General features: G+C 28.1%; 55 protein-coding genes, 6 tRNA genes and 1 pseudogene (2 of these 62 cut by a window edge). 46 read left to right on the top strand and 16 right to left on the bottom strand.

The annotated features are described in order from the left end of the window. The 20 genes and pseudogenes from fusA to JV175_RS00325 form a co-directional block, all read left to right on the top strand. Positions 1 to 375 (top strand): annotated as a pseudogene (gene fusA / locus JV175_RS00230) (elongation factor G) (it extends 1,796 nt beyond the left edge of the window). A 320-nt stretch (positions 376 to 695) separates the two neighbouring features. After that, positions 696 to 1,772: a helix-turn-helix domain-containing protein gene (locus tag JV175_RS00235; protein WP_205498190.1), complete on the top strand. Its 1,077-nt coding sequence runs from the start codon at positions 696 to 698 to the stop codon at positions 1,770 to 1,772. Next, positions 1,738 to 2,601, top strand: a complete 864-nt coding sequence (locus tag JV175_RS00240; protein WP_205498191.1) for an MAGa7180 family putative nuclease — start codon at positions 1,738 to 1,740, stop codon at positions 2,599 to 2,601. The genes JV175_RS00235 and JV175_RS00240 overlap by 35 nt, the downstream gene beginning before the upstream one ends. Continuing rightward, positions 2,582 to 4,447 carry a UU173 family protein gene (locus tag JV175_RS04255; RefSeq protein WP_205498192.1) on the top strand — a complete coding sequence of 622 codons (1,866 nt, stop codon included), beginning with the start codon at positions 2,582 to 2,584 and terminating at the stop codon, positions 4,445 to 4,447. Before JV175_RS00240 ends, JV175_RS04255 begins: the two co-directional genes overlap by 20 nt. 148 nt (positions 4,448 to 4,595) lie before the next feature. After that, entirely contained in the window at positions 4,596 to 5,645 is a 1,050-nt protein-coding gene (locus tag JV175_RS00250; protein ID WP_205498194.1) for a hypothetical protein, read from the top strand. A gap of 349 nt (positions 5,646 to 5,994) precedes the next feature. Then, a tRNA-Asn gene (locus JV175_RS00255) sits at positions 5,995 to 6,069 on the top strand. Positions 6,070 to 6,072: 3 nt separating this feature from the next. After that, positions 6,073 to 6,148: transfer RNA gene (locus JV175_RS00260), tRNA-Glu, on the top strand. 4 nt (positions 6,149 to 6,152) lie between these two features. Beyond that, a tRNA-Val gene (locus tag JV175_RS00265) sits at positions 6,153 to 6,228 on the top strand. A 52-nt stretch (positions 6,229 to 6,280) separates the two neighbouring features. Further along, a complete protein-coding gene (locus JV175_RS00270; RefSeq protein WP_205498195.1) occupies positions 6,281 to 6,724 on the top strand; it encodes a GNAT family N-acetyltransferase in 444 nt (147 codons plus the stop codon). Between the two features lie 207 nt (positions 6,725 to 6,931). Further along, positions 6,932 to 7,007 (top strand) — tRNA-Thr (locus JV175_RS00275). Positions 7,008 to 7,010: 3 nt separating this feature from the next. Further along, a tRNA-Leu gene (locus tag JV175_RS00280) sits at positions 7,011 to 7,095 on the top strand. 155 nt (positions 7,096 to 7,250) lie between these two features. Next, on the top strand, positions 7,251 to 7,721 hold the full coding sequence (locus tag JV175_RS00285) for an MORN repeat-containing protein (RefSeq protein WP_205498197.1): 471 nt from the start codon (positions 7,251 to 7,253) through the stop codon (positions 7,719 to 7,721). 78 nt (positions 7,722 to 7,799) lie between these two features. Beyond that, positions 7,800 to 8,654 carry a tRNA pseudouridine(55) synthase TruB gene (gene truB / locus JV175_RS00290; protein ID WP_205498199.1) on the top strand — a complete coding sequence of 285 codons (855 nt, stop codon included), beginning with the start codon at positions 7,800 to 7,802 and terminating at the stop codon, positions 8,652 to 8,654. Continuing rightward, positions 8,654 to 9,475: a YcsE-related riboflavin metabolism phosphatase gene (locus JV175_RS00295; protein WP_205498200.1), complete on the top strand. Its 822-nt coding sequence runs from the start codon at positions 8,654 to 8,656 to the stop codon at positions 9,473 to 9,475. Before truB ends, JV175_RS00295 begins: the two co-directional genes overlap by 1 nt. A 2-nt stretch (positions 9,476 to 9,477) precedes the next feature. Continuing rightward, positions 9,478 to 10,293: an FAD synthase gene (locus tag JV175_RS00300; RefSeq protein ID WP_205498201.1), complete on the top strand. Its 816-nt coding sequence runs from the start codon at positions 9,478 to 9,480 to the stop codon at positions 10,291 to 10,293. 9 nt (positions 10,294 to 10,302) lie between these two features. Then, a complete protein-coding gene (locus JV175_RS00305) occupies positions 10,303 to 10,722 on the top strand; it encodes a Dps family protein (protein WP_205498202.1) in 420 nt (139 codons plus the stop codon). 89 nt (positions 10,723 to 10,811) lie between these two features. Beyond that, positions 10,812 to 11,078 carry a 30S ribosomal protein S15 gene (gene rpsO / locus JV175_RS00310; protein ID WP_205498203.1) on the top strand — a complete coding sequence of 89 codons (267 nt, stop codon included), beginning with the start codon at positions 10,812 to 10,814 and terminating at the stop codon, positions 11,076 to 11,078. 170 nt (positions 11,079 to 11,248) lie between these two features. Beyond that, positions 11,249 to 13,258 (top strand): hypothetical protein, encoded by a 2,010-nt coding sequence (locus JV175_RS00315; protein ID WP_205498204.1) that lies wholly within the window; start codon positions 11,249 to 11,251, stop codon positions 13,256 to 13,258. Between the two features lie 271 nt (positions 13,259 to 13,529). After that, complete coding sequence (locus tag JV175_RS00320) at positions 13,530 to 13,904, top strand: leucine-rich repeat domain-containing protein (protein WP_205498205.1); 375 nt, start codon at positions 13,530 to 13,532, stop codon at positions 13,902 to 13,904. A gap of 114 nt (positions 13,905 to 14,018) precedes the next feature. Next, positions 14,019 to 14,312, top strand: a complete 294-nt coding sequence (locus JV175_RS00325; protein WP_205498206.1) for a leucine-rich repeat domain-containing protein — start codon at positions 14,019 to 14,021, stop codon at positions 14,310 to 14,312. Positions 14,313 to 14,428: 116 nt separating this feature from the next. Here JV175_RS00325 and JV175_RS04260 read toward each other — a convergent pair whose 3' ends face one another. The 9 genes from JV175_RS04260 to JV175_RS00370 all read right to left on the bottom strand — a co-directional run bounded on the left by JV175_RS04260 (position 14,429) and on the right by JV175_RS00370 (position 27,590). After that, the gene (locus JV175_RS04260; RefSeq protein ID WP_205498208.1) at positions 14,429 to 16,558 is read right to left on the bottom strand and encodes an ATP-dependent Clp protease ATP-binding subunit; all 2,130 of its coding nucleotides are present in this window, start codon (positions 16,556 to 16,558) and stop codon (positions 14,429 to 14,431) included. A 117-nt stretch (positions 16,559 to 16,675) separates the two neighbouring features. After that, a complete protein-coding gene (locus JV175_RS00335) occupies positions 16,676 to 17,503 on the bottom strand; it encodes an Hsp33 family molecular chaperone HslO (RefSeq protein ID WP_205498209.1) in 828 nt (275 codons plus the stop codon). Next, positions 17,503 to 18,192, bottom strand: a complete 690-nt coding sequence (locus JV175_RS00340) for a chromate transporter (RefSeq protein WP_205498211.1) — start codon at positions 18,190 to 18,192, stop codon at positions 17,503 to 17,505. The genes JV175_RS00335 and JV175_RS00340 overlap by 1 nt, the downstream gene beginning before the upstream one ends. Beyond that, positions 18,192 to 18,794, bottom strand: coding sequence for a chromate transporter (locus JV175_RS00345; protein ID WP_205498213.1), 603 nt, complete (start codon positions 18,792 to 18,794; stop codon positions 18,192 to 18,194). The genes JV175_RS00340 and JV175_RS00345 overlap by 1 nt, the downstream gene beginning before the upstream one ends. A gap of 27 nt (positions 18,795 to 18,821) precedes the next feature. Then, on the bottom strand, positions 18,822 to 19,205 hold the full coding sequence (locus JV175_RS00350) for a hypothetical protein (RefSeq protein WP_205498214.1): 384 nt from the start codon (positions 19,203 to 19,205) through the stop codon (positions 18,822 to 18,824). Continuing rightward, positions 19,196 to 20,587 (bottom strand): glutamate--tRNA ligase, encoded by a 1,392-nt coding sequence (gene gltX / locus JV175_RS00355; RefSeq protein ID WP_205498215.1) that lies wholly within the window; start codon positions 20,585 to 20,587, stop codon positions 19,196 to 19,198. Before gltX ends, JV175_RS00350 begins: the two co-directional genes overlap by 10 nt. A gap of 10 nt (positions 20,588 to 20,597) precedes the next feature. Further along, positions 20,598 to 21,122, bottom strand: coding sequence for a hypothetical protein (locus JV175_RS00360; RefSeq protein WP_205498216.1), 525 nt, complete (start codon positions 21,120 to 21,122; stop codon positions 20,598 to 20,600). Positions 21,123 to 21,179: 57 nt separating this feature from the next. Continuing rightward, on the bottom strand, positions 21,180 to 22,793 hold the full coding sequence (gene argS, locus JV175_RS00365; RefSeq protein ID WP_240337557.1) for an arginine--tRNA ligase: 1,614 nt from the start codon (positions 22,791 to 22,793) through the stop codon (positions 21,180 to 21,182). Positions 22,794 to 22,865: 72 nt separating this feature from the next. After that, positions 22,866 to 27,590, bottom strand: coding sequence for a hypothetical protein (locus JV175_RS00370; RefSeq protein WP_205498217.1), 4,725 nt, complete (start codon positions 27,588 to 27,590; stop codon positions 22,866 to 22,868). Positions 27,591 to 27,693: 103 nt separating this feature from the next. Between JV175_RS00370 and JV175_RS00375 the strand changes: the two genes are divergently transcribed. From JV175_RS00375 to nusG, 6 genes are all read left to right on the top strand, one after another. After that, on the top strand, positions 27,694 to 28,893 hold the full coding sequence (locus JV175_RS00375; RefSeq protein WP_205498218.1) for a class I tRNA ligase family protein: 1,200 nt from the start codon (positions 27,694 to 27,696) through the stop codon (positions 28,891 to 28,893). Continuing rightward, positions 28,893 to 29,582 carry a 23S rRNA (guanosine(2251)-2'-O)-methyltransferase RlmB gene (gene rlmB / locus JV175_RS00380; RefSeq protein WP_205498219.1) on the top strand — a complete coding sequence of 230 codons (690 nt, stop codon included), beginning with the start codon at positions 28,893 to 28,895 and terminating at the stop codon, positions 29,580 to 29,582. The genes JV175_RS00375 and rlmB overlap by 1 nt, the downstream gene beginning before the upstream one ends. A gap of 61 nt (positions 29,583 to 29,643) precedes the next feature. Further along, positions 29,644 to 30,165, top strand: a complete 522-nt coding sequence (locus JV175_RS00385) for a sigma-70 RNA polymerase sigma factor region 4 domain-containing protein (RefSeq protein WP_205498220.1) — start codon at positions 29,644 to 29,646, stop codon at positions 30,163 to 30,165. Positions 30,166 to 30,218: 53 nt separating this feature from the next. Then, on the top strand, positions 30,219 to 30,368 hold the full coding sequence (gene rpmG / locus JV175_RS00390) for a 50S ribosomal protein L33 (protein ID WP_205498221.1): 150 nt from the start codon (positions 30,219 to 30,221) through the stop codon (positions 30,366 to 30,368). After that, a complete protein-coding gene (gene secE, locus JV175_RS00395) occupies positions 30,368 to 30,619 on the top strand; it encodes a preprotein translocase subunit SecE (RefSeq protein WP_205498222.1) in 252 nt (83 codons plus the stop codon). Before rpmG ends, secE begins: the two co-directional genes overlap by 1 nt. A gap of 17 nt (positions 30,620 to 30,636) precedes the next feature. Then, on the top strand, positions 30,637 to 31,224 hold the full coding sequence (gene nusG, locus JV175_RS00400; RefSeq protein WP_205498223.1) for a transcription termination/antitermination protein NusG: 588 nt from the start codon (positions 30,637 to 30,639) through the stop codon (positions 31,222 to 31,224). Between the two features lie 30 nt (positions 31,225 to 31,254). On the opposite strand, the gene JV175_RS04005 is transcribed toward nusG, so the two are convergent. Further along, complete coding sequence (locus JV175_RS04005) at positions 31,255 to 31,815, bottom strand: DUF402 domain-containing protein (protein WP_205498225.1); 561 nt, start codon at positions 31,813 to 31,815, stop codon at positions 31,255 to 31,257. Beyond that, the gene (locus tag JV175_RS00410) at positions 31,808 to 33,865 is read right to left on the bottom strand and encodes an MYPU_1760 family metalloprotease (protein ID WP_205498227.1); all 2,058 of its coding nucleotides are present in this window, start codon (positions 33,863 to 33,865) and stop codon (positions 31,808 to 31,810) included. The genes JV175_RS04005 and JV175_RS00410 overlap by 8 nt, the downstream gene beginning before the upstream one ends. Positions 33,866 to 34,003: 138 nt before the next feature. Between JV175_RS00410 and trmB the strand changes: the two genes are divergently transcribed. Next, positions 34,004 to 34,618 (top strand): tRNA (guanosine(46)-N7)-methyltransferase TrmB, encoded by a 615-nt coding sequence (gene trmB, locus JV175_RS00415; protein ID WP_205498229.1) that lies wholly within the window; start codon positions 34,004 to 34,006, stop codon positions 34,616 to 34,618. A 106-nt stretch (positions 34,619 to 34,724) separates the two neighbouring features. Beyond that, positions 34,725 to 37,334 carry a DNA gyrase subunit A gene (gene gyrA, locus JV175_RS00420; RefSeq protein ID WP_205498231.1) on the top strand — a complete coding sequence of 870 codons (2,610 nt, stop codon included), beginning with the start codon at positions 34,725 to 34,727 and terminating at the stop codon, positions 37,332 to 37,334. Positions 37,335 to 37,475: 141 nt separating this feature from the next. On the opposite strand, the gene JV175_RS00425 is transcribed toward gyrA, so the two are convergent. Continuing rightward, on the bottom strand, positions 37,476 to 38,684 hold the full coding sequence (locus JV175_RS00425) for a phosphoglycerate kinase (RefSeq protein WP_205498233.1): 1,209 nt from the start codon (positions 38,682 to 38,684) through the stop codon (positions 37,476 to 37,478). 94 nt (positions 38,685 to 38,778) lie between these two features. Here JV175_RS00425 and JV175_RS00430 point away from each other — a divergent pair, with 94 nt between their 5' ends. The 15 genes from JV175_RS00430 (at position 38,779) to JV175_RS00500 (ending at position 52,906) form a co-directional block, all read left to right on the top strand. Next, positions 38,779 to 39,180, top strand: a complete 402-nt coding sequence (locus JV175_RS00430) for a hypothetical protein (protein ID WP_205498235.1) — start codon at positions 38,779 to 38,781, stop codon at positions 39,178 to 39,180. 1 nt (position 39,181) lies between these two features. Continuing rightward, complete coding sequence (locus JV175_RS00435; RefSeq protein WP_205498237.1) at positions 39,182 to 39,760, top strand: DNA integrity scanning protein DisA nucleotide-binding domain protein; 579 nt, start codon at positions 39,182 to 39,184, stop codon at positions 39,758 to 39,760. Between the two features lie 19 nt (positions 39,761 to 39,779). Continuing rightward, positions 39,780 to 41,324, top strand: coding sequence for a magnesium transporter (gene mgtE / locus JV175_RS00440; protein ID WP_205498239.1), 1,545 nt, complete (start codon positions 39,780 to 39,782; stop codon positions 41,322 to 41,324). A 137-nt stretch (positions 41,325 to 41,461) separates the two neighbouring features. Continuing rightward, positions 41,462 to 41,552, top strand: a tRNA-Ser gene (locus tag JV175_RS00445). Between the two features lie 66 nt (positions 41,553 to 41,618). Next, on the top strand, positions 41,619 to 43,127 hold the full coding sequence (locus tag JV175_RS04265) for a phospholipase D-like domain-containing protein (protein ID WP_205498241.1): 1,509 nt from the start codon (positions 41,619 to 41,621) through the stop codon (positions 43,125 to 43,127). A 152-nt stretch (positions 43,128 to 43,279) separates the two neighbouring features. Then, entirely contained in the window at positions 43,280 to 44,461 is a 1,182-nt protein-coding gene (locus JV175_RS00455; protein WP_205498243.1) for an acetate/propionate family kinase, read from the top strand. Positions 44,462 to 44,585: 124 nt separating this feature from the next. After that, positions 44,586 to 44,999 carry a 30S ribosomal protein S6 gene (gene rpsF, locus JV175_RS00460; protein ID WP_205498245.1) on the top strand — a complete coding sequence of 138 codons (414 nt, stop codon included), beginning with the start codon at positions 44,586 to 44,588 and terminating at the stop codon, positions 44,997 to 44,999. 30 nt (positions 45,000 to 45,029) lie between these two features. Continuing rightward, positions 45,030 to 45,542 carry a single-stranded DNA-binding protein gene (locus JV175_RS00465; RefSeq protein ID WP_205498247.1) on the top strand — a complete coding sequence of 171 codons (513 nt, stop codon included), beginning with the start codon at positions 45,030 to 45,032 and terminating at the stop codon, positions 45,540 to 45,542. A 13-nt stretch (positions 45,543 to 45,555) separates the two neighbouring features. Beyond that, a complete protein-coding gene (gene rpsR, locus JV175_RS00470; protein ID WP_205498249.1) occupies positions 45,556 to 45,807 on the top strand; it encodes a 30S ribosomal protein S18 in 252 nt (83 codons plus the stop codon). A gap of 53 nt (positions 45,808 to 45,860) precedes the next feature. Further along, the gene (gene yihA, locus JV175_RS00475) at positions 45,861 to 46,412 is read left to right on the top strand and encodes a ribosome biogenesis GTP-binding protein YihA/YsxC (protein WP_205498250.1); all 552 of its coding nucleotides are present in this window, start codon (positions 45,861 to 45,863) and stop codon (positions 46,410 to 46,412) included. A gap of 31 nt (positions 46,413 to 46,443) precedes the next feature. Continuing rightward, a complete protein-coding gene (locus tag JV175_RS00480) occupies positions 46,444 to 48,438 on the top strand; it encodes a GGDEF domain-containing protein (protein WP_205498253.1) in 1,995 nt (664 codons plus the stop codon). Then, positions 48,419 to 48,856 (top strand): 50S ribosomal protein L9, encoded by a 438-nt coding sequence (gene rplI / locus JV175_RS00485; protein ID WP_205498255.1) that lies wholly within the window; start codon positions 48,419 to 48,421, stop codon positions 48,854 to 48,856. The genes JV175_RS00480 and rplI overlap by 20 nt, the downstream gene beginning before the upstream one ends. A 42-nt stretch (positions 48,857 to 48,898) precedes the next feature. Next, complete coding sequence (dnaB, locus tag JV175_RS00490) at positions 48,899 to 50,317, top strand: replicative DNA helicase (protein WP_205498257.1); 1,419 nt, start codon at positions 48,899 to 48,901, stop codon at positions 50,315 to 50,317. An 11-nt stretch (positions 50,318 to 50,328) separates the two neighbouring features. Beyond that, entirely contained in the window at positions 50,329 to 51,507 is a 1,179-nt protein-coding gene (locus JV175_RS00495; RefSeq protein WP_205498259.1) for a YitT family protein, read from the top strand. Between the two features lie 64 nt (positions 51,508 to 51,571). Then, positions 51,572 to 52,906, top strand: coding sequence for a YitT family protein (locus JV175_RS00500; protein WP_205498260.1), 1,335 nt, complete (start codon positions 51,572 to 51,574; stop codon positions 52,904 to 52,906). Positions 52,907 to 53,050: 144 nt separating this feature from the next. Here the strand turns inward: JV175_RS00500 and JV175_RS00505 are convergent, their stop codons facing one another. Both JV175_RS00505 and JV175_RS04270 read right to left on the bottom strand, forming a co-directional pair. Next, entirely contained in the window at positions 53,051 to 53,497 is a 447-nt protein-coding gene (locus JV175_RS00505; protein ID WP_205498262.1) for an RpiB/LacA/LacB family sugar-phosphate isomerase, read from the bottom strand. A 20-nt stretch (positions 53,498 to 53,517) separates the two neighbouring features. Then, complete coding sequence (locus JV175_RS04270) at positions 53,518 to 53,985, bottom strand: L-threonylcarbamoyladenylate synthase (protein WP_205498264.1); 468 nt, start codon at positions 53,983 to 53,985, stop codon at positions 53,518 to 53,520. Between the two features lie 39 nt (positions 53,986 to 54,024). On the opposite strand from JV175_RS04270, the gene mutM reads away from it, so the two are divergent. Genes mutM through JV175_RS00525 form a run of 3 tightly spaced genes read left to right on the top strand, consistent with a single transcriptional unit; the run spans position 54,025 to position 56,007 of the window. Beyond that, a complete protein-coding gene (mutM, locus tag JV175_RS00515; RefSeq protein ID WP_205498267.1) occupies positions 54,025 to 54,855 on the top strand; it encodes a DNA-formamidopyrimidine glycosylase in 831 nt (276 codons plus the stop codon). Continuing rightward, positions 54,848 to 55,072 carry a Smr/MutS family protein gene (locus JV175_RS00520; RefSeq protein WP_205498269.1) on the top strand — a complete coding sequence of 75 codons (225 nt, stop codon included), beginning with the start codon at positions 54,848 to 54,850 and terminating at the stop codon, positions 55,070 to 55,072. The genes mutM and JV175_RS00520 overlap by 8 nt, the downstream gene beginning before the upstream one ends. An 11-nt stretch (positions 55,073 to 55,083) precedes the next feature. After that, positions 55,084 to 56,007: an SPFH domain-containing protein gene (locus tag JV175_RS00525; RefSeq protein WP_205498271.1), complete on the top strand. Its 924-nt coding sequence runs from the start codon at positions 55,084 to 55,086 to the stop codon at positions 56,005 to 56,007. 395 nt (positions 56,008 to 56,402) lie between these two features. Here JV175_RS00525 and tsaD read toward each other — a convergent pair whose 3' ends face one another. Beyond that, on the bottom strand, positions 56,403 to 57,362 hold the full coding sequence (gene tsaD, locus JV175_RS00530; protein WP_205498272.1) for a tRNA (adenosine(37)-N6)-threonylcarbamoyltransferase complex transferase subunit TsaD: 960 nt from the start codon (positions 57,360 to 57,362) through the stop codon (positions 56,403 to 56,405). Then, positions 57,362 to 57,671 carry the 3' portion of a tRNA (adenosine(37)-N6)-threonylcarbamoyltransferase complex dimerization subunit type 1 TsaB gene (gene tsaB, locus JV175_RS00535; RefSeq protein WP_205498273.1) on the bottom strand. Its footprint extends 227 nt past the window's final position, so the window shows 310 of its 537 coding nt (coding positions 228-537); the start codon falls outside the window, past its right edge; its stop codon occupies positions 57,362 to 57,364. The genes tsaD and tsaB overlap by 1 nt, the downstream gene beginning before the upstream one ends.

Genomic DNA, 57,671 nt, shown 5'->3' on the forward strand with positions numbered 1-57,671 from the left:
TCAGAATTAGCATATAAAATTGCTGCTTCTAAATCACTTACAAAAGGTAAAGAACAACTTGGAACAGTTCTATTAGAACCAATCATGGACGTTGCTGTAACAGTTCCAGAAGACTACTTCGGAGATATCATGGGAGATATTTCACGTCGTCGTGGACAAGTTCGTGGAGATGAAACACGTTCAGATGGTGTTCACGTTATTAAATCATTCATTCCATTAAGTGAAATGTTTGGTTACGCAACAGACTTACGTTCAATGACAGCAGGTCGTGGAAATTACCAAATGTGATTTGACCACTACGAAAAAATGCCTAAAAACTTGGCAGACGAAATCATCAAAAAACGTGGTGGAAAAGTTAAAGTCGAAGAAGATTAATAATATAAAAAGTTGGATTAATTCCAACTTTTTGTTTATTTTTTTTAAATAAAGAACAGGTTAAATAATTTCAAAACATATACGCATTTTCCAAAAAAAACAATAAAAGCCCTTAAAAAACAAAGCTTTTAGTGATTATTGCTATAATAGCAATAGAACTTTTTTTGTGTATTTTTCTCAAAAAATGCTAAAAAAGATTTATTTTTTTTCAAAAAAAATTGCAAAAAACATGCATTTTCATTGAAAAATTTATTGGTTTTTTTCGCATAATATACTTTTTATACTTATAATAATAAGTATAGTAATTAGCAAGGAAGTTTATGAATTTAAAAGGAATATACGAAAATTTTAGTGACGAAATAAAATACTACTTAAAAGTGAATGAAATGTCGCAAAAAGAATTAGCAATGCGACTTGGTTTAAGCTTAAAACACATGAATTCAATATTAAATGATGAAATTTCAGAACTTACAACAAGCATTTTGGAAGGTTTAGAAAACGCATTCCATCTTCATCCAGGTTATTTTTCAGAACGCTACATGGTTTATCGCAATAAGTTAAAAGCCGCTGAGATGGGAGAACAAATTAAAATAATTTTTTCAGAATTTGGTTTGGACTTCTTGATTAGACACGCCGATATTAGCCTTGTTTACGGTTTTTATATCAAAAAAGAAATGGAAGATTGACAAAAATTAATGGAATTAAAAAGATTCTATGGAGTTTCTAATCTTCTTGACTATAAAGAATATTTAGAAAAACATATTTTGGCAGATTCTCAAAAATATCAATCAGACCCAAATTCTTATGTTTGAATCAGATTATGTGAACTTGGACTTGATTATGATGGTTTAAATATTGGAAATTTCAGAAATTCTCAGTATCATACAACAATTAAAAAAGTTTTAAACATTATGTCAAGTGATGCAAAATTTTTAGATAAAACTACCGAAATCAAAAAGTTTTTAGCAACAAAAGGAATTGTTTTAGTAACTAAACGTTTCTTAGCAGATTCAAAAATTAAAAGTATAACCTTGAAAAAAGGTGCCAAAAGATTTATTTTCTTAAGTGATAAATATAAACGAGAAAGTTATATTTATTTTTCATTGTTACATGAAATCATACACTGTTACTTACCGAATTTAAAAGAATCAGAAATCGATGAAACAGTTATAAGTGAATATGAAAACTGAGAACGCAATACACATTCGACATATAAAGCTATTTATGATGCGACAACAGCACACAAACACATTAAAATGTTAAGAATAAAAAATCCTAATGCTGACGTGTCATATATTTGAGAAACAATTCAAGATAAATATGAAGAAGTAACTTTTAATGAAGATAACAAGGAAGAAAAAAATGATAATTGAACAGATACTGAAAAACAAATTTAAAAGAACTGTTTTTAATGGAATTCATTACACATTAGATGAAGAACAAAAACGTGTTTATTTAGCAAAAGAATATCATCAAAAACTTTTATCAAAAGAACCTGGTGATTTTGGTGCTTTTAAAAAAATTGGGGGTTCTACTGCTGGAAAGGTTCTTGAAACTGATATTTTCAATAATCAGTTTCAAGCTTTTTGTCATATTAGTCGTTTATCTTTACCCATGCTTGATTCTAAATATGTTGATGCAGGGGTTGCGCTTGAACCAAAGATAATTAATAAACTTGCTACCGAAGCTCATGTTGACATTCAAACCTTTGACGTAAAAAAATATAATTATGATTTCTTCAAAGGAAAAAATAAATATATTGGGGGAATTCCCGATGGTTATATAGAATCCAAAAATATGATTATTGAAATTAAAACTGTAGGAGAAAAGAAAAAAGATGCTTGAGAGGCTTCTGGACCAAATCTTTCTTATATTAAACAAGCTCAATTGTATTCATATTTAATCGGGGCTGATTTTTGGGGAATTTTTGCTATCTTCTTACGCGAAGAAGATTATCAAAAACCAGAAAACTTAGATGTAAATACTCGTTTTTCATATAAATTCATTCAAAAATTAGATAAAAAACAAGCAAAAGATGATCTTGATAAAATTGAACAATGATTCAAAGAATATTCAGAATCAGGAATTTCTCCACAGTATAATCCTGTTGTTGATTCAGACTTAATTGCATATTTAAAATGTCAAAATGAAGAACAATGACTACAACTACTTATGAAATGATACGAAGAAAAGAAAGTAGTCTTATATGAAAAAGACTTACTATAGATATCGTGACTATTTTAAATTCAATACTTCTTCACTATACTGATTAAGATATAGTGAAGAAGATTTTTGACATAACTTTAATCAAAGAAATGAAGAATTTATTGATATTGATGATGAAGAAGATATGGCAAATGGTAATGAATGAAGCGATTTACAAAAATTTTTCAATGATTCTGAACACCAAAACGCTGAATCATTACAAGAAAAAATTAGAATAGAACAACAAGAATCAAATAAATTTATTGTTGAACAAAACCGTTTAGATTCGGTTCAAAAAATTTTTAATTCACTTTCACAAGCAATGGTATCAAAAGCTATCGAAGGATATAAAACTGAAGAAATTTTTTATCTATCTTCAACATTAAACACTGAAAATAAAATTCTTCAAACTCAAGAAGCTTTAAATAATCCTGCTATAAAAATTATTGTTAATCCAGTATTTTTATGAGAAAACTGTTTAGCAACTCCAAACATTTACAAAAAAGACCAAAAAACAATCATTGATTTTGTGCCTGTTGCTAAATCAGCTTTAAAAAATCAACTTAAGGGCTATTGACAAGTTAATGTTGCTAAAAATCAAGGTGTTGATGTCCAAAAATACTTAGTTTTGATTTTGAATAAAGATAAGGCAAAAGCGAGAAAACAAAAAATTGATTTAGTTTATGCTGATCGAACAAATACTTCCAAAAGTACTTCAGATTTTGTGTTAACTCTTGATGACAATAAAACAATTTTCTTTGATGAATTTATTTTCAAAGATAATGGAACAATGAAAAAAATTTGAGCAAAACCGATTGAAGATTTTGTGAGTACAGTAAATAAAATTCAAAATCTTAATTCATTATACACTGTTAGTGCTGATGATGGTTCTTCAGTGTGAGATGAGCCTAAAAAAACAAAAACAAATTTAATTTTTAATGCTTTTAACCCAATTTTTTTAAATATGAATGGCAAGCTGCTTTTAAATGTAAAGAAACATTTTTTTGAAGAAGGGGAAGTTAATGTTGAAAATGAAAAAACCAACATTTTATTAAAAAACATTCTTGAAAAAAAATCTTCAATTAATGAAGAAGCAGTGTTGTACACAATTGAAAAACTACGCTCAAAAGAAGATTTAATTGTATGATATGACTTTGAAGGTTTTTCAATGCCTTATCCAACTCTTGACTATGTTAATCCTTATGGTCAAGTTGTATTCCAAGTAAGTGTGATTAAAACTATTAATAATCAAATAATTTCTTCTGAAGATATTGTTATTGATCCTCAAAAACTTTCAATTGTTCAATATTTGGATTTTATTGCTAAAATTTACGACCCAAACGCCAAAGGTTATGTTGTTTATAATAAATCATATGAAAACACAAGATTAAAAGAAATCCTGCAAATGGCTTATCTTGCTTCTTATAATCCTGACTATCCTGAGATTGATCAAACCTTTTTAGAAAAACTTGAACTAATGGTAAACGACTTAATTAGTGACGAAAAGTGTATTGATTTAGAAAACGTATTCAATATGTATAAAAAACAAATCAGTCTTCATCAGTTAAAAGGGCTTTCAAGTATTAAAAAGATTGAAAAGATTGTTACAAAATCTAAACTACAGCTTGAACACATGATTACACCATATAAAGAGTTGGAAGTTCAAAACGGAATGATGGCAATGAATTGTGCTATTTCACGCTATACAGGTGTTCTGGGTGACAACAAATGAAACGATATTGTTTCGGAATTAAAAAAATATTGTCATAACGATGTTATGGCAATGATAATGGTTTATGACTTTGTTGAACTCCTTCTTAAAGAAGGTGTAGATATTATTCCTAAAGATTTAGATATTTTCTGTTAATTAAACCGCACTACTTTTAATACATTAATAATATTTAATTAAAATAGTCAATATATTGTATTATTGGCTATTTGGTTTATCATTTAAAGTATATTATTTATTCTTATTTAAAAAGTCTAAATATATTTTAAATATATTAAGGAGCAAAATGTTATTAAAAGCTATTAAATTTCATAAAAAATTAAGAAAAAACAAGGATAAGGAAAACGAAGTTTTTATTGAGCAAAACCTCGTTTATTTAAGTCGACTATTTACTGCTCCAATGCGTATAAAAGCTTCATTTAAAAATTTTATTTATGATTTATTAATGTCCTTTTTCATTGGAATTTTATTTTTTGTAATTAGTCTACCTTTTTACGCTCTTATTGTTTTGATTAAAAAAGAAAAAGAAATGAGTGATATTATTTATGCCTGAATGCTTTTAGGCTCGATGTTACTTTCGATTCTAATTGAATTTGCATATAAAATTCATCGACTAGTTTATGCAAAATGTTTATACAAAATTAAATTAGCAGTAAAAGAATATTTAAAAGATAAACCACAAACCAAAGTTAATTCATTAATTGAAGAAATCATTACTGATAAAGAAGAAATAAGACAAGTTGATTTTTCGAAATATGCGCAGACATTTAATGTAAAAAATATCGATGCATTTTTAGAGAAAATGGAAAACTTATTATTGATTTCTACAAAAACTATACGTAAAAGCTTGTCAAAAAGAATTGTTGAAAAATTAATCGTTATTTCAGTATTTTGTTTAGCATTGTTCTTATTAATGGAAGCAATAATTGATTTCGGTATTCAATTTGAGTATTTTAAAGGTTTACACACATCACAAATTATTTCTATTTCGCTTCTTATTTTTGCAATCTTTTTTGTTGCTGCCCATAACGTAAAATCAAAATTAATTAAAAAAACATTTTTAATTATTCTGTCTCATTTAACCGATAAATCATCAGAACTTTATATTAACGTTAAGATGGAACAAACTTTAGAAATTGTTCGTAACTATCGTTTTCTTTTAAAAGAAAACAAATTTAAACAAAAATACGTTTTTTTAATTTTTGATCAAATTAACATTTTTAATGATAAACATATCGTGTATGGAATTAATAAAAAATTTGACTTTATCAAAATTGAAACAATTCGTAATAATTTAGATCAAATTCAAGCCTTTGTTGAACAATCATGTTTATAATGTAATTTTAAATTTTTTAAACACAATTTAATGGATGAACGAAATTGTTCATCCTTTTTATTTATATTTTCAATCTTGTTTTATTACCATGTATTTTTATGAACACAAAATATTAAATTAAATAAAAGAACCAGTCTGTTACAACATTATAGCTAAATTTTAATTTTTTGCCGCGTCTTGAATCTTTGTGTTTTTGTTAATAGTTCTAAAGAATAATTATTAAAAAATTGTTAACATTTTAAAAAAATTTTGTATAATATTCAAGCAACAGTCAACAAGAAACAAATTTCTTATTTTTTTAGTAGACATTATAAAAAAATGTTGTATAATATTTAAGCAATTTAACGTTGCCGACATAGCTCAGCGGTAGAGCAGTTGGCTGTTAACCAATTGGTCACAGGTTCAATCCCTGTTGTCGGCGCCAGTTGGCCCTATGGTGAAGCGGTTAACACACATGGTTTTCATCCATGCATTCGCGGGTTCGAGCCCCGCTAGGGTCACCAAGTCGGACGATTAGCTCAGTTGGGAGAGCATCGCCCTTACAAGGCGAGGGTCGTGGGTTCGAGCCCCTCATCGTCCACCATATGTAATTTTCACCTAAAGCGCAAAAGCGCTTTTTTGTTATAATTTGTACTATGGAATTTTTAAATAAAAAATTTGAACAATTAACAAATTTAGAGCTTTATGAAATTTATAAAAATCGCCAAGAAGTGTTCATTAGCGAGCAAAACTGCGCATATAATGATATTGATGCAATTGATTTAAGAGCTAATCATTTATTTTTTAAAGAAAACAATGAACTGATAGCTTATTTGAGAATATTTGAAAATGAAGATAGAGTTCAAATAGGGCGCGTTTTAGTTAAAAAAGAATATCGCGGATTGAAGATTGCAACAATTTTAATGAAAAAAGCTTTAGATTTTATTCAAGATAATACCGTTTTAAACAAAAAACAAATTTATTTATCAGCACAAACATATGCAATAAATTTATACAAATCAGTTGGCTTTGAAATTTCAGGAAATCCTTATTTAGAGGATGATATCGAGCATATTGATATGTTTTGAAAAGGAAACTAAATACACAAATCCAAGTACTTTACGAATTAAAATTTCCTAAAAGAAGCAACTTTTAGAATAAAATGAATTAAATAAATTGCTTATCAGTGTAACATTTAAAAATTAAAGGAATGTTTTTTTCTAGGATTAAAAAACTCAGAAAGAAATTTTAAAAAAAATTAACATTTTTTTAAAAAATACGCTATAATATTATAGCAATTTCAATATGCCTCCTTAGCTCAGTTGGTAGAGCAACTGACTTGTAATCAGTAGGTCGTAGGTTCGAGTCCTATAGGTGGCACCATTTGCGCGAGTGGTGAAATTGGCAGACACGCTAGTTTTAGGCACTAGTGCTTTGCGGCGTGAGGGTTCAAGTCCCTCCTCGCGCACCATATCAAGAAATTGACCAAGGTAGCTGTTTAGCTACTTTTTTTATTTTTTAGAAAATACAAAAAATAAAAAAAGTCTTCAAAAACAAGCCGTTTTTTGTATTTTTACTTTTTTGGAGTAAAATAGTATTATTATTAAAAATAATAAAGGAGAAAATATGTACGAACAAAGAGAAGAAGTAGAACTTGTTGACGGAGTTAAACAAGGTGAAGCAATTTATTACTTTAGATGTGGAACAACCGAAACATATAACTATGTTGATGGAAAGAAAAACGGACCAGCTGTTTTAAAAACTCCTAACGGTGATGAAGGACATTATACATATGTTGACGGTTTAGCACAAGGTGAAGCTTTCATGCAATATGCTAATGGTGATCGTGAAGAATTTATTTACGAAGATAATTTAAAACATGGACCAGCCGTTTTTATGAAAAACAACGGTGATCGTGAAGAATGTAATTATAAAAATGATTATTTAAGTGGACCAGCTACAATGTATTTTGCAAATGGTGATATTGAAACATATCGTTACCTAAACGGTAAAAAAGAAGGTGATGCTTCATATAAAAGTGCTAATGGTGAAGTTTCAAACTATAGATATTTCAATAATAAAAAAATCTCTGAATAATTTTGAAGTTGGCTGAGCCAACTTTTATTTTTTATTGTCAATATTTTGTTAAAATTTTAGTGCCAGCAAAGGAGCAATATGTTTTGAGCAATTAACAAACAAAAAGGCGATAGCAGTTTTCAAGCAATTCGCAAGTTTCAACGTGAAAATAATATTAAAAAAATTGGCCACTGTGGAACTTTAGATCCACTAGCACAAGGGCTTTTAATCGTTGCTACTAATGAAGCAACAAAATTACTACCTTATATTATTAATCAGGATAAAGAATATATTTGTTCAATGCGATTTTTTGCTTCTAGTGCCTCATATGATACTGATAGTGAAGTAACTTACCTTCCTACGCGCTATATTTCGCTTGATGAACTAAATAAAGCCATTAACATCATCAAAAATCAAACTAGTCAAATACCACCCATCTTTAGCGCTAAAAAAATTAATGGGAAACGAGCGTATGAACTAGCAAGACAAAATATTGACTTTGAATTGAAAGCTTCAGATATAAAAATTTATACTTTTGAAATTCTGGATTTTAATGAAAACGACTTTACATTAACATTTAAAACAAAAGTATCAAAAGGTACTTATATTCGCTCAATTGTCCATGATTTAGCAACTTTATTAGGTACTGATGCTGTCATGACAGATTTACAAAGAACTCAAATTGGTAACATTAGCCTAGAAAATTCGCAAAAAAATTTCAAAATTGATAATTATTCTGATTTATTTGGTATAAATATATATGCAATAAATAATACTCAACTAAATCAGTTGAAATCGAAACACTTTTTTAATGATAATAATTTAAAAAGCAATAATTATATTTTAATTTATAACAATAATTTGATCGGAATAGCTTCTTGTAATGATGGTTTGGTTCAACCCATCAAAATTTTGTGACCTATTGTCGATAATTTTTTAGCCAAGGAGAAATAATGAAAAATTTCAAACTAGCAGCTTTTGACATCGATGGAACAATTTTGCCTTTTAAAGAAGGACAAAAAAACAGCGATTTAAGTCCTGTTATTGTTGATATGTTTAAAAAACTAAAACAAGCCGGATTTATAACAGTCTTTTGTTCAGGACGTGATATTTTCACAGTTGGACAACACCGTTTAGATACACCTAATGTTGACTATTTCATTGGGGCAAACGGATCATTTATTCTTGATTTAAAAACTAATGAATATATTTTTGAAAAAACTATTAAATATGATGACTATAAAGTTTTTTTAGAAGCAACAAATAAAAGAAATCTACCTTTTACATTCGTTGGAAAAAGATACGGTTATTTTAATTCGCAATTTGACATTAATCACTGATTTTATGCGCCTTTTAAAGAAAATTTTATTGACTATACTGAGTATGAAAATAATCAAGATGATCCAAATTATTTAATTACTGTTAACTCTGATGACAGTCATGAACTTAGAGAATACTATGAAAATATTTTTAAAAAAAATAATCTAGATATGTGAGTTTTAGCCGAATGAACAGGCGGAGTTTTTATTTCAGCTAAAGGAGTTAATAAGGCTCGTGGACTAGAAATTTTATGTGAAAAAATAAACATTAGTCTTGATGAAGTTATTGCCTTTGGTGACTCATCAAACGATGTTGAAATGCTTAGCGAAGTTGGTTTAGGTGTTGCAATGGGAAATGCTGAAGAAGAACTAAAAAGCGTTGCTAAAGATGTTTGTGAAAGTGTCGAAGATTTTGGAACATTTAACTACTTAATGAAAAAAGGATTTATTAAATAATTATGGATGTATATAAATGACCTTTAAATCGAGAACAAAAACCAACAATTTTGGTGTTGGGAGCTTTTGAATCTCTTCATATTGGTCATTATGGATTATTTAAACAAGCTTTAAATATTAAAAAAAGTAATGAAGGTTTTGTATTATCTTCATTACTTTTTGATCAAAAAAAATTAAATTCTAAAAAGCCATTTCAATTAAAAACTCGAATTTATACTTTGGATAGTTTAGGAGTTGATGAAACTTTTATCGTGGAATTTAATGATGATTTTAAAAATCAAAGTCCTATTAATTTTATTGAAAAATTAAAAGCAATAGGCGTACAAAAAATTGTAGTTGGTGAAGATTTTCGGTTTGGTTTCAACCGGCAAGGAACGGTCGAAAATCTTAAAAAACATTTTGATGTTACTGTTATTGAAATTAAAAAAATCTCTGATTATAAGATTTCAACAACAATTGTTAAAGAATTAATAAAAGAAGGAAAAATCAATACTTTAAACAATACTTTAATCGATAAATATGCTTTTATTTGTGAATTAAAAGATTATCAATTTGATTTTCCTGACTCATTAATTAAATTACCATCAGGAATTTATTTTGCTAATGTTGTTATTAAAAACATTGAATACCACGCAATTGTTTTATTAGGTTATGAAAGTCCTAATAAAATTGTTTTTCTAGATTTAGACGATGATATAATTTACGAATCTGAAGCGTTTGTGGAAATTTTAGCTCAACAGAGATTAATTAATCATATTGCTGAAGACAAAATTTTTAAAGTGGATACAAAAGAAGCATTTGCTTTTTTTACAAAATAAGGAGAAGAAATGAATAATATTAAAGATTTAAAAACATTACAAGCATCATTAATGTTTTTACAAGTGAAAGTAAAAAATTACCACTGAAATGTTAAAGGTTTTGACTTTTTCGAAACTCATGAAACACTAGATAAATTTTATGATGATACAGTGGAACAATTAGATGCTTTAGCGGAAAAAATTGTTATGTTAGATGACATAGCTTTAGGAAATGTTCAAGAATCGTTTTCACTAAGTTTCATAAAAGAAGATAAAAGCGCAACTTATGAAACTCAATATATTTACAAAAATTTAGTAAGTGATCTTAATCACATTTTAGATTTTGTTTCAAAAATGGAAAATATCAGTTTTAGAGTTCAGCCTTTATTAGATGAATTAGTAATTTATGCTGATACATGACAATGAAAATTTAAAAAATCAACAATGTAATATCAAATCTATTTGGTATAATAAATAAGCATTATTTTATTTTATGCATATTTTTTACCTGGTTATGGCTAGGTTTAGAAGGAGTAATAATGGTTTCACAAAAAAGAAAACAAGAATTAGTTAAAGAATACGGTAAAAACGCAAATGATACAGGATCAGCAAGAGTTCAAATCGCTCTTCTAACTGAAGATATCGAAAGCTTAAAAAAACACTTTGCTACAAACAAAAAAGATCTACACTCAATGCGTGGATTCATGGCAAAAGTTAACCACCGTAAATCATTACTAAGTTATTTAAAAAAATCTGATTACAATGAATACTTAGAATTAATTCAAAAACTAAACATCAGAAAATAATATCGATTTCAACCCTTTTAGGGTTGATTTTTTTTGCTGTTTTTTAACTTACAAAAAAAATTAACCTTTAAGTGAAAAAAATGTTAAATTTGCCAAAAAAATCGACTTTTTAATTTATTTATATTTTTTAAATAGTAAAATAAACACAAAATTTAATAAAGGAGAAAAAAATGGAAGTTACAAGTAACTTTTTTGATGAGATAAATGATGAAAAACTAAAAGCTACCACTCATGACTATGGAAATTTTGTCATAAGTGATCTTTTAATTGAAGATTTTAGTAATCTTGAAACATTATGATTTTACAAAACAAACGAAAAAGGAGAAAGATACATCGACATTTTTAGAGCTACTGCTAATAATGGAGCTTATAATGCCGATTATCAAACTGTTAAAGATAGTTTAACTAAACAGTTAAAAATATATTTATTAAAAGCTGTAAACGACAAAGAAAAACAATATTGAGCAGAGATCAATAAACATTTCGCTAATGTTTTAGAAAGTGAAAGAAACTTTTGAATTTATAATTTGCCACTAGTAAATTTTGCAACACAAGTAAAGCTTTTAACTAATAGTGGCGATGCTTCAGAAATGAAACAATTAGATTATTTTATTAGTAACACAAAATTAGATAAAAATAATTATGAAATTATCAAAGATTATGATAGTTTTAAAAAAATTGATAAAGGATTTTTAATAGAATTATTTTGTTCAAATATAACAATTTATAGATTTTTATCAAAAGTATTTTCTATTCCTGAAGAAGAACTATTTTGATATAATAAATCTCAAATTATTGAACTAGCAAATAAAATTTCAGAATTTAAAAATGAAAGTTATTTCCTTGAAAAAGAAATTAATAAATTTATTAAGCTTATTGAAATAATTTTCGATAATCAGTCAAATAATAATTCTTATGATGATACTGTCGAATTAAAAAGGGAATATAAAAGACCTGTTAATGAATTCGAAAACAAAACAAAACAATTAAAATCTTCATTTACCAAAACAATTGTAATGGCATCAATTTTTCTTGTATTATTAATTGCGCTACCAATTGTTGCTAGTGTTATTATTAATAAAAATATTATCAACATTAACTGAGAATATAAAAACTATATCCCATTAATGGTGGCAGGATTAATTTTTATTTTAATGTCGATTTTTGTAGGTATTTCTAATGCAAAAACGTTTAGTTTAAATAAAGACTTACGAAAAATGCTGTCAAATGATAAACTAGAAACCATTGAAGAAAAATATAAAACCCAAGAAGTTCTAAAAGATAAAAAAATACTATTAAATGTTCTAAAAGATAAAAAAATTAATAATTTAATAAAAATAGCTTTAATTATTATTGCCGTATTTGGTTTTATCGGATCATTATTTAAATTACCACTTTTCTTTAAATCAAAAATGGAACCATTCTATCTTGAATTAGAAAAACATGGTAATTTTCCAAGAATAAAACTACAAAAAACTGAATCAGGAAATATTAAAATTGAGATATATCAACCATTCTTCCTTTTTGATTACATTGGTGAAGATTACAGCACAATGTCGATAGATAAACTTGAACAAGTCGTTAAAGAACAATTTGTTATCAATAATGAAAGCAAAAAAGAAGAAATTCAAACTAAATACTCATTATTAAAAGACAATATTCAAAGTGAACCACAAGTAATTTATTATGCTGAATACAAAAATGGATTAAAACACGGTAAAGAAATTCAATTAGTCAAAAATGACTTTAATGAAGAAGTTTGAGAATTTAATTCATACGTAAATGGTTCTTTAAATGGTCCTTGTTATGTTCTAAATAAAAATTGAATATTTAGTACAAAAATTACTAATTCACAGTTATTACTTGTTTCTAAAAACTATGAAGATGGAAAATTACATGGTAACTGAATGGAACTTGAATGAGATTCAATGAATAAACAATTGTACTTTAAAACTATTATCGAATATGAAAAAGGTTTAAAGCACGGTTTTGAAGGTAAATTTGATGTTAATCGAAACCCATTAGTTAACGGAAAAGCATATCTAAATGGTAAAGAAATTAATACAAAAGAATATGAACAACTAACTGGAAGAAAATTTGAAGACTTACCAAGAACCAAAAAAATCTTTATTGGTGAAGTTGAAAATGTTCGTTTCCAAAAAGATTCTAATATTTTGTAATATAAATTTTAAAAACAAATAAATAAAAAAGTTGGCGTTAAATAACCAACTTTTTTATATTTATTACCCGCTTTTTTCGTTTAATAGTGCTTAAAAGTCTCTAAATCAATAAAACAAATATTGTTTTTTAAATGAATTATAAAACACATTTTTACAAAAAAATTAACCTTTAAGTTTTTAAAATATTTATTTTGCGTTAAAAATTTACTTTTTAATTTATTTTTGTATTTTAGTGTATTAAAATATACAAAAAATTTAATTAAGGAAAAAAATGAAAAGGATTTTAAAAAAACTATTTTTAATTAGTGCTATTCTATCAACTGTTACATTACCATTAATTTTTACTTCTTGTGGTAACGAAAAAAATGAAATACCTAAAAAAGATATTGATAAAAATACAAATAATGATCCAAACAATAACACTTATGGACATAATAGTAATTCAAATGAACCAAAACATTCTTATTCATTTAATGATGGACACAAGGTTATTATGAATGGTATTTTAGTAAAATGAGATAATGCCGAAGGCGATATAAGTGATGAGAATATAACTAAAATAGGAAGGGGAGCATTCAAGGGTGTAACCCACCTAACTTCAGTAAACTTTCCAAACGTATCTGAAATAGGTGACTCTGCATTCTAAGGTGCAACCAGCCTAACCTCAGTAAACTTCCCAAAGGTAACTAAAATAGGATAAGCGGCATTTGATGACACAAAATTTCTAAATTCTAACGATAAAGTAGTAATCAATGGAATTTTGCTAAAATGACACAATGCCGAAGGCGATATAAGTGATGAAAATATAACCAAGATAGGAATCGAAGCGTTCAATGGTGCAACCGACCTAACCTCAGTAAACTTCCCAAACGTAACTGAAATATGATATGGAGCATTTAAAGGGACAACTAATTTGACCTCAGTAAACTTCCCAAACGTAACTGAAATATGAGATGAGGCTTTCAAAGGTGCAACCAACCTAACCTCAGTAAACTTCCCAAAGGTAACTAAAATAGGAGACTCTGCATTTAATAATACAAAAATATATTCATAAGATTTATTATTAGACAAATTTTAAAAAGAAAAAATAACTAAAAATCATTTTATAAACAAAAAAAGATAAAACAAAAAAGTTGGCTCTTAATAGCCAACTTTTTAAATGCTTTTAAACTAAAGTTTATCAATTATGAATTTTTTATCTTTTAAGTAAATTTTAGCTTTGTCATCTTCTTTAATTTTTTGATCCACAATATTATAAGCAAGTAAGTTTTCAATATTATTTTGGATATAACGTTTGATTGGACGAGCTCCATTTTCAGGATCATAAGCTTCTTTTCCAATATAATCAATAATTTCATTATCGAATGAAATATCGATTTTTGTTTGTTTTAAAATTCTTGATTTTAATTTATTTAATTCTAGACTGACGATATTATTGATTGCATTTCTGTCAAGTCTGTTAAAGGTAATGATTTCATCAATTCTATTTAAAAATTCAGGACGGAAAACTTTAAGAAGTTCTTTTCTAAGATCGTCTTTTGTTGCTTTTCCTTTCGCAATTAATTCAGCTCCTAAATTTGAAGTTAGAATAATAATTGTGTTTCTAAAATTAATATTTTTACCTTTTGAGTCAGTAACAAAACCATTATCAAGAATCTGTAATAAAATATTTCAAACTTCTGGGTGCGCTTTTTCTACTTCATCAAATAAAACGATTGAGTAAGGATTTTGACGAATTTTTTCTGTTAATTGTCCACCTTGTTCAAATCCTACATAACCTGGGGGCGATCCAATTAATTTAGATACGGAGTGTTTTTCCATGTATTCAGACATATCTAAACGAATTAATTGGTTTTCATTATCAAATAGTGAGTAAGCTAAAGCTTTTGCTAGTTCGGTTTTTCCTACCCCTGTTGTTCCTAAGAAAATAAAACTACCTAATGGACGGTTTGGATCATTGATATTAGCTTTTGAACGTAAAATTGCCTTTGCAACACTTTCACATGCTTCATCTTGTCCTTTGATTCTTGATTTTAAGGTTTTATCAAGATTTAAAACTTTGTCTCTTTGACTTTCAATTAATTTTGCAACAGGAATTTTAGTTCATTTTGAAACAATTTCTGCTACTTCTTCTTCATCAACTACTTCTTTTACTAAACGATTTTTATCGGCTTTAACTTTTTCTTCAGCTTCTTGCAATTTTTTAGTCAATTCAGGAATTTTTACATACAAAATTTTACTTGCTTCGACATAGTCACCATTACTTTGTAAGACGTTTTGACGATTTCTTAAATGATCTAATTCTTGTTTAAAATTACTGATATCATTAATTAATTTTTTTTCAGCATCTCATTTTTGTTGCAGTGTTTTTGCCGTTTCATTTAAGCTGCTTAATTGTTGTTTGATTTCAAGAATTTTAGTTTCACTCGAAGCACTTTTATCAGTTTTTAAAGCAGCTTTTTCCATTTCTAAACGGGCAATTTTTTGTTTAATTTTTTCTAATTCTTCAGGCTGAGAATTCATTTCGGTTTTAATTGTTGCTGCCGCTTCATCAATTAAATCAATTGCTTTGTCAGGCAGGAAACGATCAGAAATATATCTAGCACTTAAATTAGCAGCAGCAATTAGAGCCTTATCTTCGATTTTTACGCCATGATATGTTTCATATCTTTCTTTAATTCCCCTTAAAATTGTTACTGTATCTTCAATTGAAGGTTCATTAACATTAACTTTTTGCATTCTTCTTTCTAATGCAGGGTCAGTTTCAATGTATTGACGATATTCATCTAAAGTTGTTGCTCCGATTAAATGTAATTGTCCACGAGCCATTAAAGGTTTAAAGATGTTTGCAGCATCCATTGCGCCTTGTCCAGTTTTTCCTGCTCCAACAAGCATGTGAATTTCATCAATAAATAAAATAATGTTACCGTCAGATTTTTCAACAGTTTCCATTAGTTTTTTCAATCTTTGTTCAAATTGTCCTTGATACATTGCACCCGCAATCATAGCCGGTAAGTCAATTTCTCAAAGTTGTTTATTTTTTAAATTTTCCGGTACTTGATTTTCAACAATTTTACGTGCTAATCCTTCAACAATAGCAGTTTTACCCACTCCTGGTTCTCCAACTAGGACAGGATTGTTTTTGGATTTACGACTTAAAATTCTAATCAAACGACGGATTTCGTCATCACGATTTACTACTGGTTCAAGTTTATTACTTTTTGCTAGTTCAATTAAGTTTCTTCCATATTGTTTTAATGGATCTTGATTTTGTTCATTTGGTTGTCAATTTGCTTCCATATTTAACCTCCTGTTAAAACTTACATAAATATTATAGCACTTTTTAGCACTCTTGCAATACGAGTGCTAAAAAAATGTGAAAATAAAAACTGGAATATTTTTCCAGCCTATTATTTATTAATTAATTTCTTTAAAATCATCTTTGAAGAATTTGTATTTATTGTGACAGTAATGACATTGAGCTTCAATGAATCCATATTCTTGAATTAGTTTATCAATTTCTTCTTTAGATAATAATTTGATTGCTGATTCATATTTTTCTTTTGAACAATTACATTTTCATTCAAAAGTATTTTCTCCCATTAATTGTGCTCCGTTGTCAAGAAGTAGTTTTTCAAATTCTTCAAGTCCAAGAACATAGTAAGGATTATCAATTAAAAATTGTTCAACTCAATCAACATCGTGATCAGATGTTTGTGGTAGTAAAGTAAAAATAGCACTACTTGAATGAATTAAATTTTCATTTTCGTCAAATTTAACACATGATAAAACAGCATTTTTGATTTGTTGTGATTGATAGAAAAACATACTTAAGTCGTCAACTAAAGTAGATTGTTCCATTTTAATTTCTGATTCATATTTGTTATATTTATCAATTAGTTGAATTTTTAAAAAACCATTACGAAAACCAAACATGGTTAAAGCTTCGTTTAAATTACCATCTCAAATAATATTTGGGTTAGAAATATAAGCTTTAACACTATTGTCTTCGTTTGTGTCAACAACTAAGCTTTGAATTTTTCCTTCTGAGCGAATTAAAGTTGTAACCTTACCATTTTTAGTAATAATTCTGTTTAAAGGGCTAAATAAGTTAATTGCTTTGGCTAAAATGTAAGATGAAAGTGATTGAGTTTGTTGAGCTTTGATAGCTTCTTTAGCTGTTTCGGTTGCGTCAGTTAGATAAACTAAAAAGTTTTTAAATTGATATGTTTTAATTTTTGACATTAAATCTCCTTAAGATTAATTAATCATGGTTCAAAGATGATTAATCCCAATACTACTGAACCACTAATTAAATATAGTAAAGGAACTTTTTTGCGTTGTAAAAAGATTGTAAAGACAATTGCGATAGGAACTCAGACATACAGAGCATATTGTCTTCAACCACTAAAAATTCTAGCTTTAAGAGATGAAGAATTATCTTTAAAATATTCACTTATTCCGCCACCATTAAAGCTAAAATAGGGGAACATTACACTGAATAATAATTGAATTGCTAGCGAAAACATAATTCCTGATAATACTGGTTTTAAAATTAAATTTAGATTACTAAAGTAAATATTAGATTTTGCCTTTGCAAGAGCCTTGCTTGTAAAATGCATAATAATAATTGCTGGTATCGCCATTACTAAAAAAGTAACAAACATTGCAAGATAACCTCATCAAACAGCATTGCCATTTTCATCTAAACTAGCAAGATAACCGGTAAAAAAAGCTAGTTTAGTACCAATAATTCCTGGAGTGGCATTAGCTACTGCAAAAATTTGGTCAGTTGTTTCAGTGGAAATATGTGCGCCAAAATTTTGAGTAAGGAAATTAAAAATTCATTGATATAAGGGCATAAAAACTTGTCCACCACCAAAAACAATAAAAGCACTAAGTAAAACTAATAAGATAGCAATAAATACAACCATTATTGTTCACCTCTTGATTTAGATTTTTTATTTTTTAAGTGTTTGAATAAAGCATAAAAAGCAATAAAGATAACAACTAAAACAATAGGGATTGCAGGAATATTGTAAGGCGCCGGCACAAAAAGACAAAAAGTAAAAGTAATAATAAATAATCCGAATCAAAGTGGAATATTAAGGTGTTGTCGATCAGATTTTAAATAACGAAGCCCAAAATTGATAATAACACCGATAATAACTGGTAAAACACTGGCAGCAATAACATAAAGATACTGAATTGCATAAATTCTAAGTAATATAAATATAGCTAATGCGATTAATAAGTGTGGAATAACAGCAAGTAATGTAACAAACATTCCCTTTCAAAAACCTAAACACTTAATAGCAACAAATGAAAGAGTTTGAATAACAGAAGAACCGGGAATCATGTTTGAAGCTATAGCAGCATCATCAAATTCTGATTCAGTAATTCATTTATATTTTTTAACTGCAATTTTATTAATTATAGGTAGTAAAGCGTTTCCACCACCAAAACCAATAATGGTGCACAACAAAACAAAATAAAAGACTCTAAAAACAGTTGGTTTATATTCTTGTTTTTTCATAAATACAATAAAAAGCTCGTTAGAGCTTTATTTGTTTTCAGTAGTAATTAAGTTAATTGTAGTTGTTCCAATAATGTTTTGTTGTTTAGTTGAATCAAGAAGATCATATGAAAATCACACTTGATTAAAATCGGTATAAACATCTCTTAAAAATCAATACATTGGAATTTGACCGTGTTCAGTCTTATATCAATGCTGAATTTTTTTACCCTTGGATAGTTCAATCTTTTGATCACCAAAAAATATTTTTACTTCTGAAGCTGAAACTCAAATTTCTTGTTCAACGTCATAATTATCTTTAAAGTTAAAAACTATAAAATCATCAACAACTTTTTCATCGTAAGTTGTTTCGTATTCAGTTTTAAATTCGTTATCGTTTTGTAAAACTACTGAACTAAATTTTAGATTCATTGTTTAATTCTTTCAAATACAATGTCTTTTCCAAATAAATAAATTGCCTTAGCAAGTTCAGGTCCGTGTTCGTTGTATGTTGTTGCAATCCGGATTGGCATAAATAGATTTTTACCACCAACACCTAAATTTTGTTTTGTGTTATTAATTGCTTGTTGGATGTTTTCGACGTTGAAATCTACATCTTTAATTTGATTTCAAAATTCTTTGATGACATCATTAGATTGATATTCAATGTCAAGACTTTGTTTTGGATTAATATACATATTTAAGGCATGTTGTAAATCACTTAATGTTACGATATTTTGTTTGTATGTTTCAACAAAAACATTCATTCATTCATTATCTTTGTGTTTTTGTAATTTATCGAAAAAGTAGTTGTTTTCAGTATTTTTTCAGTAATGTTTACTGAATCAATCCATTTTTTGAATATCAAATTTTGAAGGTGATTTTGATAAACGAGTATAATCGAATTTTTGAATTAATTCTTCATGTGTCATTACTTCTTTAGCATCTTCACTGGTTCAACCAAGTAGTGATAAAAAGTTAAAGATAGCGTGGGCATTATAACCTTCATTTTTGTAATCTTCAATAAATTGTTTTAAGGAAGTATCACGTTTTGAAAGTTTTTTACCTTCCATGTTAGTAATAATTGTTAAATGTCCAAATTCTGGATGATCTCAACCAAATGCTTGATAAATAGCTAACTGTTTAGGTGTATTTGTGATGTGTTCTTCCCCACGTAAAACATGACTGATTTCCATTTGAAAATCATCAACAACAACAGCAAAGTTGTATGTTGGATATCCATCACTTTTCATGATAACAAAATCTCCAATATCATCTGAGTTAACTGCGATTTGACCACGAACTAAGTCGTTTCATTGATAAACAGTGTTTTTGGGTAAAGCTAGACGTACTGAATACTCTTTATTTGCATCACGTTTTTGTTTTTCTTCATCAGAAATTTTTAGTCAATTGCGATCATATCTAAATGAAGGAATTCCAGCCTTTTCCGATTCTTCATGTTGTAAAGCAAGTTCTTCAGTCGTATCATAAGCCTTATATGCTTTATTTTGAATAATTAGTTTTTCAACTAATTCTTGATAAATTTCTAATTTTTCACTTTGGCGATATTTTCCGTATTTTTGATTTGGATTGATTGGACTTTCGTCAGGAATAATTCCAAGTCAAGCTAAATTGTTTAGTTGGCTTTCTTCTCCACCGACAACATTTCTAGCGACGTCAGTGTCTTCAATTCTTAAAACAAAGTCACCACCATAGTGCTTTGCAAATAAGTAATTAAATAAAGCAGTTCTGGCTCCACCAATGTGTAAGTAACCGGTAGGGCTAGGTGCATAACGTGTTCTAATTTTTTTCATTTTAACCTCTTTAATCGATATCAAATTTTATATCTAATTTAAATGTTTTAATTTTTTTACCGTTATTTGTTAATGCCATTCAGTTATTATTAACTTTTTCTAATGCATCCATTAAGTCTTTTTGCTGTGCAGCTATAGCTTTAAGGGGAATTGAACAAAGAACGAATTTAGCTTGTTTAGGCTTACCTTCATCAACAAAATATCAACGATAAGCATAGTTTCTTGCATAATTATCAATATCTTTAATTGTTACGTATTTTTTTAGCAAGTCATAATTATCAATATCTTTTAAATTATTTTCTTTAGCGAAGTCTTGAGTTTCTTTATCGCCCAGTGAAAATTTCATAACTGCATTATTATAATTATTACCACTTTCGACACTGAATAATTCCAGTGCTTTTTGTTTGGATGTTTTGATATTTTCAGGATTATTAGTTTGTTTTATTTCAAAACCCATGCAAGAGATACTTACAAGTGGTGTAGCAATTAAAGGCATACAAATTAATGATGATAAAATTAGTTTTTTAATTTTCATAATATTCCTAAGTATAAATAAAATAAATAAACCACTAGGGTTTATTTTTAAAAGCTATTACATTTTTTCTGGAACGTCTAAGTCCATTAATTTTAAACCATTTGCTAAAACAGTTTTGGTTGCTTTTGCTAAAGCAATTAAGCTTTCTTCGTTTTCTGAACCAATAACTTTATTGTTTGAGTAGAATGAGTTAAATGCACCAGCTAAACCTAGTAAATATGGTGGAAGTAAGTTAACTTTGTATGTTTTAGCCATTGTTTGAATTAAATCAGGATATTGTTTTAATTCATTAATCAATTTAATTTGGCTTTCTTCGTTATATTCTCCAGCTTTTGCATTTTCTAGATATTTTGAGTTTTTAATTAATTGTGTTGCTCTTGCGTGCGCATATTTAATAATAAATAAAGGATTTGTTTCTGATTCTTCATTAACTTTATTAATATCGAAGTCAATTTTTGAATTGTATGAACGGTTTATTAAGAAGAAACGGATTGGGTCTTTTCCAACTAAATCCATTAGTTCTCTTAATGTTAAAGAAGTTCCTAAACGTTTTGACATTTTAACTTCTTTTCCATCTTTAACAACTCTTAGTAATTGGAAAAGAATCATTTCACATTGATTTCTTGTGTACCCTAAATCACTCATTGCATATTTAATTCTTTCTACATAACCAGAGTGGTCAGCTCCTCAAATATCCAAAATAACACCTTTAGGATCATTTAAACGTTTTAATTTATCTTCGTGGTAAGCAATATCAGCACACATATATGTGAAACCACCATCGCTTTTTACGATAACTCTATCTTTGTCATCGTAACCACCTTTTGTTGTAGCTAATCATTTAGCTCCATCTTTTTCATATACATCGCTTAATCTATCGATCGCTTTGAATACCATGTCTTTATCATATAGTTCTTGTTCACTTGAATAAAGATCAAATCAAGTTCCAAAACGAGTCATATCATTTTTGATTTCGCGTAGTGCTATTTCTAAACCAAATTGCTTAAATAGAGCTCTATTTGATTCATAGTCAGCTCCTTTGAATTTATCTCCATATACTTTGTGGAATTCTTCTGCAAAATATACAATATCCCCACCTTTATATGAATCTTCTGGCATTGGGTAAGATGGATCAAAAATTTGTTGATAACGACTAAATAGTGAAGCAGCTAAGTTATTCATTTGATTACCTGCGTCATTTACATAGTATTCTCTAATTACTTTATGTCCTGCTTTTTCTAAAACGTTGCATAATGTTGCACCAATAGCTGCATTACGAGCGTGTCCAATGTGTAAAAATCCTGTTGGATTTGCACTTACAAACTCAACGTTTACAGGATGAATTTTTTCTTTTCCTTCACCATATTTTTCATTTAATTTATTGATATTATCAACAACTTCTGAAAATACTTCACTTTGAACATAAAAGTTCAGGAAACCTGGGTGAGCGATTTCGATTTCCTTAATTGAATATTTATCTTTGTCGATATTTTTGGCAATATCTTGTGCAACCTCCATTGCACTTTTTCCTAATTCTTTTTGCAATGTCAAGGCAATATTTGAAGCGAAATCTCCATGATCTTTAGCTTCAGTTAAAATAACCTTTTTTGACACATTTAGTTTACTTAAAGCTTCTTCTATAGAAGCAATTATTTTTTCTTTAGCACTCATAATTCTAATTATAGCACTTGAAAGCTGTTTTTTTTGGTGTTATTTATAAATAAAAAGTATCAAAAATGGTACTTAATTGATAATTTTTTCAAGTAATTTTTTAATATCTTCTATGTTAATTCTTTCATAGTAATGGCTGTTAAATAAAATTGAAATTGAAGATATTGTTTTATACTTTGTTTCTGTAATTTTATTTTTAACTAAATACTCAACATAATAAATTCCAACATTAGATTTTGTTGCAACATCAATGTGTTGATTTCATTTGTTATTACCTTGTTCAACAGTAATTTTTTTAATAATTATGTCTTCTCCATTATTAAAATTAATAAAATGAATATTAGCTTGTACATCTAAATCTGGATTAGATAATAAATAAGTCCAACTTAATGAAATATTTTTATCTCAATCGTCAAAATTAGTATTAATGTTATTATTATTTCCGTTAATTCTTATATATGAATATTCAGGGTATTCTTGGTTATTTTTTAAAATTGTAAAATGCATAACCTTAGAATTTGTAAAATCATTTGGAAATTTTTGATTATAGACTTTTAAATAATAATATCCTTCAGGATTAGGCACAATTTTTTTATCAATTTTTAAGGATCCTAAACGTTGTGATGTTGTTAATTTAGATCAACCAGAATCACCGGGTTGTAACTTTGTTTTAGAATAATAAATATCTGCAACGTTAGAAATATTAGCTTTAAAAAATTGTTGAAAATCATTATATACTCTAGCATTAAAAGTATAACCATACTCATTGTAATTATTGATATTCAGTCCATCTTCACCAGGTAAATTTTGGAATCATACCAATAATCTGGCTGAGTTAAATACAGTTAATTCAATATGTTCTTCATAGTAATTTTTTAGTTCTTGAATTTTTGATTTTATTTCTTCACTAGAAAATCTACTTAACTGTGATTTTAAATTTTCTGAATATCTGATAAATTCATCTAAATTAGTTTTCGGTAATTGATACGAACCATTGCCGACTTCAAATGTACGAGCAAAGTATTGATAATATATGATTCAATTTAATAATTCTTGTGTGCGATATACTGAGTTATTAATTATAAAATTACTAAAATTAGTGTCATTTATTTTAGTTTCTTCTTCACGCGAATCATTTCAACTAACATTTAAATCGTCATTTTTAATATTAAAGTTAAATAAAATTTTATCTTTTGAATTAGGAATTAAAACTTTAATATATTTGTTTGTAAGTAAATCATAAATTAGAATGCTATAACCATTTTTGGGTTCATAAATAGGAAGTGATATGAAGTTACGATAACTTCAAATATTTACAGCTAAATTATCATCACCGATTTTACCGATTGATCTTGACACTGCTAATGCCATAGCTTTTTTATCTTCTTGGCTTATATTTAAATTTGCATCTTGCGGTTGTATTTGATTAAATTTTTGTGCAGTAATATAACCTGTTTTTTGATACATATCATAATTATAACTATATCATTTTCCCGAATTAAAAACGAAATATGGAAGTATATGAGTATTACCGATTATTTTTGAATTGTTACTTCCAATAATTGTAATTTTGTTAAGATAATATTTATCTTTTGTCATTTGAATTTCGTTATTAGGATCATTAAATAATCCATTAAATGGTAATCCATATAAATTATTAAAATTATAAGCATTTAAATTTTTTGAATCATTATATTGAAATTGAGAAGCTGTTGGACTTGTTATCATCCCTTCATAATTACCACGACCATGTGATAAAGGATGATAAGCTGTTTGATACTCATCTGAATATGTAATATCTGAATCAAATCATTTATATTTTGATGAATTTTCATCGGGATTACCTTTTTTATCAATTGGCAATTTCATTCATACAACCATATGTGAGTATGACTCTCTTTCCCCTTCTTTATTAGATAAACTTCTACCTGTAGGTCATGCAAACGATTCTACACCAGCAATATTTAATAAAATTGAAAGTGTTGTAGCCATATCCAAACAAACCCCTTTATGGGTGGCAATGCGTTTATCTAACGTTGCACTCACACCTTGATATTTAAATCAATTACGCATATAAGTATACATCGCATAAGTTTTGTCTCAAGCACTCATACCATCATGGATTTGCAATTGTGCTTCTTGTATGAAACGTTTAACTTCATCACGAGTATCACTTGGTTTCATTATGTCATTCATATAGGTGTTAAAAAAGCTTCCACCTTCTACATATCACGGAGTTTTATTGATGAATTCATCTGTGTTTGGGAAAAAACCATCAAATTGTTCGCCAGTTGCATTTTTAAATTTAAATATAAAAAAGTTAGATGCAACACTAAACAATGGGTGTTCTAAATTTTTATGAGACATTCAGTGAATAATTGCTTTTCCCCACAAATTAGTACTTATTTTTCTATCTCCCATACTAAATCCTGACATTCTTGCATCTACCATATCACTAAATGCTTGTTCAATGTCTTGTTGTGTAATTTCGCTATCAGCTTTTTTAGGTAACGGCACATCACCTCAGTTAAATGAAGAATTGTGTCTTGGGATTTGTTTTTTTGCTTGACTAATTGCCTTTTTTAATTCGTTGGTAAAGTCAATTAAAATATCATAAGCATTATCATTTTTAAAACTTTCACTATTAGTTTGGTAATAATTTATTTTTTCGTCTAATAATTCTGAATTTAAGTCATATTTTTTTAGTTCTTCTTGAACTTCAGTTGCCTGTGTAACTAATTTGTTTAAAAGTTGTTTTAATTCAATTGTTTTATTACGTCTTTCAGTGTCGCGAATAATTTGTTTACGTTCTGAATTTTCATTGTTTTGGTCATTAGTAGATTGACTATCATTTTCATTACTTGCTGGATTAGAATTTTGACTATTCTGATTATTATTTTCATTAGGTCTTTCATCTAAGTTTTTGTTAGAATCATGTGCAGTATTTGCGTCGTTATTAGAAGAATCACTCTTTTTGCTTGCATCGCCTTCATTGGCTTGCGTTTTAGAATTTATTGATTTTTCAAATGAATTATTAAAAATAGTTAGTTGTTTTAAAGAGTTATTCAAATATTCTCAATCATCTGATAAATTATTAAAGTCTGAAAGTTTTTGATTTGCTATTGATGTGTCTATGTTGTTTTCTTTTGCTTTGGAAATCAAAGCATTTAATCTTTTGATCTGTTCTAAAACTTCTGTTCTTAGTTTGACAGTAACTAGCGATATATTATTTTTAAGTAATGTAATTTGTGATAAAAAATTAGGTATTGTTTGTTGAAAGTCTTCGAACTGATAATTTAACAAACCATTAGATTTCATTGCCAAAACAATACTTTTTTCATTTTCGTAAGCATTTTTAGCGTTAGCAAATTCTTCGTTAAAGTATTTTACTAATAGCAATTTTTTATCTTTTAGTTTATTTAAGAGTGCAGTTTTTTGGCTTAGATTTAATTTTTGTTTGTCTAGTAGTAAATTTAAATCATTAATATCAGAATCATATTTATTCAGATTATTAATTTTTAACTTATTAATTATCATTACAAATTCATTTTTTAATTCAGTTAAATGATTTGTAATATTTTCTAAGTTTGTTTTGTATTCTTTTTTTAATTGGCTAAATGTAGAATTAAGATTTTCATATTCTTTATTCATTGCATCTATTTGTAAATTGTCTATATTTTGATTAATGTTGCTTAACAAGGTTTTTACATTGTTAAATATTGTGTTATTTTCATCTTCAAAAATTAAATTTTGTATTTCTTTTATTAGTTCTAGAAGTTGTGCTTTTTTGTTAGTTAAATAATTTTTCTTTAATGATGTGTCAATATCTGTTTTTACCTTTAAAGTATTATTTAAAAATGTTGATAATTCTTGATCTAAATCATAGATGTCTTTTAAATCTTCTGGTATTGCAATATTTGTCATTTTTTGACTAATATTGTTTTTTAAGTCATTAAATTCATTATCTTTGCTTAAAGAATTTAAAATTTCATTAAGTTGTTTTTGAATATCGCTAATATGCAATTTTAGTGTTTGTTTTTGTGCTTCAATAGCTTCTCTTAATCGAACTAAAAATGAAGATAATTTATCATGATCTTTTTCTAAGGCTGCCAAATCTATATTACTTAAAGTTGCAATATCATAACGAATTTTTTTATCTAACTCTGCATAATTATTTTTTAAATTAACTAAAATAGGCAAAGCTAATTCTTTTTGAAATTGGTTAACTTCTCTATATAATGTTTGTAATTTTACAGCTATTTCAGTTTTCTTTTTATAAATAGAATTTAATAATTCATTTTGTTCTTTTAAAACATTTTCAATAAGAATATTTACATCTTGTTTTTTAGCTTCAAAATCAATATTTTTTTCTAAAACTTGAATCTGGTTAATTTGACTAATAATAACATCAGCATTTTCGCTGTTAGTTATTGTTTTCTTAGTATTTTCCAATAATTGATAAACATCATCTAAAGTCTGCATTTTATCAAAAAACATCAAGGCCTCTTTTAAATTATTATTCGCTTTTTGAACTTTATCTCTATTATTTAAATCTGCAGAATGGAGAATATTATTAGCTATTACTTTATTAAGAAAATTAACTCTAAAATTAGAGTAATTTACATCCGCTTTACTTTCTTGAAGTTTTGTTTCTAAATTCTTAAAATTTAAAAAATAATCATCAAGTTCTTCTTTGGTTGGATTTGTGCTACAACTAGCAACAACAAATATGGATGAAATCGGTAAAACAGTTAATAAAGACTTTCAAAACATACCAAATTTTTGTTTTTTGTTCATAAAACCTCTTTTTATTCATTCTATAAATTTTAATCATTTTTTTTGCTTTTTTATTATTTAGCACAATATTTAGAATTTGAATCATTATAGTATAATTTAGTACATGAAAAAATATTATCTATGTGGGCCTACTGTGTACAACTATGTTCACATCGGAAATATGCGTCCAATCTTAACTTTTGATTTAATGATTAGAGCGCAAAGATTTCTTGGTGAAGATGTTTTCTTTTTGCATAATATTACTGATATTGACGACAAGATTATCAATAAAGCTTTAGCAGAACAAAAGACTGAAAAGGAAATTGCAGAGTATTACACAGAACAATACTTGCAAATGCTTAAAGCTTACAATATTGAAATTCCTAACAAAATCGCAAAAGTCACTGAACATTTAGACACAATTTATGATTTTATTAATGATTTAATTACTACTAACAACGCTTACAAAGATGGTGTAAACGTATTTTTTGATGTTATTAAAAATAAAGATTTTTATGGCGAAGTAAGTAATCAAAAAATTTCGAAAATGAATTTTGATCAAGAAAATTTAAATAAACAACATCCAGCAGATTTTACTTTGTGAAAAGATACAAAAATAGGTATTAAATATGATGCTCCTTTTGGAACAGGACGTCCTGGCTGACATACTGAGTGTGTAGCAATGATAAAACGTTATTTCGGTAACGAAACAATTGACATTCATGGTGGTGGAAGTGATTTGACTTTTCCACACCATGAAAATGAAAATATTCAATTTAGAGCTCTTACCAATAATCCACTAGCCAAGCAATGAATTCACTTCGGTACTATCAATATGAATAATGAAAAAATGTCAAAATCATTAGGAAACATTTTACTGGCAAAAGATTATTTAAATTCTTTTTCAGCTGATTCTTTAAGATTAATTTTCTTAACTGCATCATATACAAAACCAATAAATATTACTGACGAATTAATGGTATCTAATCAAAATATGATTGAAAAATTTAATGTTGCTATTAAAAAAATATTTTTAGAAGATATTCAACAAGAAATAAATCAAGATATCATTAAACAAGCTGTCGAAAATGTAGGTTTACTAAATTTTGCACAAGCTATGAAAATTATTCATGATCAATACAAACAAAAGCAATATAGAAATTTATATATGATTTTAAAAGCTTTAGGGTTTAATATTGCTTCTGAAACAATTACTGACGAAGACAAACAAATGTATCAAAATTGAAAATTGCAAATAGAAAATAAAAATTATGAAGAAGCTGATAAATTAAGAGAAGCTTTAAAACAAAGAAAGTTGATTTAATGAAACAAGAATTTATTTATGGTAAAAACTCAGTACTTGATGCATTAGAACAAAATTTTCCTATCTCAGAATTATGAGTTCAAGAAAATATTAATTTTCAAACCAAATTTAAAAATGTAAAGCGTGTTTCAAGAGAAAAATTAAACACTATTACTGACCAAAACCATCAAGGTTTTATTGCATTTATTAAACCTTATCAATATGCTCATTTTGAACAACTTTTAAAACACAAACCTGAAAATGTTTTAATTTTGGATCATATTCAAGATGTTCAAAATTTAGGAGCAATTATTCGTAGTGCCAACGTTTTTGGAATTAATTGAATAATTATTCCATCTGATCGTGCTGCAAGCGTCACTCCAACTGTTTTAAAAATAGCAAGTGGTGGAATTAATAACATGAACATAATTAAAGCAAACTCACTTTTGCCGACAATAAATAGTCTAAAAAAAGAAGGATATTGAGTTTATGTCACTGCTTTAAACGAAAATGCAAAACAAATTAATGAAACAAAATTTAATACTCCTTCAGTGCTTGTGATTGGAAACGAAGAAAAAGGGGTCTCATCAACAATTTTAAAAAATGCTGATGAAGTTATTTATATACCGCAAAAAGGTAATGTTCAGTCACTTAATGCTAGCGTGGCTACTGGAATAGCCTTATATTGTTTAGTAAATCAAAAAAATTAATTGAAACAAAATTGAGACAAAAAAGACACCACAAGATCATTTAAAGATTAATAATTATGTTATGACTAAAAATGATCAACAAACTTTAAATGCTAACTGAATTTTTTGTAAACTACAGCCACAAATTCGCTATATGGCAACTAATTTGCTTAAAAATCGTAACATTCCTCTTGAAGCTGACGACTTAGTAGTTGAAAGCTTTGAAATTATTAAAAATTTAATTACTAAAAAACCCGATTGTAATCTGACATATTTATTAAATGGCTGTAAATATGAATTTTTGAATATCTTAAAAAAATATTCAACAGCAAAATATAAAGTTCTTAATGAAGCTATTTTTGAGTCTCAAAATGAAGACAATATTGAGTTTGGCTATGAACAAAAATTCGAAAATAATTATTGAAAACAAGAAATTTTGATTACAAATAAACTAAATAAAATTCAAAAACAACTATTATCATTATGCTTTGAAGATGATAAAAATAGCAAAGAAATTGCTTCTATGTTGCATATAAGCAAGTTTTTACAACAAAAGCATTTAAACAGCATGCTTAAACAAATTAAAACCAATGACATATATTAGCGTAAAAAATATTATTTCGATATTTGTATATGTAATATATAATTTATTAGATTATGAAAAAGAAAACAAATAAAATAAATTTAGCTTGTGATGTTTGTAAAAGAAAAAACTATGTAACAAACAAATCAATCGAGCAACGTATGCAGCTTAATAAATTTTGTCGTTATTGTAATGCCAAAACATTACACAAGGAAGAAAAATAATGTTTGATCCTCTTAAAAATCAATCTTTTAAAGAAAGTGAATCTTTAAAAGAAAAAGCACCTGAAGTCAAAAAAGAAAAAAAATTCAGAGCTTTTCGTAAAGATGTTAAAAGAATTATTTGACCAAGTGGAAAAGAATCATGAAAATGATTTGCTTATACATTAATTTTTGTGATCATTTTCGCAATTTTCTTTTTCATTATTACATTTGCTTTTACAAGTATTTGAAACTCAGTTGGAATTAAGTTATAAAGTAGGAAGGTTTAAAAATGGAAGATTTAGAAAAAGCAATGAAATGATATATGGTTTCTACAGTTTCTGGTAAAGAAGAAAAAGTAATTGAAACATTAAAAAATAAAATTGAAACTGAAAACATGCAAGATTATTTTAAAAATATCAAAATGTTTAAGGTTCCACATTTAACTTCGAGAGAACTTGAGAAAAAAACAAAAGGTGATGAATATACAGCGAAATTTATCAACCTTTACAAAGGATATATTTTCATCGAAATGTTAATGAGTGATAATGCTTGATTCTTAGTGCGTAATACTCAGTATGTAACAGGTCTTGTTGGATCAAGTGGTAAAGGGGCAAAACCTACACCAATTTCAAACCGTAAAATCAGAGAAATGGAAGCTAAAGAAAAAGAGTTGATTGAAAACTTTGATATAGGAAATATTGAAACAGCTTTCAAAGAATCAACAATTGTTCGGGTAAAAAGCGGACTTTTTGAAAATCAAGTTGGAACAATTGTCAAAAACAACGATATAACTCAAAAAGCTTTCGTTGAAATTGAAGTTTTTGGGCGTAAAACACCAACAGAATTTTCATACGATCAATTAGAAATAATCGGATAAAAAAATTCCAGCCAAACAAGGCTGGGATTTTTAAATTATATCTTTTTGGTTTTTAATTAAATCAACATAGGAATCTAAAAAATCTTCGTCAAAAATTTCTTTTTTAGAATTAAATAAAAGGAAAAGATAATCCAATTCATTATAAATTTTATAAATTAATTCTTTAGAGTAGTTTAGGTTTTGAATATTTTGTTTGAAATCTGGTCAGTCAATAACATTAAAATCGTGATCTAGGTGAGTTTTGATATCTAAATCAAAATCAATATATTTAATAACATTTTTTTCAATAAAAAAGGGACTTGCTAAATTAACATAAACATATTTTTGGTTATTTCTTATCAATACGGTGGCATTGAAAAAATGATGCTTACTGAAAATAAATAAAGTAGGTTCAGCAACAACCCAGTTAATGTTTTCTTCACTAACTTTTGTTTTTAACATTAAAGTAACAAGATAATCTTTGTTATTTTCAATAATTTTTACACCATCATATTGACGATATAAATGTCCATCATATTTATAGCATTGAATTTCTAAAAATTTTCCCCTGCTTAAAAAATGATTTTTATTTTTTTTGACATTGTTATTCATAAACCCCCATTTTGATTGCGTATCCTTGTTCTTTATTTCCATATTCTAATTTATAAGATTTGAAGTCAGGATAATATTCTTTAAGTTGTGAACGAAATGTAGAAATTCTTCGCTGAACATCTTGATATCTTTTGTAAGTTCTTTCATTATTGAATAATTGAACCTCATTGCTTTGCTCAATACCATCTTTATTTTTATCATATCAAAAATAAGCATTTTTGATGTTATTATCTTTGGCTTTTGAAATGTCAAAAGAGTTTTTTGTAAAGTAGCTTAAATAAACAAAATCACCTTTTAAATAGGTTAGCCCAACACGATATGTTTGTTGAAGAGATCTATAATTTTGGTATCATGTGTCTTTTAAACCTAATCTACCTTCATTAATTTTTAAATCTAAAATTTGTTTTTTAATTTCAGATGGATTTTTTGCCGATTGATACTTTATTACAAGGTGTGTATCCTTCATTCTATTAATAAAGTTTTCATTGTGATAGATATCTTCAATATTTGTGGTATTTTTAAGAGTTCATTCTGAATTTATATCAAAAGGTAAATAACCTCCAAAATATATATTATTTTGTGCATCTTTAATATCTTTTTGAATTTCTTTTGAATTACTTGAAACTTTGTCATCAGAAACTTTTTGTAAATAACTATTGTCAATTCTAATTTGACTAATTGGTAATCTAAAACCAACCAAGTCCAAATATGATTTGTATAAAATTAATTTATTTTTTTCATCTAAACGATCTTTATTTCATTGCTCAAAATCTTTTGCATTAGTATCACGAGAAGGTAAAAAAGTTCCGCTAAATATTCAGTTTTCAGCAAAAACATTGTCTGCTTCGTAGTTGGTAGGGCCTATTTTGGAAATTTTGCCAGTATCAATTGAACGCATTAAATCCTCACCATAAGCTGAAACAAAAACATTGCTATTACCGTTTGATAATGACATATATCCAAATTTTCCATTATCAGAAGTACCTATTTTGTTCTTTGGCACTCAAGACATTTTTAAGAATTCACGAGGAATTAATTCTTCTAGGGAATAAAAGTAATTGAGATTTTGTTCATTTATGGAATCAGCAAATTTAATTCTTGAGTTTTTATTGACATTGAAAGTATTTTTATATCCTTCTTTTGCGTACTCATTCAAGGTTTTTCAAGTATTTTCATCTTGTCAAGAATTAGCTTTGTCAAATAATTGTTTTGTTGAATAATACTGATAAATGGAAACAGTATCACTAGGTAAATTAAAGTTATTTTTATCGGGCTTAATATCATATTTAAAGAGTGCTTCTTTGAAATTATTAACAAATTTTTTGTTATAAACAGTGCTTAAAATCTTTTTAATTTTGTCTTCAGAAGTTGAGTGCGAAATTGTTGATTTTCGTAAATTTGCAACAATTTCATGAGTACCTAATGAGTCATTTTCAGTCATGGAATTAGCGTAAACATAAGCGAAGTGGTGCATATATTCATGTACAAGAGTTGGTAAAATTAGTTCAATTTTTGAGTCTAAATCAATTTCTGTTCAAGGCTTAGCAAGCGCACGTTTACGACCATTTACTTGTAATAAATCTTCAATACTTAAATAAATACTTTCATAGGCTGGTACAAAAAGTCCTTTTGCGTTAGTTGTTTCAACGTTACTGATTTTGGGTATGTTAATATTAACAAAATTTAATTCTTGAGTTTCAGGGCCAAATCCACCCCTTTTTAAAAAGTTTAATGCTAATAGTTTTAAACCTTCTGGACCAAAGAAATATACATCATTACCATCTTCATCAGTTTTGTAAGGTCATTCACGAAATGATAATAATTTTGAATCGTAATCTGGATTAGGCTTACCATCTTTATTTTCTTTTAAATTAAAACCAATATATTTTTCTCATGCAGGAGTGTATTTTTTATACTTATTGCTACTATTATTAAGACTTAAACTATTAATAATTGCCCAAGAAATACCGGCTGAAGCACCAATTACTCCAAAGGCGGCTAATGCTGAAAATAAGATTATTTTTTTTTCATTTTTTTCTTTTTTACTCATATAAAATTCTGCTCCATTGAATAAGATTAAAAAAATTATATATAAATAAGCAATCAAAAAAAATAATAATAAGCATTTTTTAAATTGCTCATTGTAAAAAAGTTTAGTTCTTGTTTTAATTTGCTAAAATTAATTTCTATGAGACTAAAATTTAACAAGGATGCATCTGGATTAATTGATAATTCAGATTTTAAAATAAAAAATTTTCCAATTAAACTAAAAAATACAACATATTTAGAGATTGGAATGGGTAAGGGAAAAATGATTAGCGAGATGGCTAAACAAAATCCTGACATTGACTTTATTGGTTGTGAAAAATACCCAACTGTTGCTTTAAAAGCACTCAAAAAGATTGAAAAAGATGAAATTTCAAACCTAAAACTTTTAATTGAAGATGCTAATAATATTAATGAATTATTCGCGGATAAAGTTGATAGAATTTATTTAACTTTTTCAGATCCATGACCTAAAAAAAGACACGCAAAAAGAAGATTATTACACCGTAATTTTCTTTTAAAATTCCGTGAAATCTTAAAAGAAGATGGAATTTTAATATTTAAAACAGATAATGATGGTTTATTCGATTTTGCTCTTGAAGAAATTGCAGATATGGGTTGAAAACTAGATTTCATGACAAGAGATTTGCATAATTCAGTTAAACAAAAAAACAATATTATGACTGAGTATGAAGAAAAATGATCTACACAGGGCAAAAATATCAACTATCTTGAATTATCTTTTAAAAGAAGCTAACTTAAGTTAGTTTTTTTATTTTTTAAATTAAAAGACATATATCTATTAAATAGATATATCAAACTTATAATGTATAATTTTATTATTAACATATTAAGGAGTTTGTATGGCTTTTGATGACAAAAAGAATTTTGACGAAGATGATAAATACTACGTTGAAGAAGAAGAAATAAAAACAGTCTTTGAAGATGAAAAGGTAGTTGAAGAAGATGAAGAAGAAATACCGCCCCAAGAAAAAGAAGGTTACATTGTAAAACCAACTCTGCTTGAAGAAGAAAAAGACGGACTAACACCAGTAAACTTAGTAAAAGAAATGAAAACCGCTTTTATTGAGTATGCGATGAGTGTTATTGTGTCTCGGGCACTTCCTGATGCGAAGGATGGACTAAAACCAGTTCACCGTCGTATTCTTTATGGTATGTCAGAATTAGGTATGTATTACAATCAACCACATAAAAAATCAGCGAGAATTGTCGGGGATGTTTTAGGTAAGTATCACCCACATGGTGATTCTTCTGTTTATGAAGCAATGGTGCGGATGGCACAAGACTTTTCACTTCGTTACCCACTAATTGATGGACATGGAAACTTTGGATCAATTGATGGTGATGAAGCCGCTGCTATGCGTTATACCGAAGCAAGAATGTCTAAAATTGCTTCCTTAATGGTTGAAAGCATTAAAAAGAACACAGTTGATTTTATTGATAACTATGACGCAACCGAAAAAGAACCGGTTGTACTTCCAGCAAGATTTCCAAATCTTTTAGTTTCTGGTTCAAGTGGTATTGCTGTTGGTATGGCAACAAATATTCCGCCTCATAATTTAAGTGATGTAATTAATGCATCGATAGCTTTAGCTTCAAATCCTGAAATTTCAATTGATGAATTAATTGAAATTGTTCAAGCACCAGATTTTCCAACTGGTGGTATTCTATTTGATAAAAAAAGTGTTGTTAACGCGTATAAAACAGGACGTGGAAGCGTTACAATCCGTTCAAAAAGTCACATCGAAAGATTTGCTAATGGAAAAAGTAAAATTATTGTTAATGAAATTCCTTATGCAATCAAAAAGACTGACATAATTGAAAAAATTTCACAAATTGTTAAAGAAAAACGTATTGAAGGTATTAACGAGGTAAGGGACGAATCTAACCGTGAAGGAATTAGAATTGTTATTGATATTAAAAAAGGTTTCGAACCAGAAATTGTTTTAAATACTCTTTACAAATTAACTCAGTTACAATCAAGATTTTCAATCAATACAATTGCTTTGGTTAATAACGAACCTAAAACTCTTAATTTAAAAGAATCTTTACAAGTTTATATTGACCACCAAAAAGACGTTGTAACAAGAAGATTACGTTTTGACCTTGAAAAAGATGAACAACGTGCTCACATACTTGAAGGTTTAAAAATAGCTGTTGAAAATATTGATGAAGTTATCGAAATAATTAAAAAATCTAAGACTGATACTGAAGCTCAAGAAAAATTGGCTTTAAGATTTAATCTTGATGAACTTCAAACTAAAGCTATTGTTGAAATGCGTCTAGGGCGTTTAACTGGTTTAGCAATTGAAAAAATGAATGAAGAATTATTGCTTCTTCAAGAAAGAATTGCAAATTATAAAGCAATATTAGCAAGTGAAGAAAAATTAATTGAATTAATTATTGAAGAATTAAGAGAAATTAAAGAACAATACGGAGATTCACGTCGCAGTGAAATTCGTTGAGATTTAGCTGCTTCAATTGACGATGAAGATTTAATTCCAGAAAAAGAAATTGTTATTACATATTCAGCAAATAACTACATTCGTCGTACTGATTTAGATGAATATCGTGAACAAAGACGTGGGGGTATGGGTTCAAACGCAGCCAAAACATACTCAGATGATAGTGTTGAAAATATTATTGTAACCAAAACACATACTGACCTATTAATCTTTAGTTCAAAAGGTAAGGTTTATCGTTTAAGAGGACATGAAATTCCAGCTACATCAAAAAATGCCAAAGGAACACCAATTATTAACATTCTTCCAACAATGGATAAAGATGAAAACATTAAAGAAATCATTTGAACAGACGAAGAATATACAGATGAACAATACTTATTAACTGCTTCAAAAAATGGTATTTTAAAGAGAACACCTCTTTCTGAATATAAATTAATTAATCGTAATGGTAAAAAAGCCCTTCAACTTCGTGAAGGTGATGAATTAATTAGCGCAATGATTGTTAGTGATAATGATGAAATTTTTGTCGCTGCTTCAAATAATAAAATTAATCGTTTTGATATCAGTGAAATTCGTTCAATGTCAAGAACCGCAGCCGGAGTTATTGGGATTAAACTTGATGAAGGAAGTAAAGTGGTTTCAGTTTCGTCTTCAAGCCAAGGACATATGATTTTTTCACTAGGTTCTGAAGGTTATGGAAAAATGTCAAGTGTTGAAGATTTTAGAAAAACTTCAAGAAACGCAAAAGGGGTTATGGCTCTAAATGCTGATAAATCTGGTGAATTGGTTTATGCTGCAGCAGTTAATGGAAATGAAGATTTAATTATTATGACAAAAGAAGGAATTGCAATAAGATTCAACTTACAACAAGTTGCGATTTCAGGAAGAAATACAAAAGGTGTCAAATTAATTAATCTTAAGTCAAACAAAGACACAATCGTTGGTGTTGCAAAAATCCACCAATTAAATGAAAATAAAGAAAATTAGCACAAATGTTTGTCATTAAAAAACAACAATGTTATAATTATTACAGCACTAGGGAATTTTTAATTCCTTTATCATGAGTTTCATTCTAGTGCCGTTTTACAAATACAAATAAAGCAACTCCGAGGAGTTGCTTTTTATTTGTTATTTATTTTCAATACATTCATAACCTGGTAACGAAGCATCTTGAACAAATTCAAGGCTAGCTCCCCCACCGGTTGAAATGAAACTAAATTTACTTACTAGTTGTAATTTTTTGATTGCTGCTACTGAATCTCCCCCACCAACTACTGAAAAACAGTCATTATTTTGGGAAATAGCTGTTGCAATAGCTTTTGTTCCTATTGCGAAATTATCAAATTCTGTTACTCCTAAAGGTCCATTTCAAAAGATTGATTTAGCTTCTTTAATGTATGAAGAAAACAGTTCAACTGTTTGAGAACCAATATCCATTCCATCATCGTCACTTTCAATTGTTTTTGATGCATAAGTTTTATAAACAGGTTTAATGTCTGCAAATTCTTTTGACATTGCACTATCTACTGGTAAAACAATTTTATCTGCATATTTAGTAAGCATTTGGCTTGCTAATTGTAAGTAGTCATTTTCAACAAGTGACTGACCAACCTCATGTCCTTGTGATTTTAGGAATGTATAAGCCATTGCTCCACCGATTAAAACATGATCAGAAATTCCAAGTAATTTTTCTAGTACTTGAATTTTGTCACTAATTTTTGCTCCACCAATAATTGAAACAAAAGGTTTTGGTGGGTTATTTTTAATTCTGTCAAGGTTTTGAATTTCTTTAGCCATTAAAAATCCAAGACAACTTTCTTTAATGTTTGAAGCGATTCCAACATTTGAAGCATGGCTACGGTGAGAAGTTCCAAAGGCGTCATTAACAAAAACATCAGCAAGAGAAGCTCAGAATTTAGCTAATTCTGGGTTGTTTTTTGATTCAGCTTTGTCATTTAAATCTTCAAAACGAGTATTCTCTAAAAATAATACTTCACCTTTTTGGAGGTTTTTTACAGCATCTAAAACTTCTTGTCCTTGGGTTTTGTTAACAAAAATAACTTTGTTTTTTATGTGTTTTTGTAGTTCTTGGGCAACGATTTTTAAAGATTTAGTTCCTAAGTCCTGAGGTTGTTTAATTCTTCCTAAATGTGAAAGAAGAATCAGTTTAACATTTTTTTCTAAAAGGTAGTTAATGGTTGGCAATGCTGCTAAAATTCTTGTATCATCAGCAATGCTTTGTTGATTGTTTTGATCCATTTTAATTGGCACATTAAAATCAACTCTGGCAATAACAACTTTATTATCAAAATTAATGTCAGTTAAAGTTTTTTTCATGTTGTCTCCTTGTTTTTTATTATAAGCATAAATGCTAAAATAATTTATAATATTACTATTATAAAGATTACTTTATATTTTAAGGAGATAAAAAATGGCTCAAAAAATGCGTGATAATCGTCAGTCAAATAATACTGAATCAAGACTTTCAAGACAAATTCAAGAATTTATGGATTTTGCTAAGCGACCAAAATACCATAATTATTCAGAAGAAGCATTAAAAGATATTTTTCAACAACTTATCTGAATGTCTGAAGTTGATAGAAAACTTTATAACAAAACACAAGAAAATAAATTGCGTCAAAGTGAGCAAAATAAAAAAACAGCTTCAAAAGAAATTGAATATCCAAAATGAAGCCAAGATCCTAAATCAATCAAAATTAAAGAGCCATCACTGGAAAAAAGACTTTGAATTCTTGCTGGTTTTATCATATTTGTTTTAGCGATCGTTTTTATCATTTTGGGTTTAACTCTTTGAGCACCGAAAGTAAATTAAAATGAACTCAAAAATTATTTATGTTATTTTAATATTTGTTATTTTAATTTTTGCCTTAATTTCAGCTCATTATGTTTTTAACTTTTTTAAATCAATAAACAAAATTGGTAAAAGTCGTAAAAAAGTGTCTAAAAGTTCAAAAATTCGTTTAATTCACCAGTTAAAAGAAAGCTTAGAATTTTTATCAAAAACTAAAACTGGTGCGATTATCACAATTGAAATGAACGAAAAACTTGACAGTTTAAGAACTGACGGAGTTATCATTGATGCCAATATCTCTTCTTCATTAATTATTTCAATTTTCAATAAACATACTCCATTACATGATGGGGCGATTATTATTCGTGATAATAAAATTTTATATGCTGCAACATATTACAAAATCACCAAAAAATCTATCGATAACCGTTATGGGGCAAGACATCGTGCAGCATTAGGTATTAGTGAAATTTCAGATTCTGTAACTTTAGTCGTTTCTGAAGAAAGCGGAAATATTACTTTAGCAAGAAACGGCTCACTAACTACTATTGCTAATGAACAATTGCAAGAATCATTAGTAAATATTTTCAAAGATTATTAGAATTTTAAGGAGGATCATTATGGAAGATATTTTGACTTTAAAGCAACTGAAAAATGCTTTGCAATATAAAAATGTTCACCTTGTTAGAACATTTGTTGATGAGACTCCCAACGCCAATATTGCTGATATCATTGAGCAATTAACACCTTATGAAAGAATTTTTTTCTTTAGAATTATTAACCCAAAGGATAGTGGGGAAATTTTTTCATATCTTGAAAGTGAAATTCAAGAAAGCATTATTTCAGCGTTTACCAACGAAGAACTAGAAGCAATTTTAGATGATTTATATCTTGATGACATTGTTGATATGATTGGGGAAATGCCTGATAATATTGCTAAAAAAATTCTTCAAAACGTTAAAAACACTGAAGACAGAGCTAAAATCAATAAATTATTAAAATACAATGAAGATGTTGTTGGTTCAGTCATGTCAGTGGAATTTATTCGTTTAAATGAAAACATTAGCTGTTCAAAAGCTATTGAAGAAATTCGGAAAAAACGTGAAGAATCAGAGTTGGTTCATTACTATATCGTTTTAGATGACGAAAATAAATTACAAGGGGTTACAACACTGGAAAACATTGTCTTTGTCAATAGCCGCAAAAACACAAAAATTTTTGAAGTAACCGAAGCAATTGCTAGTGTATCAGTCAACGATAAAAAAGAAACAGCGGCGCGTATATTCGCTGAGCAAGATATGTCTATTCTTCCTGTTGTTAATGAAAAAAATTATGTTATTGGGATTATTACCTCCGATGATGTAATTGATGTTTTGGAAGAAGAAGCTACTGAAGATATCTATAAAATGGCTGGTATTAACTCAGAAGTAGAAATTTCGTATCATGACACAAGTATCGTTAAAAAAATTGTTAAATCACGGATTTTCTGATTAATTATTCTAATGGTTGGTTCAACTCTTTCACAATTAATTATTCAGCTGTTCCAAGATAAAGTTGATGCAAGTCCCTACTTTTTAAGTGCCGCAGTTTCTAGTGCCATCGTAGTTTCAATGGTCCCTGTTATTTCGGGTACTGCCGGAAATGCAGGTTCACAAGCTGCAACAACCGTAACAAGAGCAATCGCCTTGGGGGAAGTTAAAAACAGCAGGTGGAGAATAATTGGAATTGAAATGAAATCAGGATTAATAATTGCATCGATTTTATTTATTATTAATTTTGTTCGTTTAGTTTTATATTTCACTGCGACAGGTGACTTAATTCATGATGCTTCACACAGTGAAAAAATAGAAGCGGCCAAAAGACTAATTGAAGCTAAGGGTGAAATCGCCACACAAGCAAACATTGATTTATATATTCAAGAACACGTAGTGTCAAGACAAGTTGGAATTACAATGATGTGTCTTGTATCAAGTTTTGCAATGTTTATAGCTGTTGTTTTTGCAAAATGTGTTGGTTCTGTTGTGCCTTTACTTGCGGCTAAACTAAAAAAAGATCCCGCAGTTATGTCAAGTCCAATTCTTGCAACTGTAACTGATGCAACATCAACAATTATCTTCTTTAGTTTTGCAATGCTATTTTTCTGAATGTTAAATATTGTTCATTAAACATCTTTATTTGAGATGTTTTTTTATTTATTTTTTTAAAAACTCGAAAATAAAACAATTATTTATATTTATAAAAATGCAATTAGGGAAATATTTTCATTTTCCGAGGATTTGTTGTATAATATTAACACTAATTTGGGTTGGTACTCAAGAGGCCGAAGAGGCGGTCCTGCTAAGACTGTAGGGGAAGAAATTCCCGCGGAGGTTCGAATCCTCTCCAGCCCGCCATTTTTTTATTACCTTTTTTCGCTTATTTTTCATTGTTAATAATTTAAAATGTTACAATTTTTCTATATGAAAAAAAGACGCTATAAATTATTTTTTTATTACCTTTTATTATTAGTTTTATTATTTTTAATCTCTTATGTTGTTTACATAATTGTAATTAACTCAAATAATAAGCTTTTATTTTTTACATTAATATCAATTTATTTTGTTAACTTAATTTTTAACATTATTATTTTCGTTCAAGATCGTCCTTCAGAAAGCAAACAAAGCTGACAAATTATTTTCGTTTTGATTCCTCTTGTGGGACATATTTTGTATATTATCTTTGGCCAAAAATACTGAAACGTAATGGAAATCAATGAATATAAGCATGAAATTAAAGAAAATCTTAGTCTTGAACAATATGACTTTGATTTTAAGAAAATTAAGGGTTATAAAAAATTGCGTTCTTTAGCAGTGATGAACCAAAAAAATATTCAACCTTCACAAATTATTACTTATGATAATGGATTTTATTTTTTTAAAGAATTATTTAAAAAAATAAAATCAGCTAAAAAATTTATTTTTATTCAAACTTACATTATCAAGCCAGGGGAAATATTTAATCAATTAAAAAATATTTTGATTTCGAAAGCACATCAAAGTGTTGAAATTAAAATATTGGTTGATGATTTCGGTTCTTGAGACTTACCAAGAGATACTTTTAAAGAATTAAGGGAAAATGGTATAAAAATTGAAAGAGTTGAGAAAATACCGTTCCCATTTATTACTGGAACCTCTAACTATCGTACTCACAGAAAGTATGTAATTATTGACGGAGAGACTGTTTTAACGGGCGGATGTAATATTAGTGACGAGTATGCTAATTTTTCAACTAAATACGGAGTTTGACAAGATTCAAATATCGAAATAATAGGTCCTAATATTGACTATTACACAAAACTATTTGCTTATGATTGATTAAAAAATACTGGTGAAAAAATTAACTATCTTTCTAATTATCTAAAGTTATATCCCAAAGATATAAACTTTGAAAATGCAATTATTTCAATTGAAGATGGTCCTGCTTGTGATTATCCATTCCTTGAATCAACAATGATAAAAATGTTCTATGAAGCAAAGAAAACTATTAAATTTGCAACACCTTATTTTGTACCTAGTCATCGTTTTTTAATGACTTTAAAAGATGTACTATCGCAAGGAATTGAAGTAACAATTTATATTCCAGGTTTGTGAGATAAAAGTTATGTTTATTATTCAACAATTTCTCACTTAAAACCATTCATAAAGTACGGACTAAAGGTAAAAGTTGTTCAAAATTCATTTTTACACTCAAAAATTGCTTTAATCGATGATGAATTAGCTTATTTAGGAACATTAAACCTTGATAACAGAAGTTTCTATTCTCAATTCGAAATAACTAATTTTTATATTGGTGAAGCAGTTAATGATATAAAACATTTATTTGCTAAATATGATTCATTACATGATAAAAAAACTTTTAATAAATTAATTAACAAAAAAACCAACATTATTAAAAGATACGCATTCAAAATAATTGAACCTGTATTTTAAAACCAAAACCTGTTAATGGGTTTTGGTTTTTTAACACAAAAAAAGATTAAAAAACCAATATTTCCAAATTGGTAATTAAAAATAAACTATAATTAATATGAAATACAAAATGTATTTCCAATATAGTTTTTTATTTTAAAGAGGTTAAATTTATGGATAAAAAAATCCTAGTTATAAATGCAGGATCATCATCAATGAAATGATCATTATTCTTAGAATCAAATCTTGAACTAATCGCAAGTGGATTAGCTGAAAGAATCGGTTTAGACGGAAATTTAGTATGTAAATTCAAAGGTCAAAAATACGAAAAAAAAGTGGGTATGAAAGACCACGAAGAAGCCGTTAGAGAAGTGTTAAGTCAATGACAAGAAAACAGTATCATTGAATCAATTGACGAAATTAAAGTTGTTGGATTTAGAGTTGTTAATGCAGGTCCTGAATTAATGAAATCAACAATTGTTGATGAAGAAGTTATCAAAACAATTGAAAAATACATTAAATTAGCACCGCTTCACAACCCAGGGGCAATTCAAGCAATTAAAGCATTTGATAAATTATTACCAGACGCAAAAAAAACAATGAATGTTGACACTGGATTCCACTCAACAATTCCTGAAATAAACTACAGATATGCAATTAATCGTGAAATTGCTGATAAATATTTAATTAGAAAATATGGTTTCCACGGTATTAGTCACCGTTATATTACATTAAAATTACAAGAAATTTTAGGAAAAGAAAAGGTAAATTTTGTTAACCTTCACTTAGGGAACGGTTCAAGTTTATGTGCTGTTAAAGACTCACAATCAATTGATACATCAATGGGATTCACTCCTCTTTCAGGAGTTATGATGGGTACAAGAAGTGGAGATGTTGACCCATCAATTATTGCTTATTTAGCACAAGAAATGAACATAACAGCAAAAGAAGCAACAGAAATTCTTAACAAAAAATCAGGTCTTTTAGGAATAAGTGGCATTTCAAGTGACATGCGTGATTTAGGTTCAAAACAATTATTTGATAAAAATGCTCGTTTTGCATTAGATTTATTTGCACAAAAATCTGCAGATTACTTAGCTTTATATTTAAATAAAATTGCTAATAAACCAGATGCAATCGTCTTTACAGCTGGAATCGGTGAAAATGACCCTATTACACGTCAAAATATTATCAATAGAATACACTCATACAATGTAAAATTATCTGAAGCTAATACCCAAAAATTTGATGAATGAGCTTTAATTAGTTCACCAGATAGTGAAATTCCTGTATACGCAATTAGAACAAATGAAGAGTTAATGATTGCTACAGATGCAAAAAATTTAACCAAGTAAATACAAAATATCGCTTTTAGGCTATAATTTTATAGTTATTTATATATATAAAGTTAAAAAAATAACAATCAAGGTAGATACTCCTTGATCAATTTGATCCAAATTTAAGTCCAAAAGGAGAACAATGGCAAAATATGAAATTATGCTAATTTTAAGTTCTACTGCTAACGAATCAGTTGCAACAGATTTATTAAAAGATGTTTTTGCACAAAAAGCTGACGTTAAAAAATTAGAAGAAACACAATTAGCTTACCCAATCAAAAAACAAACAACTGCACAATACTTTTTAGTTAACCTAGAAGCAGCTGCTGAAGAAGTTAAAGAATTCGGACGTCGTGCTAACTTAGTTAAAGAAGTTCTAAGAACTTTAGTAATTAACTTAGATACAGAAAAAGCACTACAAAGAAAAGAAAAAAATAACAGATTTAAAAAGAATGCTAAAGCTAGAAAATCTGACAGAAAACCACAACAAAGAGACGGACAAACAAGAGAATACAAACCACGTAAAGAATACAAAGCTGAAAAAGACGCTGAGTAATTTGTCTATCTTAAAAATTAAGGAATAAAAATGAATAAAGTAATTTTAGTCGGAAGAATCACAGATTTACCTACTGCAGGTACAACTTCAAATCAAACTGAGTATTCAAGATTTACATTAGCAGTTGATAGAAGAGCTTATGGACAAAACCAGCCATTAACTGATTTTATTCCATGTGTTGCTTGAAGAAATAACGCAAATTTTATTAATAAATTTTTAACTAAAGGATCATTGTTATTAGTTGAAGGTTCACTGCAAGTGTCTCGTTCATTATACAATGGTGCAAGTGTTTTAAATTATTCAGTAAATGTTGAAAATATTCAGTCATTAGAATCAAAAGAAGTTACTGAATCACGTCGTAATAAAAATGCAAACATGACTTCTAATTCTAATGCAGGAATTAATATTCCGCCAGTAAATCAAAATTCAAAAAACCTTAATTCTAAAACAAATCAAGAATTTTCAGAATCAGAAATCACTGAAGTTAGCTCACCTAATTCATCAGGTGATTGAGACAACATCTTTGATGATTTTGAAATTTAATTAAAGGAGAAATATGGCAAGAGTAGTTTCAAAAAAACCTTTTGTGCGTCGTCGTCCATGTCAATTCTGTTTATCAGATCACAAATACATCGATTACAAAGATAAAGAAACATTAGAAAAATTTGTAAATCAACATGGAAAAATTCTTTCATCACGTATCACAGGAACATGTGCACGTCACCAAAGAAATCTAGCAACAGCAATCAAAAGAGCAAGAATTGTTGCTCTACTACCTTTCATTGGTAATAAAATCAACAAAAAATAATATTTAAAAGGTCTGAAAAAGACCTTTTTTTAATGTAAAACGAAAGGAATATTATGTGAACTTTTATAAAAAGCGCCGATAAAAAAGACTCATGATATCAACATAATCAAAAAGAAATCGCATTTTGAGGACGTTCAAACGTTGGAAAGTCTTCCCTTTTAAATGCATTGGCGAATCAAAAAATCGCAAAAGTATCATCAACACCAGGTCGAACAAGATTATTAAATTATTTCCAAAGTGACAAAGGAACTGTTATTGTGGATTTACCAGGTTATGGATATGCAAAAATGTCAGTAAAAGAACAAGCATATATTGGAAATATGATCGGAACTTATTTGCAACAAAATAAAAATTTAGATACACTTTGCATTTTAATTGATTCAAAAATTGGAATCACCCCTATTGATTCAGAAATGATTGATTTTTGTATGTCGCTTAATTTAAAAGTTGACTTAATTTTTACAAAAAGTGATAAAGCAAACCAATCGCAAATGCATCGCACAAAGGCTGATTTAAAAAATTTATATAACAATATTGAATCAACTTTTGTAAGTTCAAAAACACGAAAAAATATCGATAAAATAATAGAAAAGTATAACATTTAGTTAATTTATTAATGTTATATAATTTTAATATATGAAAAATTGAATAAATCACCCAAGAAAAGACAAGCATTTATGATTTGGAATTATCTTTTTATTTGTAATTCCTTTTATTTTGTTTTTCATTTTTTTGGGCTTATACATTAATTACCCAAGCTTTGAAAAAAGCGCAAAAATTCTTATTTCTGTTCTTTCAGCTGTAATGATTTTTTCGGTAATATATCTTGTTTGATATATTCATACTATTATCAAGAATAATACAATTATTAAAAATACTTTAAATTACCACGTTGAAAACGAAGTGGGTAAAGAAGGTATTGGAATTATTATTTTTAACGATAAGTTAAAAATTATTTGAATTTCAAAATTTATTCGCCAAAGATTTGGAGAAACAATTATTTCCAAAAATTTACGTAATTATTTTGATATTAGTAACTGAGATGATTATGATAATAAACATGAATTTCGTTATGGTGATTTTGTTTATGATGTTAATTTAAATCTGGGTAAAAATGTTTTATTATTAAGGGATATCACTTTACTACAAAATACATCAAGATTATACGAAAATGAAAAAACTGTTTTTGGAGAAATTGAAATTGATAGTATGCAATTGTATCAATCAATTTATTCTGAAGAAGAAATATTCAAAATTTATAATAGTGTTGTTGATGTTTTAGATGACCTTAGCAAGAAATATAATTTTATCTACCGTCGTTATTTAAATACAAGTTTTTTTATCATCACAACTGAAGAATCACTAAAAAAATTAGTGAGTCTTAATTTTAAAGATTTAACACAAATTAAAAGTAATTTAATAGGCGATAAACAGGTTAAAGTTCCAATTTCTGCTGGTTTCGCTAGTGGAGAAGATACCTTAGAACAATTAAGCCAAAAAGCCAAAGAAGCTTTAAGCCAATCTCAATCAAGGGGTGGTGACCAAATTACAGTTATTTATAAAAATTATAATGCCCAACATTTTGGTTCAACATCAGAAATAGCTTTTAGCACTAATAGAACTAAAATTTCTTATATTACAAAACTGTTTATTAATAAGCTTCAATCTAATTCAATTTCGAAAGTGATTGTTTATGGTCATAAATTAGCTGACCTTGATGCAATTGGTTCGGCTTATGCAATCGCCAAAATTGCGAAATATTATAAAAAAGAAGTTTTTATTCAAAATAAAACTTTTGATCAGACTGGACAAAAATCAGTCAATACTTATTTAAGTAAAAAAAATATTTTTATTTCACCAAAACAAGCGACAAAACTTAACGATGATAAAACATTAGTTGTTGTTGTAGACTGCGTTGAAAATGATCGAGTAGAGAATCCAAATGCATTCAAAAACATCAGCCCTGAAAATATTTTTATTTTTGATCACCACAGAATTTCTAAAACTCCAGAAGACGTCCTGAAACAAAATATATATGTTGATACAGGTGCTTCAAGTGCTTCAGAAATTATTACTGAGTTGATAATGTTTTCAAATAATTCAAAAGCCATATCAAAAGAAGCTGCTCAAATGCTTCTTGACGGTATCTATATGGATACAAATCGTTTCTTAAAAACAACTTCTTCGAAAACATTTTTAGCAGCAAGTTTTTTAGAAAGTCTCGGTGCTTCAAGTGCAATAAGTATTGAAACTTTAAAAATGGATGAAAGTGTCCATGAAATTGTTTCAAACATCTTGCAAAATCTTCAAGAAGTTAAGCCTGGATATTTCCTAGCAACTTATGATAAAGAAGCAGAAAGTGACGTTGTCGCAATCGCGGCTGAAGAAATTTTAAGAATTCAAGGCCGTAAAGCAGCGTTTGTTATCGCAAAAGTTCCCGGACAAAATCGTTATAAATTGAGTGCAAGAGGTATTGATACAAACGTTCAAATCATTGCTGAGGCTGTTAATGGTGGTGGACACTTCGGAGCAGCAGCGGCAATAAGTGATGAAAAAGAACCAATCAACATTTTTGTTGATAACATAATCCAAGCAATAGTGAGTGTAAAAGATGAAAGTAATTATAATTAAACCTTACCAAAAATATAAAGTAAACGAAATAATCGAAGCAAAAGATGGATTTGCTAAAAACTTTTTAATTAAAAATGGTTATGCACAACCAGTTAATAGTGCAACTTTAAAAAATCGTGAAAGAGTACTTGAAAACTTAGCTGAAAACGAACAACAAAGAATTTATGAAGCTAACCTTTTAAAAGCTGAAATTGAAAAAGTACAACTAAATTTCGAATTAAAAGTACACAACGAAACAGTACATGGTTCAATTACTACTAAAGCAATTGAAAAAGAATTATCAAAATTTAATATTAAACTACCTGAACACAGTTTAGAATCAATAAAAATTTCAACATTAGGAAATCATGGTGTAGCAATTAAATTACACCCAAGTGTTAAGGCGTTTTTAAAAGTTAAAATCACTGAAGCAAAATAATAATTTTTGCTTTTTAATAAAAAATGTTTTCAAGGAGGAGCAATGGATTTTAGCGAAAACGAAATTAAAAGCATCATAGCAAATGAAATTCCATTAATGGGGATTTTAATTGATGACCCAAATCTTTATAATGAAATTGCTGATAGTCTTACTGAAGATATTTTTTATTTTGAAGCAAATCAAATAATTTTCCGAGCAATTGAAGAATTAAGCCAAATGCATACCAAAATGGACACTGCATTTTTAATAGATTATTTGGTCAAGAAAAAAATTGTTGACAAACTTCATGTATTAAATAAAAGTGGTTTAGAGTATCTTTATTTCTTGTTGGAAAGTCACGGTTTTTCTAGTGAAATTCACTCTTATTTAGCAGTTTTAATTGATTTTGCGAAGAAAAAAAGGTTAATGAAGGTTATTTCAGAAACAAGTCTTGATATGCAATCTTCAAAAGACATTTCTTCAATCATTTCTGAACTTCAAATTAAACTAATAAATATTGATATAAGCGATACAAAAACTCAGTATGAGACAGCCAAAGATGTTGCTCAGGAAGCTTTAAAAACTATTCACCAAAGACAAGGAAATCAAATTCAAGCAGGACTATCGTTTGGTTATGAAACTCTTGATCAATTAACTCTGGGTTATAATCCAGGAGATTTAATCATCTTAGCTGCTCGTCCTTCAATGGGGAAAACAGCCTTTGCTCTAAACGTAGCAGCTAATGTTGCAAGAAATAAAAAAACTGTTTTATTCTTTAGTCTAGAAATGACAAATAAGCAAGTTTTAGAGCGGGTAATTGGGTTTGAATCAAAGGTAAAGCTTTCGAAAATTAAAAGTGGTGCAATTGAACCACACGAATGAGAAGAGTTAAACATAGCTGTTGATGGAATTTCGAATTGAGAGATGTTTTTAAACGATAAATCTTCTTTGAATATTTCAGATTTATTAGTGCTTTGTCGTCGTTTTGCACAAAATCACAAAGTAGATTTAGTTATTATTGACTATTTGCAATTGATTAGTGATTCAAAAACTTCTTCTGATAATCGTCAATTGGAAATTTCCAAAATTTCACGTTCTTTAAAACAATTAGCTCGTGAACTAGGTTGTCCAGTCTTGGCATTAAGTCAGCTATCACGTCGGGTAGAAATGCGTGAAGATAAACAACCTATGTTAAGTGACTTGCGTGAATCTGGTGCGATTGAACAAGATGCTGACAGTGTTTTATTTTTATATCGCCCCGATTATTATGCAAAAAAAGTGGATACTAGTGAAGGTGGTGGCGACTATAACCCTGCTCCTGTTCAAAATTTTGCAAGTAACACCCCAAATTTTGAAATTTCTAAAACTCATGTTATTGTTGCTAAAAACCGTAATGGTGCAACCGGATCAGTCGAGTTGTTATTTTTACGTGACATTAATGCGTTCAGTGAAATACCTGAAAATAATAGACCTAAATTTTAGAAAGGAACGTTATGAATAATAGAATTCTTCCTGAAAAAGTTAAAAAACATAAATTAACTAAAGAACAAAAGGAAGCTTTAAAAGAAAATAAACAAAAAGCTAAACAAACTTGACAAGAAGAAATGAATCCTTATAACGTTAACTTTATCAATGTTTGAAGAAAGTTTCCTAAAAAACTTTTCTTCATTTTTTTAAGCGCTGTATTCTTCAATTTAGGGGTAGCAACATTTCTTTCAAAGGCAGCCGTTGTTGCAACTGGAACTTCATCAATAACTCAAATTATTACTTTTACCATGAACTGAGATCGTTATTTTGGATATTTTTATGTTCTTGTAAATCTACCAATTATGATTTATTTTTGACGCAAAAATCCTCGATTATTTATGGTATTGACTGCTTATTGACTGGTTTTTCAAGTTGTTACACAAGCCTTTTTTGGTGAAATACCACAAATTAATAAGTTTCTAAAAGAAACAATTACTATTTATAGTCCTAAAGATCACAATTATTGAGTTGCATTCAATCATCCTTTACAAGGTAAAGGATCTTATTATGATGGACAAACATGACCAATTTTTGTTTATGCAATTATTGGAGGTGTGTTAGATGGATTTGCTTCAGCAATTGCTTGAAAACAAGGAGCATGTATTGCTGGTTCTAATGTTATTGTTTATTACATTTCAAAAGTTAAAAAAGCATCAGTAGGAAAAATTGGTTTTATTGTTTCGATGCTTTTTGCAACTTTTTCAATTTGCGTTTTAGGAACTTTAGAAATTTTCCAAAAAATTCCAACACGTCCTTGAAACTATCTACATGATTCAATTACCGATAATTCAACCACAAAGATGATTGTTCGGGTTTTATGTACTGTGATTTATATTGGAGTATATAGTTTCGTAATTGATAGAATGTATCCAAAATATAAAAAAATAAGAATCGAAGTTTATTCAAATAAACTTGAAAGAATCAGTGAAAAACTAAAAAGAATTGAGTTCAATCACTCATGAAATATCTATTATGGAATTAGTGGTAAAACCCATAAAGATCTAGGAAGAATTGAAATTAGCTCATTATTCTTAGAAAAAGATTGAATTATTGCACAAATTCGCAGCGTTGATCCCAATGCTTGAATCGGTGTAATTCCGATGTCAGATGTAAAAGGAAAATTTGACACCTCATTTATTGATTAAAAAAATACAATAAATAAAAATTCTATTATAATTTAAAATATTTTATTTTTAAATAAGGAAATGTATGAGTAATGAAACTACAAAAAAAACTCGTTCGTCAAAACGAAAAGTAATTGATTTGACTGATTTAAATCCGCAAGGATTAACTTTTTGAAACATTTGAGTAAAACATCCTAAGAAACTTGCTTGAATGTTTATATCAGCTGTTTTATTTAATATTGGTATTGCTTTCTTTTTAGGAAAAGCAGCAACAGTTGCTTCAGGAGTTAGTGCGATTATTCAGTCACTTACTTATACTTTAGATTTTTTAAGAAATTATTTTGCTTTGTTATATCTAGCGATAAATTTACCGTTTATGTTCTTCTTTTGGAAGAAAAATTCGCGAATTTTTATGATTTTAACAATGTATTGACTACTTTTTCAAGTTGTTAGTGAGTTTATTTTTAGTGGTTTTAGTTCTTCACACCCTTATGTTGTCAGAGACTGATTAAATGATAAGTTCAGTATTTATTATTTAAGAAATACCGTTGGTGGTGAAGCGGATAAAATAGCATGAAACGTTTATTCAGGAACTTTCATAAATGGACAACAAGATGCATTTGGAAATCATGTTATTGGTACATGAAAACACTGAACCTTAATGGGCGGAAACATTTATCAAACACCAGAAGGTATTAAATACATTCAAAGTGATGCCTTGTCGAGTGTTGACTTCAGCAATAACACACTTCTTGTTAGTCAAGGACAAACAGGGTGACACAATTTTGGGAAAGCCAATCCTAATTTCGACATAAGTGTTGAAACTTGACCAATAATAATTTATACAATCGCAGGAGCAATTCTTGGTGGATTAGCAGCTTCAATTGCTTGAAAAAACTCTGGTTCTACAGCCGGAAGTGATATCATTATCTACTACATTTCAAAAGTGAAAAAAATGTCTGTTGGAAGAGTAAGTTTCTTTGTTGCTTGTTTATTTGCAGGAATTTCAATTATTGCGATTGGTGGAGTTGAACTTGGTGGAGTTGTCAATGATCACCCATGAAACATGGCAGCATTTGTAGTTAGAGTTATTTCAACTTTAGTTTATATCAGTGTTTACAACATATTAATCTCATTCATTTATCCTAAATACAAAAAAATAAAAATCGATATTCACACAACCAAGGTTGAAGAAGTTTGTGCTCACTTCAAAGAAATTAATTACTGACATGGTTACAGCGTTGTGACTATGAAAAGTGGTTATACCGGAAAAGAAAGCACAAAGATCGAAACAATTGCTTTATTCTTGGAGCAATCAATAATTGAACAAGAAGTAAGAAAAATTGACCCAAACGCATGAATAGGAATTACACCTGTTGTCAATGTTAAAGGAATATTTAATACAAACAAAGTGGATTAAAAAAATCTGTGGACAAAAACCCACAGATTTTTATTTCATATTTTTTAAAAATAAGTATTATTAAATTTTAAAGAATTGTGTTTATTATATTGCTTAAAATTATCAAAATAAATTAAAAAATCTATGGAACTTAATCCATAGATTTTATTTTGAACCCTTTGTCGATAAAGAATCAAGTCTAACTTGGTGACGTCCACCTTCGAAGTGTGTTTTATCTCATTCATTAAACATTTCTAATGCATCATTTATTTGTGTTTGACGTCCTCCGAAAACAAGAACGTTTGCATCATTGTGAAGTTTAGCTAATTTAGCATCTTCAACTGAGCAAACTCTTGCTGCTCTAATGTGGCTGTAACGGTTTAAGGCGTAGCTAATTCCTAATCCTGTACCACAAATTCCAATTCCTTTGTAGTCATTGTGATTTTCTAAAAATTCAGCCAATTTAAAACCATATTCAGCGTAGTTAACGCTTTCAGTTCCATTAGAAGGACCTAAATCTTCAACTTGATATCCAAGTTTTTCAAGATTAGATACTAATTTAGCTTTTAATTCATATCCTGCGTGATCAGATGAAATGGCAATTTTTTTCATAATACTCCTAAAATTTAATTCTATTCTCTTATAATTTTACCACTATTTACATCAATAATTTTGCTTGCCTTTTGAGACATAGGACCAAAATCGTAAAATCTTTTTATTTGTGGAAAAATTTCTTTTGCTTCTTTAATGCTTTTAGCTGTTTCATGATCTGAAATATTACAACTTGTTACGAAACAAGGTCCTTCTTTTTCAAGAAATTGTAATAATCCTTGTTGATTTGGCATTCTAAATCCTTGACCATTGACTATTAAAGATACAGCTCCAGGTCAGTATTTTTTTGCATATTCAATTGCTTTGTCATCTCAATTTGTAATTTCTTGAGCCTGTTGCAAGCTTGAAACTAAAATAATAATTTTTTTGCTAATATCACGTTTTTTTAATTCATAAAGTAAGTGTAAACTATTACTTTTTATACTTGTTCCAAGCCCTAAAACTGTATCAGTTGTACAGACAAAAACATCATCATATTTTGAACTCATAAATACAATTATAAACGTATATTTGGTAAAATTTTATATATGCCAGAATTACCAGAAGTCAAAGTGGTTGTAAAATCACTAAAAAATCACATTTTAAATAAAGAAATTGAAAGAATTGATGTTTATAATCCAAAACTTATTAAAGAAATTAGTTTTCAAGAATTTAAAAAAACTTTAGAAGATAAAAAAATCTTAGATATGTCCAACGTTGCAAAACATATTATTTTCTTTTTGAGTGATGACATTGTTTTAATTTCTCATCTTCGTATGGAAGGGAAATATCGTTTCTATACCCAACAACAAGAGCCCGATAAACATGCACATGTTATTTTTAATTTTAAAGACAAAACCCAACTTCAATATGTTGACTCGCGTGCTTTTGGGACATTTCATGTACGTACAAAAGAAAATTATTTATCAATCAATCCACTACAAAAAGTTGCACCGACACCTGATAAGGTTGATTTAAAACAAATGATGCAAAAAATTTCTAAATCTAGCGTTGCAATTAAAACAATTATTTTAAATCAAGAAATTGTGTCAGGAATAGGAAATATATACGCTGATGAAACACTTTTTGCTTCAAAGATCAACCCTGTTACACCAGCTAAAGATATTAGTTTAGACCAATTAAAAACACTTATGAATAATGCTTATTTAATTATGAAAAAAAGCGAAGAATTAGGTGGTTCAACAATTAACTCTTATGAATCACTAAATAAACAAGAAGGACAATTTCAAAACTTTTTAAAGGTTCATACTCGTGTTGGAAAACCTTGTAGCGAATGTCGTGTGTTAATTAAAAAGACAAAAGTAAATGGAAGAGGTACATATTATTGTCCAAAATGTCAAGGGGAAATCCATGATTAGAAGAGTGGATTTACATGGTCTTGATGTTCAAAAAGCAACCGCAGTTATTTTAAATGCATTATATGCTTTTGAAAACAGCTATGACACAAGGATGATTATTGTTACTGGTAAAGGTACTGGAAGCCTAGCGAATTTAGTAGAAGAAATTCTTGATCAAGAACGATTTGATTGAGAATATGAAAATTCGCAGCACTCTGCATTTATAATTTATAAATAAAAGGAGAAAAAATGTTGGTATCACAAATTGTTGGAACAGTATTTGGTGTTTCCCTATTTATTATAGTTTTATGCTTATTAATTAGTTCTATCAAAATTGTCCCAGAAACAAACTTTTGAGTTGTACAACGTTTGGGTAAGTATCACAAAACTTTAAATAAAGGAGTTAACTTTATTGTTCCTATTATTGATAAAGTTGTTGTTAAAGAAAATTTAAAAGAAAAAGTTTTAGATTTTCCAGCTCAATCAGTAATTACCAAAGATAATGCAACAATTCGTGTTGATACTGTTGTATACTTAAAAATCTTTGATCCAAAACTATATTCATATGGAGCTGAAACTCCATTAAAAGCAATTGAAAATTTAGTTGCGACAACACTAAGAAATTTAATTGGAGAATTAGAACTTGATCAATCGCTTACTTCTCGTGAAGTCATTAATTCAAAATTAACTAAAGTTTTAGATGAAGCTAGTGATCCGTGAGGAATTCGCGTAAATCGTGTTGAAATCCAAAACATTATTCCACCAAAAGAAGTTGAACAAGCAATGATTCGTCAAATGCAAGCAGAACGTGAAAAAAGAGCAAGAATTCTAGAAGCCGAAGGAATTAAACAATCCTTAATTTTGAATGCTCAAGGTAATAAAGAATCAACAATTTTAAACGCTGAAGCTGTTAAAGAAAGAATGATTTTACAAGCCCAGGCAGAAAAAGAAAAATCGATTCTAGAAGCCGAAGGAAAAAGAAGAGCTATTGAACTTTTAAATGAAGCCAATATTAATGATAAAATTCTGCAATATAAAGCTCTTGATGAAATTAAAACACTTGCTAATGGTACTGCAACAAAAATTATCATCCCGCCAAATTTAAAAGACGTCGCATCAACAATGGCAGTGGCAAAAGAAGTGCTTTTTGAAGATAAAAACAACGAAAAATAAAAATCAACCCAAAGGGGTTGGTTTTTTGTTTTTATCCAAAAGCACAAAAGTTTAATAATATAAATTTATATTAGAAGTTTTAGTGCAATATAAGTGCGGTTTTAACAAACCACAGAAAAAAGGAAAACATTAAAATAAAAAAGAGTTTCATAGACACTAAACGAAAAAATATTCATGACAATAAATTCATTCTTACTTTAGTGTAAATATTTTTTTAAAGTCAGCAGAAACAAATAAATAAATTAAAAGTATTTTGGGTTTAAGTCTTTTATTTAATGTTTTAAAACGTTATAAAAAGCATATTACTTTAAAAAATAAAGAATGATAGAACGTCGCAACACTTAGCCATTGCGTTTTTGCATAAAAAATGCTTACAAATTTTGTAAGCATCCATATTAGTATTTATTTTTTAGCACCGCTTTAAAAGAATCAGAGTAAAGAATTTTTGCAGCTTGAGCAATCATTGCAGCATTATCAGTTGCGAATTGCTTTTCGGGAATTAAAGCATTTTCATGTAAGGAAAGAAACATTTCTCTTATACCATTATTTGCACTTACTCCACCAGCAAGAATAATTGATTTAGGATTATACTCATTAATTGCCATTTCCATTTTTTCTTTTAAGTAGTTTATAACAGTGTTTTGAAAGTTTGTTGCAATTTCTTCAACAGGAATTTCTTGGCGACGGTTAATGTAATTATTAATTTTATTAATTACTTGAGTTTTTAAACCGCTTAAAGAAAAATCGTATTTATTTTCAGTAACTGGAAATGAAAAATGTTCATGGTATTTAGCTTTATTGGCACAAGCAATTTTATCAATTTCTGGACCACCTGGATAATTTAAACCAAGTTTTCTTCCTACCTTGTCATAACATTCGCCGACAGCATCATCAAGTGTTTGACCAATGATTTGAACGTCGACTTCGTTTTTTGCATATATTATTTGTGTGTGACCACCAGAAACAATTAAACCAATTGTTGGGAATAATGGTTTTTTATTGATTGTTGCTGAGTAAAAGTGACCTGTTAGGTGATTTATTGGTACAATTGGTTTATTTAAAGCAATCGCTAAACCGTGTGCTGCGATATAGCCTACTTGTAAAGCTCCAACAAGACCAGGCAAGGCTGTGTAAGCAATTAAATCAATCTTGTTTAAATCATAGTGTTTTTTGACTTCTTCAATGACTTTATAAATATTTTCAACGTGTAAACGTGAAGCAATTTCAGGAACAGTCCCACCATATTGTTTATGGATTGAAATCTGACTAATTGTGTAATTAATAATTACTTTATTATTTTCAAGAATCGCAATAGAAGTGTCATCATGACTGGTTTCGATACCTAAAATAGTCATTATTTACCTCCTATTTGTGGTTCGTGGAAATAAAGAACATCAATTTTTTCGATGTTACTTTCAAAAGTAAAACATTGAGTATATTTAGAAAAATTATAAATTATTTCTTCATAGTCTATTTTATCTTCTTCAATTCCTTTAATTAATTCCATGTCAACATCATTTGCATTAATAAAGATTTTGTAACTACTGAATTTATTAGCTTTGATAATGACAGGATTTTTATTAGTTTGTTTTTGCAAAAGCTTATAAGAAGTTGTAGTGTAAATCTTGGTATTTAATATTTGTGCAATTGTCTTTGCAAAAACA

Source organism: [Mycoplasma] gypis (assembly GCF_016924775.1).
Classification (GTDB): domain Bacteria; phylum Bacillota_I; class Bacilli_A; order Mycoplasmatales; family Metamycoplasmataceae; genus Metamycoplasma; species Metamycoplasma gypis.